The sequence below is a fragment of the Candidatus Tisiphia endosymbiont of Melanophora roralis genome, from assembly GCF_964026575.1.
Lineage (GTDB): Bacteria > Pseudomonadota > Alphaproteobacteria > Rickettsiales > Rickettsiaceae > Tisiphia.
Window position 1 is genome coordinate 692,056 of sequence record NZ_OZ032161.1, and the last position, 57,671, is coordinate 749,726.

Sequence of the window (57,671 nt, forward strand, 5' to 3'; positions counted from 1 at the left end):
TTTTAAATGAAGCTAAAAATTTAGCTCCAACAGCACCATCAACAACTCTGTGATCAGAAGAAAGAGTAATATCCATGATAGTAGCGACTTTTATCTGATTATTTTCAACTATTGCACGTTTTGAGCTTGCTCCTATTGCTAGAATACAGCTTTGTGGCGGATTTATTATAGCACTAAAGTTCTTAATACCGTACATACCTAAGTTAGAGACGGAAAAACTTCCTCCCTGAAATTCTTCAGGAGTTAGTTTATTATCTCGAGCCTTTTTTATAAGAGTTTGTAATTCTTGCGATAATGTAATTATATCTTTTTGATCGGCATTTCTGACTATAGGCGTTATAAGACCATTATCAATTGCCACAGCAACCGATACATCAACATTATTATAATACCGAATAGCAGACTCATCCCAGCTAACATTTGCTTCCGGTACAGCTTTTAAAGCTTTTGCCACTGCTAAAATAACAAAATCATTAACTGTAATTTTAATTTTACTCTCTTCTACAAGTGATTTATTTATATCTTCTCTAATATCCAATAACTTATCCATGTTACATTCTATTGAGAGATAGAAATGTGGTATGGTTTGTTTAGATTCAAGCAAACGTTTAGCAATAATTTTACGAATATTATTATTGGTGACACACCTGTACTCCTCTTTATTTCTGTTCACCGCCCTAATCTTACCACTATTTGTGGGTAGCACTAAGTATGATAACACATCTTTTTTTATTATTCTTCCATGAGGTCCACTACCTTGAATATTTGACAGATCGATATTATCAATAGCAGCTAGTCTTTTAGCCAAAGGCGAAGCATATATCCTGCCTAAAGCTTTCACATTCATTGTTTGCGGTTGCTGATCGTACTTAACCGGCTTAGTTTCTTCTATAGATATTACTGGTTCTGTAGATGGTTTAGCAGAATTATCACTACTTGCTATAAAACTATCCAATAAGTTTGCATCTTCACCATCTTCAAGTAATACAGCGATAAGCGAACCCACCGGCACATTGTCTGTACCTTGCGGCACAATTATTTTAGCAAAAATTCCTTCTTCTACAGCTTCTACTTCCATAGTAGCTTTATCTGTTTCTATTTCTGCTATAACATCTCCTGGAACAACTTTATCCCCTTCTTTTTTAAGCCATTTTGCAATATTTCCTTCAGTCATAGTTGGAGATAAAGCAGGCATTAGAATTTTAATTGGCATAAATAGTTCTAATTAGTTGGTATTTTGCTTGGATCAGGGCTGACTAACATAATTATCTGTTTACCTTCCATTTTAGGAGCGGAATCAATCTTAGCTAAGCCCTCTAGTTCTAACGATATTCGGTCAAACAACTTCATACCAATATCATTATGGATAATCTCTCTGCCTTTAAACCATAGAGAAATTTTTACTTTGTCACCTTCCTTCAAAAAATCTTTGATCTTGCGAAGTTTCACATTAAAATCACCTTGGCTGATATTAGGCTTAAATTTCATTTCTTTAAGTACTATGATCTTTTGTTTTTTCTTGGCATCATGGACACGCTTTTTACTCTCATACTTAAATTTACCAAAATCCAAGATTTTACAAACAGGCGGCTCAGCATTTGGTGAAATTTCTACCAAATCTAAGCCAGCTTTTTCAGCTTGTTCTAGAGCATTCTTGATGCTAACGATACCAAGCATATTACCATTTTCATCGACTAAACGAACTTGATTGACCTTAATTTCCCTATTAGCCTTCGGAAAATTACTATTCTTAATTCCAGAAATGATATTTTCTCCATAAAAATTGTTATTAGTTATTATTGTGTTTTTGTGTACTTTTTACACATACGACACAATTGCTTTCATTATGTTAAATAGCGAATATTCTGATCTTTTACAAGCTTTACTAGATTTTGTAGAGAAATAATTTCCTGCTGATCTGATCCTAGTTGTCTTATAGTCACAGTATTATTTAGCATTTCTTGTTTACCAACAACGGCTATTATAGGTACTTTATTATTAGAAAAATAGCGTATTTTATAATTAATCTTTTCAGGTGAAATATCGACATCTGACCGTATTCCTTCACTAATCAACAATTTGTGTACTTCCAGTGCATAGTTATTTAAGTCACTTGTGATGGTAGCAATAGCTACTTGTACAGGGGCTAACCATAAAGGAAAACGTCCTGCATATTCTTCAATTAATATGCCAATAAACCGTTCAAAAGAACCAATTACAACTCTATGCAACATTACTGGTCTTTTTTTCTCACCGCTTACAGTAATATAATGAGCGTCAAGACGTTCCGGTAAAACAAAATCAACTTGCAGAGTGCCGCACTGCCATTCTCTACCTATTGAGTCTTTAAGGCAAAAGTCTAGTTTTGGTCCATAAAACGCACCATCACCGGGATTTAATATGTAAGAATAACCGGCTTCTTTTACGGCTTCTTTTAGAGCATTTTCTGCTTTATCCCAAACTTCATCGCTGCCAGCCCGTATTTTAGGACGATCTGAGAATTTAATTTTAATATCAGAAAAACCAAAATCTTTATAAACCTCGGTTAAGAGGCTAAAAAATTTTACCGTCTCACTGTTAATTTGTTCCTCAGTACAAAAAATATGTGCATCATCTTGCCGAAAAGCCTTTACTCTCATCAGACCATGTAATGCACCAGACGCTTCATTTCTATGACACAAACCAAATTCAGACATACGTAACGGTAAGTCTCGGTAACTCTTGATACCTTGTTTAAAAATTTGCACATGACATGGGCAGTTCATTGGCTTCATAGCTAGTGTTTTATCATCAGCGAGATTTAGAGCAAACATATCCTCCCTAAATTTTTCCCAATGACCAGAAGCCTCCCACAGGCTTTTATCAACAAGCACAGGAGTTTTTACCTCGATATATCCAGTTTTTCTGATTTTATTTCTGATATATTGTTCGATAATGCGATATATACTCCAACCTTTATCATGCCAAAATACCATACCTTGAGCTTCTTCCTGAAAGTGAAACAGACCAAGCTCTTTCCCTAATTTTCTATGATCACGCTTTTCTGCCTCTTCAATCATATAAAGGTAGTTGTCTAACTGTTCTTTTGTTGCCCAAGCTGTACCATAGATTCTTTGTAGCATTGGGTTTCTACTATCACCTCGCCAATAGGCTCCCGCTACTTTCATTAATTTAAAATGTTTGACAAAGGCAGTTGACGGGGCATGTGGACCACGACAAAGATCAAGGAAGTTACCTTGTCGATATAACGTAATCTCCTCACTTGCTGGAATCTCTGAAATTATTTCGGCTTTATAATGCTCGCCTATTGACTTAAAGAATTCTATGGCTTGATTACGATTCCATACTTCTCTAGTAATTTTTTCATTTCTTTTAACAATTTCATGCATTTTTGCTTCTATATTGACTAAATCCTCAGGGGTAAAAGGTTTATCTTTAGCAAAATCGTAAAAGAAGCCATTTTCGATAGCAGGTCCTATGGTCACTTGGATATCTGGAAATAATTCTTTAGCTGCCTCTGCTATTATATGAGCGGCATCATGACGTATTATCTCTAAACATTCAGTATCTTTATGGGTTAGAATCCTTACATTACAATCAGATTCTATAGGTAAACTTAAATCCTTTAATTGATTATTTATCTCAATAACCATAGCTTCTTTTGCTAGAGAAGTAGAGATTTTACTAGCTATCTCCAATCCCGTAATATTTTTTTCAAATTGTTTTTGCGTTCTATCTGGAAAAGTAATAGTAATCATTTTATTTAATATTGTATCTAATTTTTAGTACCTTGCATATTAGCTTGTTAATAGTTTATATTCAACTTAATTTTTAGGTTGTGAAGGTCAGGGCAGTTTAAGAGCCGCAACTAATGATAGAAAATGCTAAATTATAGAAACAAATAGTTGTCATTGCGAGCCACAAAGTGGCACAACTGTTGAAAGTTAAAAACTATAATTAATTGTAACCAAAAATTGTGAATAAATTAGTTCAAAACTTTTTTGCCAACAATCCTGATCTCTTCGCTATTTTGTATTAAACTAAGCTATTACTTCTTACCTCAATTTCGGATTAATGAAATTAATCCGAAATTGGAATGAGAATGTAAACAATCAGGCTTAAAGCGGCTATCACGCCTGATTGTTAAATATTTCATTTGCTAATAATCTTATTTTTATACCAATAAAAATAAGATTATTAGCGATAATAGATTAAAATGCATTCGTACCAGCCGCTTCAAGAATGCATTTTTCTGATATTCTAGCCAGTTTTGGAAGACCTCTTAACAACAGTGGCATAAAAAATGTACTATGGGAGCAGAGTAGCGGGAGCATGAATAAATTACCAGCAGAAGTAGAGTTTGCCAAAGATATCTATTTTCTCCTTTGACCGTTAAGCCAAAGAGGTTATATATGATAACTTTTTATTTTATACTAAATCTAAAGACCAAGCCTTGATGGTTTCACTAGTCAAACTAGTGCTTTACCTATCATTGAGTTATATTTTATTCTAGGGTTTCAAGTATGAAGGTTCATTATGTTTAGACGTCATTAGGCTAAATTGTCGTAGCTAGTCACCTCACTGTGGATATTTAACTATTATCATTCTGCCAATAGATTAATTGACTCCTCTACACCTGCAAGAGCAACATCGCAGTTACTGTTTTGTTTGTCATTAGCATTTAGACTTTCAGGAACACTGACAAGATTTGAAGCATCATGACAAGCTAAACTATAGTTTAGCTCAAAACCATTCAAATTTCTTAAAGAATCATATAACCTTAAAAACGAATTTGCCTGTGCACAAGCACATAACCACTCTCCTGTGTCAACATCTGAATCACTGATGGCTTGCCCTAGGGTTTTAAGGAATTTATTGCAGTCATCAGATGTTTTATGTTGTAATAGACTTAATACCAAGTCAAATACTGCACATTCATGTAAATTTTCATTTACTTGCTTTAAATTATAGTCATCGAAAGACCGTAAGATAAGACTGTAACACCTAGAAAAATTACCTGCGTTTATTGCATCCAGCAAATCACCACTAACAGCTGAAAACAACTTCTTTGAATTATTTTTTTTACTGGTTTTAAAATCTTCTAAGTCTAGTATTGTTAACATGATATCTTTTAAAATAAAATTATAAAACTAATTGCACAATTAACATGATTAGTAAAAAGCAATTTTGCAAATATTATTTCCCTTGAATATAACACAACTACTAGATGTACTTTTGGCTCAAATGGATAATTATCTAGATAATGAGCATAAAAAAGTTAAATTCTTAATTTTTCACAATTATAAGCAATCTTCCGCTCCTGTGTCACCATCAACCTTGCCTATAATAGGAGCTTCACTTTGCAGTGGATCACAATTGTCACAAACTGTTTTATTGGCATCAGTACTTGAATTTTCATCTGAAGTAATGGATTTTGATTCAGTGTCCTTTGTTTCATTTTTTGAAAATAGCCAATTATGTCGATAAAGATTTTTAGTATGTGTTCCAATATTCTTAAATGCTTCGTTTAGAGCTTTGCTTAATGCCCCACTACTAAATTGGGACGTGCGTATAGAGTAATACAACCACGCCCCCGTATCAGTATGTGGATCGTCTATAGCTTTCCCTACAGTTTGAAGAAATATTGTACCATTAACATCTGAATTATCAATTACTTCAGCAAGCATATTTCCAAATATTTGTACATCAGTGTTATCCTGCTGAAAAGATTTACCATTAAAAAGCTCCTTACACTTATCAACATCGCCTTTCCTTATCGTCTCTAACAAATCTCTATCAAAACTTGAAAATAACGTACTTGTATAAGTAGATTGCTTAATTTTAAAACCCTTTAAGTCTATTATTTTGAACATAATAACCTCTTATTAATTAAAAATTGTACAATATAACAGGAACAGTAAAAGTACTCTTGCAATATATTCTCGATGTGAAGTATTTAATGCTAATTTTTCATCAACCATAATAATAAGTAACACGTTCAGATAGTTTTGTAAATTCTTCTTTATACTCTTTTAATTGTTTGTTAAAATAATTAAAATTACAATTAGTAGTTATTATATATGCCATAATCAAAAAGGTAAATATGACAGTTATTTCACTTCGCCTTTTCATCTCCAGGTAATACATAACTTGGTCCTTGCCAACTTGATGAAAAATCAAATTCTCTATATGGTTGGTCGAGTTTCACTGGCTCATATACTACTTTTGCAAGAGTCTCATCATATTTAACCTGCACGTAACCCGTTAATGGGAAGTCTTTTCTGAGAGGATGACCGATAAAATCATAATCTGTTAGAATACGACGATTATCATGACTACCACCAAAAATTACTCCAAACATATCATATGCTTCACGTTCATACCAGCAAGCAGCACTAAATATTTTGGTAACTGAGGGGATTATGTCATGTTCTCCAGCCTCAATTTTTACTAATATACGTTTATTTAATTTAAGACTCAGTAAATTATACACTATCTCAAACCGATTAGAGCGGTTTAGGAAATCAGCAGCAAATAGATCTGTTAGCACAGTAAAACGCAAATCCTCAGATTCCTTAATTGCCGATAAAAATGGTAACAAACTTTCTATACCAGCTTTATAGCTAGTAAAATGTATATTTAAATCATTTACAGGTAAAGCAGTTATCTCAAGCTCCTGATTTTTTATTAAGTCGTCAATGATATTTTCCATTGTCACCTTTTCTAAATCTAGTAGTTCTTCTAATTTTCTTTTGTAACTGCATTAAACCATAAATCAAAGCTTCAGCAGTTGGAGGGCAGCCTGGTACGTATACGTCTACTGGAACAATCTGATCACAGCCACGTACTACTGAGTATGAATAGTGATAATAACCACCACCATTGGCACAGCTTCCCATTGACAGAACCCACTTAGGTTCAGTCATTTGGTCATAAACTTTTCTAAGAGCCGGAGCCATCTTATTTGTTAATGTTCCTGCAACTATCATTAAATCAGATTGACGTGGGCTTGGTCTAAACAACATGCCAAAACGATCCATATCATAGCGGCTAGAAGCAGCTTGCATCATTTCTACTGCACAACATGCAAGACCAAAACTCATAGGCCAAAGTGAATTAGATCTAGCCCAGCCTATCAAATCATCGAGTTTAGTTATAAGGAATCCTCGGTTTGAAATTTCTTCTTCAAGGAGCTTATCTTGATCGTATTCATATAGATCTATCTTTGCTTGCATGTCATTACTCCCAGTCTAAAGCTCCTTTTTTCCATTCATATACAAAACCGATGGTAAGTACCAATAAGAAAAACATCATTGAGAAGAAACCAAATTTACCAATTTGTCCAAGCGTAATAGCCCATGGCACCAAAAAAGTTATTTCTAGATCAAAAATAATAAATAAAATAGCTACTAGATAAAAACGTACATCAAATTTGCTTCTAGCATCACCAAAAGCTTCAAATCCGCATTCATAACTATCCAACTTAGCCTTATTATATTTTCGAGGAGCTAAAAGCCTTGGCAATGTAACTATTACCAATGATAAAACTGATGCTATACCAAAAAACACAGCTATAGGCAAGTATTCTTGTAAAATATTATATGTTTCCAACATTAGTAATTATACTCCTGTGATTTTGAAAGAAGTAACTTAAACAAAATCATCGCTCCAAAAGAGCTGCAAACCCACCATATTTGCCAAATGTTAAATGAAATCATACCTATTATATAATAATTTATAAAGCAAGCATAGGCAACTGACTTGTAATTTAATACATCTATTTTGTTATTCTCAGTCGTTCGATTTATCTTACCACTTTTAGAAGACTGCACTAAGGATATATTACTAATTTTTTGAATATATTTGTAAATTAAAGATAAAAATAGTATCAAACCTATTAAGCCCGTTTCCAATAAAATTTGCATTATATTATTATGTGGGTGTAGAGGAAGGGGAGACCACGTCCACTGGTTATAGCTAATCATTTGTTTCTCATCAATTTTAAAATTTCTTGATGAAGCAAATCCATGACCCAAAATTGGTTTTTTGATAATTTGTTCAGCAACAAAGTGCCAAATAAATACACGGTGCTTAGCAGAGTCTGGTAGAAACTTGGCATAGTGATCTGAGGCATAATGTGGTTGTATTTTATATGCAATTATTGGCATCAATATTGAACCAGATATCATAGCAAGGGTAAATAATCTCAAAAAAACAGATTGCAGTGATTTGGTTACTAACAGCCTATTTGTTAAAAATACTAATCCAGCTACGGTAAATGCTAAAAAGCTTGCAAGGCTATCTGAGATATAGAGCAAATAAAAAATTATCAGGTAATATATTAGCGCTAATAAATATCTATGATATGATATAATTATAGCTATCGCTACCCATGAAAGAACTGATAATAAAGAACACCCACGGTCAAGAATGAATAAAAAGAATTGACATGAAGATTTTGGCTGAAAAATAGTACGGAAAGCCCTTGTTATAATACCGTGAGATGCGTATTCTATAAAAAACAAAGCAATTGCTGCTGTTATTCCTATAATAAAATATATTTTTATTTTAGTTACATTTATGGATAATTTGTCAATATTGCTATTTACGATAAACCCTATTAGAACAATTAAACAAACCTGTAGATAGTTAAATAAAGAAGAGGGGTAATTAGGTGAATAAAAATTTGTTATAAGACACCAAAGACAAAATAGTAATTCCAGTTTCCAATTGGATAACAAAGTTTCTTTAATAGTAGCGTATTTAAAATGAATAAAGATTTTATCTCGCAAAGCAACTAATATAGTTAATAACAACATAGGAACTGTTACTGCAGTAGAAAAACCAGAAATCAATCCAACTACTGGGAATAACATAACTAATAGGCAGATCATGGATTGTATACTCTTCTGCTTTAAAGAATTGGCTTTTGCAAATACTTGCGGGGCATTCGCGTGTTCACGTACTAAATGTATGCTCCGCTTACTCTCCCCTTGTTTATTGTCCCCATTTTTTAAATCATTTGAGTATATCATTAGTTAAAATATCCTATAAACAATTTTTAGCAAAGATTTCATAAATAGGATGTTCAAAGGTGGAGGCTGAAATACTTGACGAGATAATCCATCCTTGGAAAATTAACATAGCATCCTCATCAATTTTATGCTCTGTAATGGTTAATAGCATGTAATTATCCTCATTGTAAGGATCAAGATTTTTAATACATTTATGAAGTTTAATTTGAATATTACCAAAATATTGTGGTTCATTAGGCTTTAATACCAGCTCCTTTGATGTTGCTGTGATTTTATTTAAAGCAATAATCTTACCAAGACTGTAAGTTTTTAATTCTGAATGTTCAACATTATTTTGTATATTTGGCAAGTTATTAGAATCAGCAACATGCTCAGTAAAATTATTATCTTTTTCTAATTCATTACTTTCATCTGTAGTATCAAGGAATTCCATATTTTGAGTATTATCTTCAGCTTGTCCATAAGAAGAAAGAATGCATAAAAACCCCATTATACTAGCAAATATAAGGTGCTTCATCAATTTCTGCAACATGCGAAAATAACAATTCTTTAAGTTATAATTTGGACTATGCTGAATTATACTAGCATGCAGCAAAATTGTATATATAAAATTTTATGATAGTGTAACAGGGCAGTTTAGAAGTCCCAACTAATGATAGAAAAGTTTGTTTTTTAAAAAGATAATTGCTGTTTATTTGGATCGCCACGCCACTTTGTGGCTCGCGATGACAACTATTTATTTCTATAATTTAGTATTTTTTATCATTAGTTGGGGCTTTTAAACTGCCCTGATAGTGTAATTCATTGCTAGTAGTTTAAAATAAGTAAAACTTTAGTAATATTTTTATTGTAATTTATTTTTCTATACTCCATATTGGTAGGATCATTACATACAGATCAAATAAAAACTAAAAATATTTAAATAAATTTTTGGTTAGTTATTTGTTTTTTCATGAATCAATATCACTTAAATGAGCATTAATGCAAGCTATTATCCGCCTTATATTAACAAACCCGCAGATTAAGTATAAATTTAGGGTCATTTTCTCGTACTTTTCTATATTCCTTTTTATGGGGTTTGCTACTTTTGTATCTTTATCGATCAATAAGTTCGTTAGTGATACTATGTCAATTACTATAGCAGAGCCAGAGATACTTGAATCTTCAGAAGAACTATCAAATGAAATCTCCCAAATTATAACAGTCAAAAAAGGTGATACATTAAAGGCAATACTTTTACGGCAACAAGTTCCAAATAATGAAATAAACCAAATCGTAAAACTAGTAAAAGACAAGAATATTGAATCTTCCCTGAAGATAGGACAGCAACTTGTTTTTGATTATGAGATAAACATTACTGAACAAGATGATGAAGATCTTGCTTCTGAATCACGTATATTGAATAAAATAACCATAGCGTATGATAATGTTAAATCTTTAGAAATTATTAGAGAAGAGGAAAGTTTTTATGCGAAAGATGTGACCAAAGTTCTAAATAAATTAATAACCAAATCTTCTGTGGTTATTAATTCAAGCTTTATGTCGGCCTTAAAATCGTTGGGATTATCAAGTAACAGTATAATTGAGCTGATTAACTCGTATAGTTATCAGATTGATTTTCAACGTCAAATTAAAAATGGTGATACGGTAACTGTTATAACCGAAAAATTTGTTACCAAGGAGGGTAAATTCTCTCATCATGGTAAGGTTTTATATGTATCGCTTAATTTGTCCGGTAAAGAATATAATATTTTCCGGTATTCTCTAGATAATACACCCAATAATCATGATTTCTTTTCTGAAGATGGTAAAAGTGTAAAAAGAAGTTTGCTTAGAACCCCTGTTAAATTAGTTAGAGTTTCTTCTCATTATGGTAATAGACATCATCCTACTTTAGGCTATACCAAAATGCACAAAGGTGTTGATTTCGCCGCTCCAACTGGTACGCCGATTTATGCTGCAGGTAATGGGGTGATAACTGAAATAGGATGGAAATCTGGTTACGGAAAATTTGTACAGATTAAACATAGTCAAAATCTATCAACTGCTTATGCTCATGCTTCTAATTTTGCTAAAAATCTTAAGTTAGGAAGTATAGTTAAACAAGGCCAAGTTATTGCGTATGTTGGTAGTACTGGTAGAACTACGGGGCCACATTTACATTATGAGGTTAAAATAGGTGGTAAGAACATAAACCCTATGCACGTTAAATCTACTCCAGGCATAGAGCTTGTTGGCAAGCAATTAGCAAAATTTAAACAATTTAAAAGTAATGTAAGGTCTTTAAGTAGTGAGCTTGATAATAAGTCAGAGATTGCTGAAAATTCAGCAACAAAATTCTTTTGAAATCTTAAGGAGTTAATATAGTTCTCGTTTCTTATTTATAGACGTATATGTCTATTAGCGAGCGAACATACGTGAGCGTGGCAATCTACAACTGTTGAAAGTTAAAAAGTCGTCATCGCGAGGCGTCGATAGACGCCGTGGCGATCTCACGAAGTAAGTTCTTCTTCACAAGATTGCCACGTCGTCGCTTACAGCGACTCCTCGCTAATAGACGGTTTAGGGCTTACAAAGCTCATCGCAATAACAACTTTTTAACTTTCAACAGTTGTGCTTATGGTCTCCTCGCTAATAGACGTTTTATAGACGTATAGTAAACATAAGTAAAACAAGGTAAGCCTAAAAATTATGTCATCATTTCTTTCGCAAAAACATAAGAATATAGGTATAGTTGGTTTAGGTAAGACTGGTATAGCTGCTTGGAAAGTACTGAATAAAGTAGCTAAAGTAATTTGCTATGATCAAGCAAAGAGTAGTCGGGATGCTTTTACCAAAATCTATGGGAGTGATAGTCTTGTTAGCTTATCTGATCTGCAGTGGCAAAATCTTGATAAGATTCTACTGAGTCCAGGTATTCCTTTGTCTCATGACATTGTTACAATGGCTAATTCTTATAATATACCGATAACTTCAGATATAGATCTGTTATTTGAGGAAGTTAGGTTAAGAGAGCCTGAGGAAGCTAATTTCATTGGCATAACTGGTACTAATGGTAAGAGTACTACCACTGCTTTAACCAGCCATATTTTACAATCTTGTGGTTTTGATTATCAAGTTGGAGGAAATATTGGTTTTCCTGTTTTGGCTATGAGATTAGATAGTAAAGGATATGTATTGGAGCTATCCTCATTCCAATTAGATTTATTAAACAGTTTTAAAGCCAAAATTGTGGTGCTTCTTAATATCACGCAAGATCATTTAGACCGACATAATAATATGCAAGGCTATATTGCTGCCAAAAAAAAGATCTTTGATCGAATAGATAAAGATTCATTTGCTATAATTAGTGTTGATCATGAAATTACCAAGAATATTTTTCTAGAATTACAAAAGGAAAATAGAACGAATGTAGTACCAATCTCTACTTATGAAATTCTTAATAAAGGAATATCAATTTGTAATAATATTATTTATGACAATATTTTTGAACCGATTACTATTAATCTCCATAATAATAACTATCTACAAGGTATACATAATCAAGAAAATATTGCCGCTAGTTATGCAGTTTGTCGAATTATAGGGGCAATGCCAGAACAAATAATTGCCGCTATCGGGCTATTTAAGGGGTTACCACATAGAATGCAATATGTTGGTACAATACAAGGAATAAGTTTTTATAACGATAGCAAAGCTACCAATGGTATTGCTGCCTCTAAATCCATCTCATCGCTTGATAATATATATTGGTTAGCTGGGGGGATAGCAAAAGAAGGAGGAATAACAGAGCTAGAGCCATGGTTTTATAAAATTCGTAAGGCTTATCTTTTTGGTCAAGACAAAGATATTTTTGCATCATTTCTTAATGGCAAGGTAGACTACCAAATTTGTCAAGATTTAACGGAGGCTTTTAATTCTGCCTTTAAAGATGCAATGGAGGATATGGGGGGTATAAAGAATATTTTGCTAGCCCCAGCTTGTGCTTCCTACGATCAATTTAAAAATTTTGAGGAACGCGGAGAATTATTTATTAAATTATATAATGCTATTATTAATCATGGTTAAAGATAATCATAATAATGAATTGTCTAACAACTATATAAAATGGTGGTGGCGTAGTATTGACCAGCAAATGATTATTGCTTTAGTAATCCTATTTGTATTTAGTATAATGTTGGTTACTACATCAGGATCAGCAGTAGCCAATAGAATTGGACTTAATGAGTATTATTTTGCATCTAGACAATTATTCTACCTTGCTAGTGCTTTGTTACTAATCATTTTTTTTTCTTTTTTCTCAAGAAAATGGTTAAAGAGATTCTCAATTCTAGGATTTATTGGTAGTATATTATTATTAATTTTAGTTAGATTTTATGGTTATGAGGTTAAGGGGGCTACTCGTTGGATTAATATTCTAGGTCTCTCTATACAACCTTCAGAATTTGTAAAACCATTTTTTGCAGTGGTGGCAGGCTGGATATTATCGCTGAAATTTGAAGGTGAATTTCCAAGTTTTTCTATCTGCATAAGTCTTTATAGTATCGTTGCTTTATTATTAATTATCCAGCCAGATTTTGGTATGTTAGTGATGGTGACTGCTGTTTTTGGTATTCAACTTTTTATTGCTGGTATGCCGATATTTTGGATTATACTTGCTGCTTTTATGTTGGTATTTGGGGTTACAGCAGCTTACTTTTGGCTTCCTCATGTAACAAAAAGGATTAATAGTTTCTTGGATCCTGATAGTAGTAGTAATTACCAAGTTGGTAAGTCAATCAGGGCGTTTGAGCATGGAGGTTTATACGGTTGTGGTCCTGGTGAAGGGGCGGTAAAACAAGTATTGCCGGATTCGCATACTGATTTTATCTTTGCTGTTGCTGGTGAAGAATTTGGGGCAATTATTTGTTTAATCATTGTAGGGATATTTGCTTTTATAGTTATTCGTAGTTTACTTAAACTTATTAATGAAGAAGATAAATTTATTCAATTAGCAGCAAGTGGTATTATTTCCCAAATAGGGTTACAAACAATCATTAATATTGGTGTAACCTTGAATTTATTGCCAACCAAAGGTATGACGTTACCCTTTATTAGTTATGGTGGTTCTTCAACTCTTGCTATAGCCATTGCTATGGGGATGCTGCTTGGTTTTACCAAACATAAAACCTCTCTTAGTAAATATAAAATTCAAGATATTGACATATGAAGAATATAATTGTTGCTGGTGGTGGTACAGCGGGGCATTTGTTTCCCGCTATTGCTTTAGGTGAAGAATTAATGAAGCGTGGGTATGAGTCGCACCTTATCAACGATGTTAGGTGTCAAAAATATTTAACTGAAGATTTAAAGCTTATACCACATATAATAAATTTTAGATTGCCACCTAAAGGTTTATTTAATAAGTTTAAATTATTGATTTCCTTATTAATTATAACTTTTAAGATGTTATTGCTATTAGTGAAGATTAAACCATATGCTATAATTGGGTTTGGTGGCTATCCGACTTTTCCTCCATTGCTTGCTGCAGTATTTTTACGTATTCCTATCATAGTTTATGAACAAAATTGCTTTATTGGTAAAGCTAATAGATTTTTCTTAAAATATGCTAGGAAAGTTGCCCTTACATATGATGAAACTAAAAATTATGATATTCTTGATAAGAATAAGAAATTGGTTATAGGAAATATAGTACGGGAGAATGTTAAAAACCTGAAAGTTAGGGAAAATTTTAATAATGATACTTTCCGAATATTTATTTTTGGAGGAAGCCAAGGAGCAAAGATTTTTTCTACTTTAGTACCTGAAGCTATTCAAATATTAGTGCAATCAAATCCTGATATTAAACTGCATATTACCCAACAAGCTTCCATAGAAGATCATGATAATATTGCTAAAATTTATGCTCAGTTGAAAATTCCATATAAGTTGGCAGATTTTTTTTATGATATGGATCAGCAATATGAGAGTCAAGAATTAGTAATATCAAGAGCTGGGGCATCGACTATTTCTGAGCTTTGCTATGTAGGATTGCCGGCGATTTTTATTCCACTACCTTCAGCTAGCGAAAACCATCAATTCTATAATGCCAAGGCTCTAGAAGATAGTGGGGCAGGGTGGTGTTTTGAACAAAATGACGTCACAGCAGAAAAATTAGCCAGTAAACTCTTAGTGCTAGTAAAAAATCGTGATATATTAAAAAAAACATCTCATCAGTTATTAAAAAAGAAAAATGATGGTAGTAGGGTTTTAGCTGATGCGGTAGAAAAAATAATAAGCTGACTTTTTAATTCAGTTGAGGGAATTGCTTCTTGCAACTTTAATAATTCTGTGTCATTAATTATGGTTTAGTAAAAAATTATCGGATTGCTTTATGTTAGGGAAAGTTATTATTACAGTTTTGGGATTGTTCCTACTTTCAGGTTGTACTGATGGTTTTAAAGGATATTTTAAAAAATCTGCTAATAATAAAATTATAGATACCAAAGGTTTTGAAGGTGGTAAGCGTCCGCCTCTTTATAATAAGAAGTATATATCAATGGCAAAAAGGAACGTCACGGAAGAAAATTTTGATGACGATGAGGAAGATTTACTTAGTGAATCTGATACGGAAACAATTAATCCAACTTTAAGAAATCGTCAGATGTATCTTAAGATGGTAAAACAGGATGCAGATCGCAAAAGAAGGCAGAAGTTAAATCAAGATAAAGATTATCCTTCATTGAACTTAGCAAGTGATAGGGTAAAAAAGCGAAATAGTGATGAGGAAAACAGTAAGTTGCACAAAGAGTTAGAGCAAATTAAAGCTATGCTGCATGAAACTAAAAAAGATTTAGAAAAGTATAGTTGTCCTGCGGGGAAAAATGTTAAAACACAAAGTGCTGATATGTTACCAATAGAAACAGATAGTCATAAAAACATTAAAAAATTAGAAACTAATAAAACTAAGAGTGTACTCAATAAATCAGAAATGAAAAGAAAATTTCTTAGTGAAGATTATGATGATATGAAGGTAAATGACCCTAATGAGAAAGTTGGTAAAAACGACACTAATAATAGAGTGAATAGTACTATTGTTAATGAACAAGAGAAATTCCAGTTATCGCCTCGTGCGATATAAACACAGAATACCACAGCGTCTATTAGCGAGCGTAAGCGAAGCAATCTAGGAAACAATCTATAGATAAATGATGTTACAATTGCTTCGTCGACCTACGGTCTCCTTGCAATGACATATTTTTTAATAATTCTAAAAAACTTGATTATCGAGTTTTATATTTTTTTGCCAAAGGTCCATAGGTGTTATAGTCAATTTATGAGAATTTGATGCTAGGAACGATGGAGCAACGCCTATAGATAATAGGCGAGCGATCGAAAACGATGTTACCAAATTCTCATCAATTGACTATACGCTGTCCATAAATTAAAAACTCCTGATTGCCTTTTGCCCCTAAAATAGGGCTGGGTATTATCCCGTGTATATTAAAGTTATGGTTTGATTCTAGCCATTGTTGAATATGGTCACATACTCTTTGGTGTAAGAGTTGGCTTCTGACAATTCCACCGCTCCCGACTTCATCCCTTGCTACTTCGAATTGCGGTTTAATTAGGGCAACTAGACTACAATTATCTTTTGCTAGGTCAAATGAAGTGGGTAATATAGTGGTAAGACTAATGAAGCTGGCATCACAAACGATAAGGTCTAGTGGTAAGCTAATTTGCTCAACTGTTAGATAGCGGGCATTAGTTCTTTCAATTACTGCAATTTTAGGATTATTACGCAATTTATAATGTAGTTCACCATATCCTACATCTACTGCAAAAATCTTTTTGGCATTTCTACGGAGTAAAACCTCAGTAAAACCACCAGTGCTAGAACCTATATCTAAACAAACTAAATCTTGTGGATCAATATTGAAATAGTCTAGAGCAGCAATTAATTTCAAAGCCCCTCGTGATACATAATCATGTACTGGGTGTTTTATAGTAATATCAGGAGTATTAGTCAATATTCTTGTACCTGGTTTGGTATTTTGGTACTGGTTGATATATACTTTGCCTTGTACTATTAAGCTTCGTGCAATGTTAATATCATCAACTAATTTGGATTCTACTAGATATTGGTCAAGTCTTATTTTTTTCATAAATCTTCATAGCAACTTAAACCTGAGTTCAATGTAATAGGTTTGATGTCATCCCCGTACAGGCTTTACCCGTGTGGATCACTAGTATACTCGGTGAACTGCAAGAATTGGCGTTCTCGCGACCAAATATCTGTGCTGCTCACGTACTAGTTGTACGCGAAGGTAGCCGACACTCGTACTCCGAGTAGCAATTTAGTTTTGGGAAACTGTTTAGATTATACCCCTACCATCTGTACAATTTCCGTTTAAAAAAATACCAAGAATAATAAAGTACAAAAGTTCCAACAACACTATATGTAGAAAATAGAAAACCCTGCCCATCATAGAGTCCATGGGATATATAAGAAGATAAAGCTCCAGAATAAATGCCAATAGCACACATAGTGAAATATATTGCCAGTGCGGTTCTCAAATCTTGTGCTTCAAATTTACCGGATAATATTAATATATTACAAATAAAAATAGCACATAAACATACACCAATTATAGAAAGGAGATAGATGTTACCTATTAAAGTGACTCCATAATATGGTAAAAGAATAAAACTGGCTAGGAGGATAATTATCAATATTAAGTTCGCAAGATATTTATTGATTATTTTTAATGATAAAATAACAGGTGATATCAAGAAAAATATACTTATAAGAGTATAATGAGTAATAGTGTCTATCTTTGATACAGGAAAGTGTTTCTCTAAGGCAAATTCTTCATAATACCACAATATATCAAAAGTAATATAAGATACCATAAAGCCTGTTAGTATCTGTAATTCTATATTCTCAATTAAGAATGAAAATCTAGAAACTAAAGTTGTATTTTTATTAATATTCTCTCTTTGTAAGCAAGTTATAATAATGAAGCTATAAAGTAACGTGCATAATAATAACCCATTTATAGCTGATTCTAGAAATACAGTTAGTAAATCAACGGTAAACTGTCCAGCTATCCATAACAAAGAAAAGATAATAAGAGCAAAATATTTATAGTTATTGGTTAACTCTACTATTTTGATGATAGTTGTGGTTATGTAAGTGTAGTAGGCAGATGCCATTACAATAAAATTGATTTTAAGAATGGTATAATCCTTAATCATAATTAGGTTTAATATGCCTATTATAAGTAAGATTAAGCTAATAATAGTAGTTTTGTTATCGCTGATTTTGTTAATTAATGGGGTTAAGAATAAACCAGCTATTATATAACCTAACATTTCGATTGATTCGATATGGTCTAGTTGTTCCCCAGATAAGCCTTTACTTAGCAGAAAACTTGGCATTATAAGTGCATTGATGTAAGTGATACATGCAAAAAGAAATACGCTAAGAAACAATAGCAAAACTGTTTTTAAATGATTATTTTGGGTCATAAATAATTGTTTGCTAAACTAGATTACATCGTATATAAATTTTATTAGTTGAGAGGCGTTTAAGAGATTTTGATATAACTAAAAGTACATTATATCACTCATTATGATTTGTCTAATTAATTTGTTATTTTGACCATTAATAAAATATTAGACTTCTTGCAGAATTCGCTGCTGCTCCGGAATTTATAGGAGACACGGAACGGAAAACCGTAGCGTACTCTAGTGTACGTGAGGATTTGAGTGCCGGATTGACGTATAAATTACCAACAGAAGTAGAATTATGCAAGAAGTCTATTATATAACCAAGTAGGTATAATAGTTCTCGATGTCATCCCCGCTTCATTGCAGAATCCAAATAATAGCCTGAATGACTGTTAGGTATCATGGATTCCCGCTTTTAGCTAGGAATGATCAATGGCATAGTAATGTTATATCGAATTTAGGTTAAGTAGAGTTTTTTAGTTATTTGTTAGGTTAATGTACTTGTTAAATGTTTTCTCATAAAAACTTAATATTAAGTTTTAAATTTGTTATAATATTCTCTAATATTGCTAAATGTTACAGAGTTTAGAGATATACCTAGAAATTTACGAGTAAAAAATTAATGAGTAAAAAAATTATAGTTGATGCTAACTTCCCTAATGAAACAAGGGTGGTTTTACTGAATCATAGTAACAATATCGAGGATATTGAATATGAAACAGCCATAAAACAACAAATCAAAGGTAATATATATCTTGCAAAAGTTATAAGAGTTGAACCAGCGTTGCAGGCTGCCTTTATAGATTATGGTCCGGACAAAAGCGGATTCTTGCCTTTCAATGAAATTCATCCATATTATTATAATGTACCAGTATCTGATCTTAAATCTTTGACTTCTATAAATAAATTACAAGAAATTTCTCTTTTAGATATTACCCAAGATGATTTTGTAGAATCTGAAGCAAAGAGGGATTATAATCCGATAATAGATAGTGAAGAAATTGATTTAAATGCCATAGAAAGATTAGTGGACGAAAAAATTCAGGTAGAATTTAATTTGGATGTCTTAGATAATGATATTGAAACAATAAGTGTAGACAAAAGTGATAGAGAGGAAGACAATAAACAAAAGCAATACAAAATTCAAGAAGTAATAAAAAAAGGACAAGTTATGCTTGTTCAAGTTACAAAAGAGGAAAGAGCTAATAAAGGTGCATCATTTACAACCTTTATATCTCTTGCGGGAAAGTATTGCGTTCTGATGGCTAATACTCCATTGCAGAATGGTGTATCGCGTAAGATATCCAATGCTGATGAGCGAAAAAGGCTTAAGAATATAGTCAGTAAAATAACTGCAAATAATAACAGTAGTGGGTCAAGTATCATAATTCGTACAGCTGGTGCTGGTTGTACTACTTTAGACATAAAAAGAGATTATGATTATTTAGCAAGATTATGGAATAAAATTAGGGAGAATACTCTTAAATCTGTAGCTCCCTGTTTTATACATGAAGAAGATGGTCTAATTCAAAAAGTCATAAGAGATATGTGTGATCCTACTGTTAAAGAGTTGATAATACAAGGTAGTGGGGCTTATCAAAATGCTGTGAAATTCATGAAGGATATATTACCTATTGATTTGGCTAAGCTCAAAGAATACAAAAATAAGATGCCAATTTTTACAAAATTTGCTGTTGAGGAACAACTAGCAAAACTATACCAACCAGTTGTTGCTTTAGCTTCTGGTGGTTATATAGTGATAAATCCAACAGAAGCACTTATTTCAATTGATGTTAATTCAGGAAAAGCAACTTCTGAAAAAAATATTGAAGAAACGGCATTAAAAACCAACTTAGAAGCTGCTAGAGAAATTGCTAGGCAAATTAAATTAAGAGATTTATCAGGCTTAGTGGTTATTGATTTTATCGATATGTATGAGGCTAGAAATCGTAGGATTGTCGAGAGGTCTTTTAAGGAATTTCTAAGTAGAGATCGTGCAAGAATTCAAACTGCTCATATTAGTCAATTTGGTTTGCTTGAGATGTCTCGTCAAAGATTAAGCCCCTCATTTTTGGAATCAAATTCATCGATTTGTTCATATTGTAATGGTAAGGGTCTTGTTAGGGCAGATGAGTCAAATGCTATGTTGATTCTACGTACGGTAGAAAATGAAATTTTTAATGAAAATATTGATTTAGTAAATATTTTTGCTAATATTCATTCAGTTATCTATTTACTGAATAATAAACGTTCAGAAATATCTCTAATTGAAGAAAAATATAATTTAAAGTTAAAATTCCACGTTGATCCTTCTGCCACTTCTGATAATTATTCAATTGAAAAAATAAAATTATCAAAGAAATCTAGCCATACAGAAGCTGGTAATAAGCCATTAATTCAGAATCAGTCCTCTAATTATCAAGAAGAAAAGAGTATTAAAGAGACTCCTGCTCATAACAAGAAGAAGCAAAAATGGAAAATGCCTGATAAATTAGAATCTAGTAGTGAATCAAATAAGGGTATGGAAAAAATTGATAAAGAGGTAATTGATTCTATTCAAGAAACTAATAAACCAGTAGTGGTAAATGAATCGGTTAACGGAGTCAATGACCTTGACACCAATAAGTCAAACCGTAAATATATTGAGAAAAAATCAAATTATTCTCGCCCCTCTAGAGTACGTAACTATAATAAACGTAAGGTAGATGACAATGATAGTGGACAATCTCAGGAGGTAGCTAATAGTTGAAAATGGTAAATGCAATATGGTGCGTTCAAATTTATTAGTAGCTCTTGCTTACTTATTTTTATTTACCTCTTGTAGTTTAAAACCTGTATATAGTAATAAATATAGCACGCAGGAATTAAGCCAATTAAGTAGCATTGAAATTGAACCAATAGCATCTATTGAAGGTGCAGAATTTTGTTACTATTTATCGAGTATTTTACCAAGCTCTACAACAGTCACAACAAAGTATTTATTAAAGGTAAAATTTACCAACAAACGTTTACCACTTATTCTTCAAAAGAATTCTGATGTGTTAAGAGAAGCAATCAGTCAAACTATTCAATATAGGTTAGTTGATATTGTTACTAATCTAGAAGTGACAACAGGAACATTTAGTCATATAACCTCTTATAGTACAGCTGCTTTACCATATCATAGCTATATAGATGAAGAGGTAGCATTGAAAGACCTTACAAAACGAGGAGCAGATGAAATCCTAGCAAGATTAATTTTATATTTTAAGAGAGTGCCTACGAACTGAATAATTTTTGAGGAATTTTTAGGAAAAATGTAGCTTAGTACCGCAAGCCATAGTACCTTACATTTTTATTTCACTACTGTTAAGGGGTCTTCCGAGCGTCTATTAGCGAGAAGCCGCGAAAAAGCGGCGACGCGGCAATCCAAGATACGCGAAGCGTTACTCTAAAAAAACAGCTTTGCTGTTTACTTGGATCGCCACGGCATCTAAAGAGCCTTGCTATGACGATTATAGAAAAATGTAGGGTACTATGACCGCAAGCAGTACGGCACAGAAGTAGAATTATGCAAGAAGTCTAAAATAGAATTAAAGATGAAGCTTTATCTATCACAAATCATTCAGCTACTTGATAAGGTAGAAAATGGGCAAATTAAGGCTCTGTTGCTTTATGGTCCAGATAAAGGGTACATTGATAAAGTTTGTAAGACTTTAGTGAAGAAATTTGACTTACTAAAAACCTCTATAGAATATTCTGAAATTAAAAATCGATCGCTCGAGACGTTAGTTAATACCCAAAATTTCTTTATGCAAAAACAATTGATTATAGTAAGGTCAGTTGGCGAGTCTATAGATAAATCTTTAAAACTGGCTCTTAGTAAAGAGTCATTGCATTTCTTAGTTTTTATTGCTGATGAATTATCAGCTGCTTCTAGTATACGTAAGTTTTTTGAAACTGAAACTTATCTAGCTTCTCTAGCTTGCTATCACGATGATGAACACAAAATTACTAAGATAATTTTACAAAAATGTAACAGTGTTGGTAAGGTTATAAGTGAAGATACTGTTAACTATTTAACAGATCGTTTAAAAGGTGACCATCAAACACTAGTTAATGAAATCAATAAGTTAATATATTTTACATTTGATAAAGATCAAATCACCCTGGATGATGCACTAGCTGTAGTTAGTGATGATTTTACAGGGAATGGGGATGAGTTATGCGTTTATTTCTCCTCAGGAAATCTTGATAATTTTTTACAAGAATTCACCAAACTAAAACAACAAAATATTAATGAAGTGCTAATTATCAGAGCATTAATCAGGTATTATCTAAATCTATACACCGTATTGAATAAATTAGCAATGGGTGTTAATATAGATATGGCTATAAAATCACTATCTCCACCAATTTTCTATAAATATGTGCCAAGTTTTAAGCAAGCTCTAAATAAGGTTAACTTAGAAGATTGCATTAAAACATTGAAACATTTAGAGCAAGCAGAAATTGATTATAAGCTAAATCCAGCCGGCTTTGATATATATCAACAAGTTTATGTTAAAACATACTAATTAGAGATAATTATGCATAAAGCAAATTTTTAAGTAATCTTTTAGTTACATTGCCAAGAAAATAAGTAAAATTATATAATATATTCTCAAAATATGACGATAAATCTATATGAAAACTACCTTACCTAGCCGTTCTATGATAATTCAAGAAAAGCTTGATAAGATTGTAAAAGAAATCTTAGCAGTTGGAAAAGATGAGATTGCGATGATTATTTTATTTGGCTCTTACGCTAGAGGAGATTGGGTACAAGATGAGTATAAAAAAGGACACATTACTTATAGTTATCAAAGTGATCTCGATCTTATGTTGGTGATGAAGAAAGGCAAACAGGCCGGTCTTGCCGGCTTATCCATAGAAGATAAAATAGAAAAAAGGTTGGAAAGAAAATCATTAAGAAATCCTTTTGAGTTATGGGTAACTTTGGTGCTAGAATCAATCAAGACGGTAAATAGTCAGTTAGAGAAGGGGCATTATTTCTTTTCTGATATAAAAAAAGAAGGAATTCTTTTATATAATAGTGGTGAGTTTCAGCTAGCGGAAGCTAAAAACTTACCATGGGAAGAAAGAAGACAAATAGCTAAAGAGGATTATGAATACTGGTTTGTAAGAGGCACAGGTTTTTTCATTGATTGTAAATATCCATTAAAAAGGGAAGATTATGCTTTATCAGCTTTTTACCTTCATCAAACTACCGAAAGTTTTTATAATGCTATCCTGTTAGTTTTTTCCGGTTATAAACCGAAACTACACGATATAAGAAAATTAGGTAGTATAGCCGGAAATTACAATGAAGAATTATGGCAGATATTTCCTAATTCTAGCGTTGAGCAAAGGCAATGTTTTAGATTACTTGAACAGGCTTATATTGAAGCTCGCTATAACAAAGATTATAAAATAACTAAAGAACAGCTACTTTACCTTATTGATCGAGTAAAGAAGTTAAAAACAGTGACGGAAAAAATTTGCTTGGAAAGGATTAATGGAAAAGAAGTAACGTGATTTGGCTTAATCATGAAGATTGCCACAGTGCCAACGGTGCTTCGTAATGACGATTTTTTAACTTTCAACAGTTGTGGACATCACCCTTAGAACCTAGGTGATGCACACAAAATTCTTCAACGTCATTGCGAGGAGGCATGAGCCGCACAACTGTCGAAAGTTAAAAACTATAATTCATTGCAACCAAAAATTATACATAAATAATAATCTAACATTTATAATTTTAAATCTACAAGATTAGGCTCTCCGCTGCAAAATAACACTATATCTTTGATAATTTCTGTCTCAAGCAATGACCTATCTATTTTGTATAATTTATTTACTTCATTTAGTTTATCTTCACCTAATAAATTTATAATATTTGTATATTATTCAACTTTTTGTATTTATATGAACTTAATTTATACACAATCTTTAGTTATATTTTAATACCTTTTTTAACTTTCGACAGTTATGGCATGAGCCGACGAAGCAATCCACAAAAAATATAATAAGTAATTTGGATTGCCGCGTCGCCACTAAAGTGGCTCCTCGCAATGACGGTTTTTTAATTTTCAACAGTTGTGAGATTGCCACGTCGGCGATTTCATCGTCTCCTCGCAATGACGTTTTTTTTTGCTAAAACCTTTCCGGTTTAACTATAATAAAATTTTATGCTAATAATACTTAGTGGAGATTAATAATTGTGATATATAATAGTATTATATGAGGTACTAAATGACAAAACAAGAGAAAATTCGGGAGAAAAAAGAAGAAATTCTGCAAAAAAAAGATGAAATTCAACAAAAAGCAGATGATATTATAACAAAAATTGATCATATTTTTGATGATCCTAACAAGTTTAGTAATAGTAAAGAAAGAAAGGAAGTAAAACAACATATAATTTCAGCATTAACGAGTGCTTTTTATTTTTATAAAGAAAGCTCAGCTAGAAAGATATATGAAGTAAGTTTACAAGAAATATTAAATACTAGTTCTGAGCTAAAGCCAGTAATTGCAGATATAGCTGAATTTGTGCTGCAAGAATGTCCTGATAATATGCTAGAAGAAAGAAAATTTTGGCTAGAAGATGTCAATAAAGAAATATTACAGGGAATTTTTAAGGATGAATTGGTTGCAATTAAAGAGATAGTTGATCCATTGATTAAGGTCGCTAATAGTAATAATATAGCTAAAACTATTGGACAAGATAATGCAAAAGAGTTACAAAAACATGTGAAATTAATGGCAGAACAATTTAATAAGGATAATATTAAAGGTGTTGAAGGAACATTAATGAATATAAGCAAGTGGAGCAATCAGAAACAACAAGAATTAGAAAATCAATTAAAATTAGAGCAAAAACAAGAGAAAGAAATAGAACAAACAATAATTGGGCAAAAAAAAGAAAGTCAAAGATTGAAACAGTTGGCTTTTGCAAAATTTGGGGCAACAATTAAATCCGCTGTGGCTTTTATATCAGATGTGATAACTAACAAGGATGCTAATGAAAGCAAAAAAACATTTAAGGATAACATGAACGAACTATTGGGCGTTAGAAATAATTCTAAACTAATTGATAAGGATATAGATAAGCAATTAAAATTACAGCAAAAAATTAAACGAAATATAAATTTGGATCAAGAAAGCTCTAAATTATTTAGTAAATTTAGCAAAATGGTAAAGGTGAGTTCTAGTACTATAGATGATTTAAAACCAGGTATAATAGCACACCCACAAACAAAAGGTAAAAACAACTCTGCACAAAGGTAAGAACATAGATATGTACCCAACAATAAGATTAAGAAGAAATAGAAAAACGCGGTGGCTAAGAGAATTAGTAGCAGAGAATAGGCTTAGCGTAAATGATTTGGTGCTAGCATTATTTGTGGTTGAGGGCGAGAACCAGCGTCAAGAGATCAAAACTATGCCTGGCGTATATAGATTATCTATTGATCAAGTAGTATTGACGGCTAGGCAGGCTTATGAAAATGGCATAAATGCTATAATACTCTTCCCTTGTATAGATGCAAAATTAAAAAGCGATAATGCTGATGAAGCATATAATCTAGACAATTTAATGTGTAGAACTATACGAAGTATAAAAAATGCCAATATCGATATTGGTATAATATGCGATGTTGCCCTAGATCCTTACACTACCCATGCACATGATGGTATTCTACATAATGGGGATGTAGATAATGATAGAACTGTTGAAGCTTTGTGCAACCAAGCTTTAGTTTTAGCAAAAGCTGGGGTAGATATTGTCGCACCATCTGATATGATGGATGGTAGGATTATGGGCATACGTCAAATACTAGATTCAGAAGGGTTTATTAACGTTAATATATTATCTTATGCGGCAAAATATGCTTCAAGTTTTTATGCCCCATTCAGAGATGCATTGAACAATAATAAGACAGCTTATCTAAATAAAGCGACCTACCAAATGGATGTACGTAATAGCAGAGAAGCTATGTTAGAGATAGAACATGATCTTGCCGAAGGTGCAGATATGATTATGATTAAACCTGGTATGATGTTTTTGGACGTCATAGCACAAGCGGCCAATAACTTTAATACTACTATATTTGCCTATCAGGTAAGTGGTGAATATTCTATGTTAAGATTTGCGGCAGATGCCAATGCCTTAAATTGGCAAGCAAGCATAATAGAATCATTGGTATGTTTTAAGCGTGCTGGTGCTAGTAGCATTGTTACATACGCTGCATTAGAAGTAGCACAAATATTGAATGATCAATAAATGGGAAGCAGGGTACAATTGTTGAAAGTTAAAAAACCGTCATTGCGAGAAGCCGCGAAAAAGCGGCGACGCGGCAATCTAGGATACGCGAAGCGTTACTCTAAAAAAATAGCTTCGCTGTTTACTTGGACCGCCACGGCATCTAAAGAGCCTTGCTATGACGATTATAGAAAAATATAGGGTACTATGAGGTGAAGAATACAATGCAAGAAAAATGTCAGGATAATATTATTATAAAAATTATTTTAGCAGTAGGTTTATTGATAACTATTACGTCATTGTATCTTTGGTTATCTTTTGACATACCGCAAAAACCCCTTGCTGGAAAGGGAGGAGGGGATAATATTGACGTGCAAATTGGTGGAAACTTTGAGCTAACTGATCAAGACGGTAAGACTTTCAATAGTGATAGTTTGAAAGGAAAATTAAGTTTAATTTATTTTGGTTTTACTTATTGCCCTGATATTTGTCCTACTTCTTTGCAAAAATTAACAGAGGTCATTAATACTCTTGATAAATATAAAATTGATGTTGAATTTGTTTTTATTACTGTAGATCCTCAGCGTGATACTCCAGCAGTGCTTAAAGAATATTTAAAGCATTTTAATCCTAAATTTATTGGTTTAACGGGTAATGAACAACAAATTAAAGAGGTTGCTGATAAGTTTAAAGTGTATTATGCTAGAGCAAATGATGGTGAAAATTATATGATTGATCATTCTTCTTTTAGTTATTTAATGGATCAACAAGGGGAATATATAAAGCATTTTTACTTAAATAGTTCTGCTCAAGAAATTATAGATTTTATTAGAGTGAAGCAGCAAAATCAAAAAAGATAATAAGATGTTTAATTATCTACTAGCTTCATACCTGTTTGCTTTTGCTGCTCTTGCCTTATTGTTAATAACAAGTTGGCTAGATTATAATAAAATTAAAGTTAGATCAAGTAATGCAAAAAAAGGTAAAAAATAGATTAAAGTTTATATTATTTTACCTTTTATGCAGTGCTGGGGGAATATATATGGTATTATACAATCTTGAAGATAGTATAGTATTTTTTTACCCTCCGTCAAAAATTAACGAGTCAAAACTTGGCAAAGAATTGAGAGTAGGGGGCTTAGTTAAAGTAGGTTCAATCAGAAAAATTACTGCTGATAAAGTGCATTTTGTCATTACAGATGACATTAAAGACCTAGAAATATCTTACCAAGGGGTTTTACCCGCTTTATTTCGTGAGAATCAAGGGATAGTAGCTGTAGGTAAATTATCAGGTAATATATTCATAGCTCGTGAATTATTAACTAAGCATGATGAGAATTATTCTCCAGCCTCACCTACATAGTACCCTACATTTTTTGTATAACCACTATTAATATGGCTTCCAACCGTCATTGCTAGGAGGCAATAGACTTCTTTCGAAACTCTACTTCTGCTGGTGATTTGTACGCGACGTCTGTACTCGAATCCTCACGTACATTAGAGTACGCTGCGGGTCGAGGTTCCGCGTCTCCTTCACACCCTTGCGCATAAGCGAGTTTCGAAAGAAGTCTAATGGAATCGCCAACGCGGCAATCTTGTTGTGAAGTAGGGACAAGTATTACTTCAAAAGATTGCCGCGTCGCCGCTTTTTCGCGACTCCTCGCTAATAGACGTATCTTTTAATAATTCTAAAAAACTTGATTATCGAGTCTTACATCGATACTTAAGATTAAATTAGTTTCTGTTGAATCAAATTTATACTGTCTCTAATACCAAAAAGCTTAATAAAAGACCCAAGCCTTGGTCCTTCAGTTTGCCCAAGTAATATTTGATATAATTCTTTAAAATAATCTCTTAAATTATTATAACCATGCTTATTGCCAATATCATAAATTTTTTCTTGGATTTGCTCGGAAGTAATATCTCCCGGCAAAACATTTAACATAGCGATAATTTCTTGTAAGATAATTTTTTGCTGATCATTAGGAACTAAATAGCACTTATTAGCTTTAATAAAGTCATTATAATAACGAGTGGCAAAATCTGTCAAATGATCAAGGTATGGGGCATTTTGTTTCGTTGCACTCGGGGCGTACTTACTGATAAATCCCCAAAGTACCGATTTATCTTCAGGATTGCAAACCGATGCAAGGTTTAGCAATAAGCTAAAACTAATGCCAAAAGTTTCGATATTAGGCACATTCCCGTGATGAATATGATGTACTGGATTCGCAAAACGCTTTACTTGATCTAGTTCTAAATGATATTTTTTATTGAAGGTAATATATTCATCAACATTTTTAGGTATCACATCAAAATGTAAACGTTTGGCTCTTGTTGGATTTTGGTACATAAATAACGACATACTTTCCACCGGTGCATATTGCAGCCATTGATCAACAGTAATGCCATTGCCTGTAGATTTAGAGATTTTCTCTCCGCTTTCATTAAGAAATAATTCATAAAAAAATTGTACTGGTGGGATTCCCTCTAAGATTCGACAAATCCCAGAATATAACCCAGCATTAGGCATATGCTCCTTGCCATACATTTCATAGTTAACTTGCAAACCGGCCCAGCGCATACCAAAATCAGGTTTCCATTGTAGCTTACAATGTCCCTTTGTCACAGGAACTTCCACAAACTTTCCTTCATCGTCTTTATAGGTAATAGTAGCGGCTAAGCGATCGATCTTTGCAATAGGTACTTGTAGTACAATACCGGTTTTTGGACAAATTGGCATAAAAGGTGAATAAGTTGCCTGTCGTTCTTCTCGAAAAGTTGGTAACATTAGAGCCATTATTTCATCATATTTGTCTATGACTTTAAGCATCATCTGATCAAATAAACCGGATTTATAACATTCTGTACTACTAAAAAATTCATATTTAAAGCCAAACCTATCTAAAAATGAGCGAAGCTTAGCGTTCATATAATGTCCATAACTTTCACATTCACCAAAAGGATCGGGAATAGATGTTAAAGGCTTGCCAATATGTGATGCTACCATATCAGGATTTGGGATATTATTTGGTACTTTACGCAAACCATCCATATCATCAGAAAAACAGATAATCTTAGTTGGGATATTGGATAGTTGTTTAAATGCTTCTTGCACCATTATAGATCTAGCAACTTCTGCAAATGTACCTATATGTGGTATCCCTGACGGTCCATAACCAGTTTCAAATAATACATAACCTTTAGCTGGAGTTTTGCTACCCAGTTGATCTAATATTTTTTTTGCTTCTAAAAAAGGCCAAGCGTTTGATTTAACGGCATTTTCTAAAACATTTTCTAAAATTTCTAATTCTGACATCTACATATCCTTATAAATTATCTCTTGAGTTTTTGGTAATATTCCTAGACAATAGCGACTTAAAAAAATAATATTTACTTATGCTAGTTTCTTCTATTGTACATTTTCTTCGCAAAGATAGTTTTAGAGTTTTACATATAACCCTAGTTTGTACGTGCATCTTTGCCTTATCTTTGGCTTATTTTGTCGAATATATATTACATTTTTCACCTTGCCCTTTGTGTATTTATCAAAGATTTCCATATTTATTTATAATCAAGATTTCAGTTGTAGCGATTCTTATCAAGAAAATAAGCAAATATACTTTATTTTTTATCGTTCTAAACTTATTAGGTGCTTGCATATTAGCAGGCTATCATAGTGGAGTGGAAAGAGGGATATTTGAACCAAGTAGTCTTTGTTCAACTTTAATCCATATTCCAAAGCACTTATCCATCCAAGATATTAAAGAAATATTTTATAGCCAACCTATTGCAACTTGCACAAAACCGGCAGTTAAATTATTTGATATATCTATGACAGAATGGAATTTACTACTAAACCTATCTTTATTATTTACCGTACTCTTTATTTGGTTTTATCCTAATCCCAAATCCGAAAATTAATAACCTCAGTTTTGGATTAAAATTAAAAATTTTAATCCAAAACTGGCTAGAATATCAGAAAAATGCATTCTTGAAGCGGTTCTACGAATGCATTTTAATCTATTATCGCTAATAATCTTATTTTTATTGGTATAAAAATAAGATTATTAGCAAATGAAATATTTAACAATCAGGCGTCAAACCGCTTTAAGCCTAATTGTTTACATTCTCATTCCAATTTCGGATTAATGAAATTAATCCGAAATTGAGGTTAATACTAATATAGAGGAAATTTGACTAGCACTAAGTATAAATCTTGAAAAATATAATAATTATGCAAATATTTCACATACTTGGATCAAAAAGAAAATTAAATTCTTTCCAGCTATTGTAACGTTTAGGGTCTAGATTATTAATAGGACTTGCTTGCCATACTGCCCTCATTGCACTGTCAGATAGAGCGTCACAAGCTATTTTTGTTATGTTTGGGCATATTGTTTCTTTAACTTTTACTTCTTTGACACTACCATCTTGATTTAAAGCTATATACAAAGTTACCCGTAGCTGCTCAAGGTTTTGTATCCCAATAGGTTTGCTCCATACTCTCTCTATTTGTTGTTTAATTAAAGATATTTCACTGATGGAAAGAGGCAATGTTTCATCGTAAGGACCTTTTGATTCTTGGGTTTCTTTATTTTCTTTGGACCTAGCTTGTTTATTTGATTTTGCACTCGACCCTTCAGATGATTGTTCTAAATTTTTAAGCAAAGAATCTAAGTCACTTTTATTAGGAATTTTCTTTTTTTTCTCGAGTGGCTTCTTTGTTTTTACAGGCTTTTTTTCTTCTGCAAGCTTCTTCTCTTCTATAGGTTTTTTATCTATAACCTTCTTTTCCTCGATAGGAAGCTTGTTTTCAAGAGGTTTCTTTTCTTCTAGAAGTTTTTCTAGAGGCTTCTCTAAAGGTTTCTCTAAAGGTTTCTGCTCTTCTGTATCATTAGGTTTGCTTTGTTCTACTTTTTTTGTATCTTGATTTTCTATAGCTTTTTCAGATTGTTTTATTTTATTGGGTACATTAGATTTACTATTAATTGGTAACATTTCAAAAACTATTACTTGTTCTTCAGGAGATTTTTTAAACAATGAGGGAAGACCAAATAAGAAGAAATATATTATTAGTAAATGAAGTACTACGGAGCAAATAAAAGAAATAGAAAAAATATTATTATTTATATTATTATTTTTCATTATATTTAATATTTGAAACTAGTGCTACCTTAGAAAAGCCTGCTGCATGGATTTCAGATACAACGCTAACTACCTCGCCATATGGCACATTTTTGTCGCCTCTTACAAAAATTCTAATATCTTTTTTTTCTTTTGTAATATTAGTTAGCTTAGTAGCTAAATTTTGTCTCTCTATTTTAGATTCCAATAAATATAATTCTCCTTTGTTGTTAATACTAATCACTAAAGGTTCATCTTGCCCTGACAGTGGGCTAGAAGTTGTTTCTGGTAAATCAACATTAATACCGGACACTAGCATTGGAGAGGTTATCATAAAGATGATCAATAGCACTAACATGACGTCAACGAGTGGTGTAACGTTGATCTCACTGACTAAATTACGTCTAGATCTTTGATTGTTTGAATTTGGTAATTGTATAGCCATTACATTTTCCCTTCATCTATGGCTCTTGATAGTATAGAACTAAGCTCATTAATGAAATCATCAATTTTGTTATTAATCTTAATTATTTGTGAAGAAAGGTAGTTATAAAAAATTACCGCCGGAATTGCTGCAAATAGACCTATTGCCGTTGCAAGTAAAGCTTCTGCAATGCCAGGAGCTACGATAGCAAGTGAGGTATTTTTTGATGCTGCAATAGATTGAAAACTATGCATAATCCCCCAAACAGTACCAAATAACCCTATAAATGGTGTACTAGAAGCAACAGTTGCCAAAAAACCTAAATTTTGCTCTAATCTTTCAAGTTCACGATTCCTTATCAAGTACATAGATTGTATTATTCGCTCTTTATGGCTAATTTTAAGTGCATCAGTGAGGTTGTTAGGATTTTGGCGTTTACATTCGTTCATAGCTGCTACAAAAACTGCGGCAAGAGGATTATTCATTGTTCTTTTAATAGTTTCATATAACTGATCTAAAACTGCTCCAGACCAAAAAGTAGCTTCAAAAGCTGCAATTCTCTTTCTTATTTGAACTAAATGAACTATTTTATCTATAATTATTGTCCATGCCCAAATTGAAGCAATTACCAAAATTATCATAACAGATTTTCCTATAATATCAGTGGATGATATCATAGAGAAAATTGATGAACCACTTTGTGCTGTAATTTCTACAACGTCATTAATATTGTTATGTGTACTCATTGGATGTAACTAACCTTCATTGCCTAAATATTGTTTCTGTATATATACTCAGCTAGACCTTCAAGAATTAAGGTTTCCGCGACCTAAAAATTTCAGCTGCTTCGTTACTCATGTACGCACAGCTAGCTCTTCTTGAAGTTATACCATTTCTGAAAACTAATCATCACGTCGTCGTACTTCATGATCTCCGCTCCGGTACTCGACACTCGTACTCCGAGTAGCAATTTAGTTTTGGGAAATGGTATTATACGATGGTACCTCTGGCCGGACTTGAACCAGCACGCCTTTTGAGCTGTAGATTTTGAGTCTACCGTGTCTACCATTCCACCACAGAGGCATTAAATCCCTAAAAATTAGATCATATTTTTTTAAGTTTTGTAGACAAAATAGCAATATCTTTGTATCATGTAAATAACTAAATTGCCTTGGATTAAATTCCGTTATGAATTCGAGAACGGAAATAACGATCTATAAGACCATTAGATAGAAATGTTCACACAACCTAAATTATCCTTGTCGTATTTGTTACCTTAATCTTGACAAAGTGATAAGAAGCATAGTGAATTATAGTTAATTTTAATTAATTAAAGTTTCTTATGAAAAATATATTCAAACCAAAACCAGTTTCTGTTAGTTACAAGAACATAGACCTTACAAATCCTAAAGAAAAAGCAAAATTAATGACACAGCTAAGAAAAAAGAATGTCGATGCTCTTGATTTATCTAATAGTAAGGTTCAATTGGACAAAGAGATATTAGAGGCTATTATAGAAAATCCAATTTCCGAGCTTGATTTATCTAGTAACAATTTGGGAGATAACGGAGCCAAGGTAGTTGCAGGCATTATTCAGAATAGTACTGAGCTTAGGCATCTAGATTTAAGTAATAACAAGATTGGAAGTGAGGGCATGGGAGCTTTGTCATCCGCTTTTGATCATAATAAAACTGTTACTGATCTTGATCTATCGAATAATGATCTAGGAAATGAAGGAGCTAAAAAAGTTGCAACACTTCTTGCTAATAATTCTACTATTATTGATATAAATTTAGATAGTAACAAAATTGGAACAGACGGTCTGTTACATTTACCATCATCTCTTCTTAATCGAAACACTACTAATATTTCTTTAGCTTCTGCTTATATTCCAGAAGAAGCTGTTGCACGTTTTGCAAGAGCGTTACAATACAGCGACAACGTACACTCAATTAACTGTGTGGATAAGGATACAAAGGAGAAAGATTCAAATGAGATAGAAGTGTATGCTCAAAAATTATTTGATACTATAATTAAAATTAGAGATTCCAATGGTTTTGATAAAGAAAGTCAGAAAGAATTTAATAAACTAGTTTGGGAATGTATTGTACCACATCCCAAGTGGAAAGATCTTTTTAAGGACTTAGTGACAAACTCTAATAAACCTTACTTATTTGACCTGAATACTCTTGATGCAACCGGAAAGTCAATGCAAGACCAGGTTTATAATCCTGATCTAAAAACTTTTCTTTCCAATCATAAATCAGCAAAAGAATCAAAAGCAGTGCAACAAGGCGAGCTACCTCCACTAGATGAGAAATGGTTCAACACAACAGTAGGAGTAGACGCTCTGTCATTAGAGAATGCTACTGCTCAGAATGTAACAGAATCATTTTTGACATCAGTAGCAGGTAATGAAGGCGTGAAAGGAGCGTATGCACAGCTTAATGATATTCCAAATTCGCCTAATCTAGCACAGAGAATGCAGGAAAGAAATCTACGAGAGTATAATCTCGTAGACACACTTACTCCTAGTCTAGAAGAAGGGGCAGAAATGCGTACAATAACTGGAGATCATTTTGACCCACTAACGATGACAATTTTAGGTAATGATGACCCCCTACTAACTAGGACAATTGTTCATGATCAAGATGTACCAACAACAGCTAGATTATCGTCCGTTACTCCTAAAAAAGCTACACTAGAACATAAAGATAACCCAAAAATGCAAGCAGAGGCAAAAAAGCTGGGAAAAACTATGTTTCCACATATGGCTTCCCCATCTCAAAGTAATGCTACACCCAATACACCCAATACAGGCAAAAAACATGGGCAATCTAGTGGTTTTAAAAGATAACTTAATAAAAACTCATAGGATCGATATCTACTTTTAATTTTATAAATCTTACATTTGACATAAGAGTATTGTATGCCAAAAAAAACTGAAAAGATAAAAGATGATATAGACAAGGGTTATCTAGCTGACTTGGAAGATAATGAAGATAAATTACCTAAAAATAGAAGTACTAATAATAATGCTGAAAGTACTAAAATTTATAATATTTCTATTTGGGACGAAATGAATGCAGCGGATGGCAAGATACATGAGCTGAAACTTGCTGGTAATGCTAATAATTCTGATAGTGTTAGTGAATAATAAATATTAATCTAGGAAACTAAATTATAAAATTTAAATAAATATTTCACAATTTTCTTCTTGAAAAGAAAAGGTATGAAGCTTATACTATTATTATATAAATAATAACATGATTCATGGGGTTTCTTATGATTGATTACACAAAGACTTTTACTGCTACTCAGAAAACATATGATGTCGGACTGAGAGAATACATGCTGAAAGTCTATAATTATATGGCTTTAGCTCTTGTGCTAACTGGAGTAATGGCTTTTGCTACTATATCATTTGAGCCATTAACTAGGCTTTTATTTCAAGTTGAAGCAAATGGACAGTTCATGGGCTATACCGGTTTGGGAACGTTGGTAATGATTTCTCCCGTGGGAATTGCTTTGTACTTTTTTATGGGATTTGGCAGGATGAGTCTAGATACTACTAAAGTATTGTTTTGGGTTTATGCTGCTTTAACTGGTATGTCTTTGGCATCTCTTGGGTTTATCTATACAGGAGAGTCAATTGCTCGAACTTTCTTTATTTGTTCATCTGTTTTTGGTGCAATGAGCCTTTATGGGTATACTACCAATAGGGATTTGACATCAATGGGTTCATTTCTTATCATGGGATTATTTGGTCTTATCATTGTGTCGCTAGTCAACATGTTTTTACAAAGCTCAGCTATATATTTTGCAACGTCTCTCATTGGGGTTGGTATATTTATGGGTATTATTGCATGGGATACTCAAAAAATTAAGTCTATGTATTTTATGTCTGGAGGTGGAGAGTTAGGACAAAAAATGTCCATAATGGCCGCTTTTAATTTGTATTTAGACTTTATTAATTTGTTCTTACATCTTCTAAGATTCTTTGGTAATAGAAGAAACTAGTATTACAGTTGTAACTATACAGGGCTATCATCTCCGTGAAAGCACAACAATTGTGAGTTAAAAAACCGTCATTGCGAAGTGCCGTTAGGTGCTGTGGCAATCTTCATGATAGTCAAGCCTTCCTTCACAAAATTGCCACGTCACCGCTCATAGGTGTCAACTTAAGAGCGTAATGATTGAGCATGTATAAGTAAATCAAACCTAAACGTCTATTAGCGAGAAGCCGCTGCAAGCGGCGACGCGGCAATCTAAGATACGCGAAGCGTTACTCTAAAAAACAGCTTCGCTGTTTATCTGGATCGCCACGGCATCTAACGAGCCTTGCCATGACTGCTGTGTTTAATTTGTTTATACATGTTCAATCATTACGCTCTTAAGTTGACGCCTATACGTCGCCGCTTGCAGCGGCTTCTCGCAATGACGATTTAAGCCTTACAACAGTGCTGCTTCGCAATGACGATTTTTTAACTTTCAACAGTTGTGGGGTGGGGGCATCGAAGGTACGGCAATGTTATATCGAATTCAGGATATTCTAGTAAAACTAGTTTTTATCGTATAGTTTTTGTTAGGACCTAAAACTTTATAACTCAGTTCAAAAGAATTCTTATTCAAGAATGTGTAATTAGCTTGATAAAAATCCAAATTGCATTGATGTGTACCTTTAGCCTGAACTTTATCCTGAAAAGGAGTATTAGAGATAAAATGTAATTGGTAAAATAAAGCATTGTTATTTTCATTAACAAAATATTTAACAATTTTGTTTTGCTCTAGAGAGTATAGATACTCCTTAAAAGCTTTCACCCTATTGGTATTACCATAATATTCAACATCAAGCTCCTCTCTATATAATATACGTGAATGAGGTAAATATATATGTTCTTTATCTTCTATAAAGTAAGCGATTCCTTTAGCTGTACCATAATTGCCTAAAATTCTCGTAATAGCATATCTTCCAACTAGGTTGTGAAATATATTTAAATGATTCTCTAAATTAGTTCTCGCAAATACTTGCTGGGAATTCGCGTACTCACGCACTTCATGTACGCCTAGTCTGCTCATCGCTTGTTTATTGTTCTCATTCATAGGATCATTTAAATCTATTAAATCATTTGAGTACATTTCAACCTAGCAATAGCATTTTCTTTACCAATTATGGCGATAATTTCAAAAATACTTGGGGAAGCAGTCATGCCTGTTATTAGAGATCTAATGGATTGCATGAGATCTGCAAGTTTAATATTATTATTCTTGGCTATTTCTTTAAATTTTATTTGAATTGACTCTTTATCAAAATTTTGTAAATTCTTTAATTCCTCAATAACTTGCTCTAGCAAATTTTTATCACAATTCTTGATTATCTCTTTGGCTTCCTCAGAGTAGATAATAGGAACGTTAATCAAGTAAATCTTGGCTAGTTCAGCTAATTCGACTAAATTTGTGCTTCTTATCTTCAAGTTTGGCATTGCTTGCTTAATATATTCTGTTTCTTCCGTGGTAATTTTATAAGTTTTTTGCAAACTCTCACAAATCATTTTTGTTAATAGCGTAGCATCAAGCTGACGTAGATAATGAGCGTTTAAATTATCCATTTTGGCAAAATCAAGACGAGCAGGTGATTTGCCAAGTCCTTCAAGGTCAAACCATTCTATAGCTTGTTGTCTTGAAATAATCTCATCATCTTTGTGACTCCATCCTAACCTTAGTAAATAATTACACAAGCTCTCGGGTAAATATCCCATATCTTGGTATGCTTTTATTCCAAGAGCTCCATGTCTTTTAGATAATTTTGCCCCGTCATCACCATGTATTAACGGTATATGTACCATATGTGGTACATGCCAACCAAAGGCTTGATAAAGTAGGATTTGGCGAGCAGCGTTAGTTAAATGGTCATCCCCCCTGATAATATGGGTAATCTGCATATCGTGGTCGTCCACTACTACCGCCAACATATAGGTGCTACTTCCATCACTACGTAACAGCACCATATCATCTAGGTGGGAGTTTTCAATAGTAACATCCCCTTGTAAAGCATCATGGATAGTTGTATAGCCAGTTCTTGGAGCTTTCAGCCTAATCACTGCTTTTGTGGATTGGTAACCTTTTGGAAAGCTAGAAGGATCAGCATCTCGCCAAGGGCTTTGAAATAAAAAATGTTGTTTATTGGCTATAGCATTATCTCGCTGTCGATCTATTTCTTCTTGAGGTGTAAAACAATAATAAGCTTTTCCTTCATCTAGTAATTTCAGAGCTGCTTTTTTGTATAAATCATTTCTTTTAGACTGAAAAACCACTTCATCATCCCAGTCTAAACCAAGCCATTTCAAACCGGAAAATATAGCATCTACTGCATCTTCGGTTGATCTTGTTTTATCAGTATCCTCAATTCGCAGTAAAAATTTGCCGTTATGGTGTTTGGCAAATAAATAATTAAACAATGCTGTCCTTGCCCCACCAATATGCAAGAAGCCAGTAGGGGAGGGGGCGAATCTAGTAATTATAGTCATAGTATTTCCTTTATAACCTCAGTTTTGGATTAAAATTAAAAATTTTAATCCAAAACTGGCTAGAATAATTTAAGTTCTTCAGAAAAATGCATTCTTGAAGCGGCTGGTACGAATGCATTTTAATCTATTATCGATCAGGCGTGATAGCCGCTTTAAGCCTGATTGTTTACATTCTCATTCCAATTTCGGATTAATGAAATTAATCCGAAATTGAGGTTTAAAGTTAATTCAGAGCGAGTTCTGCAAGAGGTCTAGTTAAATAAGCAAAATAATTTACCTCTATATCATCACTCAACTGCCAACTGCTATTGACGATATTATAGGTTAAGCCCTTAAGCTCTTTAAGCTCTATGTTATTTTTACTAAACATAGAATAAATTTCAGATGGTTTAAGAAATTTACTATGGTCATGGGTTTTTTTTGGTATCCAACTAAGCACGTATTCTGCCATCAAAATAGCTAACATATAAGCTTTGACAGTACGGTTAATTGTTGAAATTATAATCATGCCATTTGGTTTTACTAAACTAGCTAGGTTTTTTACAAAATCACTAGGATTGTCTATATGTTCCATGACTTCTAAACATAGTACCACATCATACTGTTTGCTATTTGAGTATACTAATTCCTCAGCAGTTGATTTAAGATATTGTATATTCAAATTTCCTTCTTCAGCATGCTTCATCGCAATATCTATATTACTTTGTAGTGCATCTATGCCAGTGACTGTGCCATTTAGTTTACAGAGAGCAGAGGTAATTAATCCCCCGCCACATCCTACGTCTAAAATATCTAATTTTGAAGGTAGTACTATATCATCATCTATATTAAAATGACCTTTTATCTTATCTATTATGTAACCAAGGCGAATAGGATTTATTTGATGAAGAATTTTAAATTCTCCATCTTCCTGCCACCATCTGCTAGAAATTTTACTAAACTTTTCTAGTTCTATTTGATTAATAGAAGATTTTGTAGACATATTTCTTCACTGGTTATAGAATCCATTCCTAATATACCACAAAAATCATGAAGCACTAAGTGCTATTCTCAAATTATCTACCAAAAATCGTATAAAATGACTATAATAATATTAACTATAATTCTAATCAGTCTAATTTTTGCTCCTCTTGGTTGTATAAGCTTATGGAAAAAATATATTTATTTTGGTGATGGTCTTTCGCACGCAAGTTTACTTGCTGGAAGTATTAGTATCCTTGTCCATTTGCCTGTTGTTTATTCAGGACTAGTTGTTGCCATTATATTTGCTATCTTGGTGTTTACGTTAAAACATAGGTCAGGTGGTAGTAGCGTGGTAATGTTAATATCAAGTTTTATGTTATCTTTAGCCTTAGTAGTAGGTTATATGTACCCACTACAGATTAAGATCACTAACCTATTATTTGGCGATATTTTATCTGCCTCTTTAAATGATATATTAACCTTATCAATTATACTTATATTCGTTATTTCTTTCGTTTGGTATTTCTATAACCAGATTATTCTAATTGTCATTAATAGAGATATTGCTCAAATTAAGGGGGTGAAAGTAAGAACGATTGAATTGGCATTTTTGTTACTGTTATCTTTATCAGTATTCTCGACTATTAAGATTGTTGGGGCACTACTCGTTACTAGTATTTTGCTGATTCCAGCTATGACCGCTAGGATGATTTCTAGTAATCCAGCACAAATGATTATCAATTCAGTTATCGTAGCTTTAATTGTAGACTTCCTTGGCTTAGTAGTGTCATTATATCTTGACATACCAATTACCCCAATAATTACGGTAATAAACACCATAGTTTATTGTGTATTCTATATAATTTCACGGGCAAATAAAACAGGATTTTTTAGATTATAGTCCAGGGTAATTTATAAAGTCCTAACTAATGATAGAAAAGTTTGTTTTTTAAAATGCATAAATGTCTATTAGCGAGGAGCCGCAAAGCGGCGACGTGGCAATCCAAAAGTTGCAGTGGCAAAAAATAAAACAGCTGTTTATTTGGATCGCCACGCCACTTTGTGGCTCGCGATGACAACTATTTATTTCTATAATTTAGTATTTTCTATCATTAGTTAGGACTTTTAAACTGCTCTAGATTAAGAGGTTATCATAATTATATACTTAGGTAGAACTTCAAGAATTAAGATTCCCGTGACCAAAGATCGAATCTGCTCTGTTACTCATGTACGCTACGCCGCGCGACTTTGCTACTGCCTAGCTCTTCTTGAAGTTATACTATCGTCTATCAACCCTTCATTTACGAGCAGTATAACAAAATCATCTTGAGACAATAAAATTATATAACCTATCTCCTACAGTTTGATGTGGAAGCTTAGTTGGATGAAAAAAATCAAAAAATAAATATTGTAGAATTTTTTCTTCATTACAGCCACAGTTATATGCAGCATCTAATCGACCTTTCAATAATAATTCTAGCAAATCTATAAAATTTTGATGATCAGCAATATCTGTAACACAAGCCTGCTCAGTATTGTATCCTTTCTTTACATAATCACTAATTAAGCTCTTAAATATACTTTCAATATCAAATAATTTTATTTTAATCTTAGGAAATTTCCTATTGAAGTCTTTAATTGCCTCTACTAACTTTTGATTAAAATCTTGTGATAAATTAGTAGCTAGCTTTTGTAAATCTGTGTTAACAAACCTTGGGATTAAGCCAATATCTGGAACACTATGTATTGTAGACTACTGTTTGTAGCTAAAAATTCAATAGCATTGCATATTTCTGTTATACTTTCATCAACTAATGCAGTCGGATTCTTATTAAAAAGAGCAGCCATAATATCATTGCCACCAATCATAACAAATAGTAAATCTTCTGTGCTAATATCGGGATGGTGTCTAACTAAAGTACGGACTTGGTTTTTTAACTGAAAGTAATTAAATAATAAAAAATCAGGCACAGCATCACCTTTAGAGGCTCTAGCATTGGAAACAGCATAATTAGTACCAATTTGTTCACTAAAATCATAATTTGTAGCTTTTATTCCCCCTTGCTTTATTAAATCGTCAAATGGTCTACCCAATTCTATAGATTTTTTCTCTAAGATCCAATGTTTTAATGCTGGAGTAATATTAAAACTCCACCCTGGTTTCATTGTTGTTCCTAACTTATCAGCTACATATTCTACTGCCATTGGACCATTGCTAAAAGATCGGGATTGATAAAATGGAGGGGCAAAATAAATCTTGTCAACCCACTTGAGAAAATGAAATTCTTCCTTTATTACATTTAATATACTATTCAAAGATCCAACAAATGCTCCATTATCAGATAAACTATCTCCTACAACATAAAAATTTTTATACATAAATGCCTCTTTATTCATGTTAATATTACATTATAACCACTTATAAATTGATTCACTGGTTAACTAATTATATTAGTGTAACATGTTTTCCGACCATGCACAAAAAAAATTATTGTTCTATGATTTTCAGGACAGTTTAAAAGTCCCAACTAATGATATAAAATACTAAATTATAGAAATAAATAGTTGTCATCGTGAGCCACAAAGTGGCGTGGTGATCCAAATAAACAGCAATTATCTTTTTAAAAAACAAACTTTTCTATCATTAGTTGGGACTTTTAAACTGCCCTGTATCAACTCTTCATTTACGAGCGGTATAGCTCTCATTCTTGGCAAATAGAACAATAGAAACTAGTTCTACCGGATTGTTTTATTTTCCTTATTATTCCCTCGCAGTTTAGGCATTTTTGATTTTCTCGTGCATAAACCTGTAATTCTTGTTGGAAGTAACCAGGTTTACTATCACCGCTAACAAAATCTTTGAGAGTAGTACCTCCTGCTGATATTGCCTTTGTTAAAACATTTTTAATGGCTAATACCAAATTAGTTATTTCCTTGTTTGACAAACTACTACCCAATCTGCTTGGGTGTATTTTAGCAATAAAAAGGCTTTCAGAAGCATATATATTACCAACACCGACAATAATCCGATTATCCATTAATAAATTTTTTATTGGAACAGAGCGATTCAATAATTTTGTTTTTAGATACTCATCAGACATATCATTTGACAAAGGTTCTACACCTAAATTTAGTAAAAATTTTTCTTGGGCGAGGTTTGTTGGCGTACTATAAATCATCCCGAAACGTCGTGGATCATTAAAAACTAATTTCTCGCAACTTGTCAAAGATATAACCACGTGATCATGCGTTTGTAGCCTATAATCACTAGGTTGTAAGGTCAGCCTACCAGTCATGCCAAGATGTACAATAATGGAATAATAATTATCCAAATCTATTAGCAAATATTTTGCCCTACGCCTTAAAGCTACAATTCTTGCTGACTCTACATTTGACTCTAACTGATCGCTTAGTTTATAGCGTATATCATCTCGTCTCTTATCGAGTTTATTGATGGTAGCCCCTACTATTCGCTGTTCTAGGCAACGTTTTAATGTTTCAACCTCAGGAAGTTCTGGCATTTTTACATTTTAATACTATTAATAATTCATAATATAACATAATATAACACATAAGCAACTTAGCACTAAGTAATAATATGCAAAATAATGATAACCAATCTGATCAAGTAAATTTTGGCTTCTCAAAAGTGAGCTTTGATCAAAAAAGAGATTTAGTTAAAGATATCTTTTCTAGTGTTGCTAATAAATATGATGTAATGAATGACTTAATGAGTTTGGGAGTACATCGTTTGTGGAAAGATGAATTTGTTAGGCAAATCCCCAATTTAAAATCAAATATATTGGATGTGGCAAGTGGTACAGGTGACATAGCTTTTAAAATAATAAAGCGAGCATCGGTAAAAAATGTATTAGTGCAGCTGACGATGTGTGATATAAATCATGATATGCTGGAGGTAGCACGTCACAAAGCTATTGATAGTAATATATTACAGGGATTAGAGTATGTCGTTGCTGATGCAGAAAGCTTACCTTTTCCTGATAATAGTTTTGATTATTATACTATAGCATTTGGTATTAGGAATGTGGCAAAAATTGACAATGCCCTAAAAGAAGCATATAGAGTACTAAAGCCTAGGGGTAAATTTTTATGTTTAGAATTTTCTAAAGTAGAATACGATTGTCTGAAGCAATTATACCAGTTTTATTCGTTTAATATTATTCCTAAGATTGGTAAAATTATAGCAAACAATGAATCAGCTTATCAATATTTGGTGGAAAGTATTAATGTATTCCCAGATCAGGAGAGCTTTGCAATTATGCTAAAGGATGTCGGCTTTACTGATGTTAGTTATAAGAATCTTACTTTAGGTGTTGCTGCTATTCATAGTGCTTATAAATAAAAACAATAGTAGAAAATTAATAATATAGTAGAAAATTAATAATAGTTACAATTTAAGAATGCTTGACTAATAATTTAGTATTAGTTTTAATAATAAAATAGTTAACCAAACCCTAATATGGTGAAATATAAAATGACCAATGATTTAGATAATGATGCTTCTAAGAGGAATTTCATTAAAAAAGAGTATGAAAAACTTGAGGGGAGGGTACGTAATGCTACTTCAAGGACGCAATTAGCTTTGATTATAGCTGATGCTGGTAGTTTAGCTTTAATGGCTAGTCAGTTAGGGATAGATATTGGAATACTGGAATTAATAGCAACTGCAGTAAGTAAAACTCTTGATTATGAAACAACTGAGCAAATCCAAGTTGTGGATTTCAATGAGGGCATAAGATTAGCAAAAGAACAAGAAAGAATTGATAGAGAGCATAAAGTTCAAGGCATTTATAAAGCTTTTGATTCTTTTTATGATGATTCTCTTAATAGACAAAGGAAAGATAATGAAAGTTTACACGAAATCTTTGAAGCTACAAAAGCAGGTCGGAAACTTACTGAGGAAGAAAAGCAGAAATTCAGCAAAACACCTGAACAAATAAAAGAAGAAAACGCTCGTATTAAACACATGCGGCTAACTAAAAAGCTAGCTAAAATAGAACGAGAACATCACTCTAATGAAATAAAGAAAATTGAGGAATGTGAGGAGCAAGTTAAGCATTTATCAGAAGATCACCCGGAAAGAGTCTTGTTGGCTAATCAGAAAAAACATCATGAAGGTTACCGTAATTTAGTTAATAAGAAAATAGATCAGTACAAAGCATACAAGCAAGGAATAAAACAACATGCTTACAATATTTGTCTTAATAAAGAGTTAGCTGAGAACAATAGATGTAACGAAGATGCGGCACAATTTTGGGAAGAAGTATTTCATAAGATATACGATGTTACTCCAGAGGAAATGGCTAAAAAGTTAACTCCAACGGAAAAACAGCCCCAAACTTTTATTACTTTGCTACCTTCGAAAGCTAGAAGTGCATTATCGTCAGAAAACCTAGCCGTTCTAGCATCTCAACAAGAGTTAGATACAAAACAAATAATTTCTGATTATAAGTTAGAGAAACATATGGGAATATTAAGTGCTAAAGAAAATAAGGACACTCAATTACAAAGAACGAATTCTATAAATCTTAATACCCCAAAGACTAAAGATCCTAGCAAAGGTATGGGTGGAAGAGATTGGTAATATTATAGCAGAATTAAAATATTTAAAGATAAATAATAGGTAGTATTATGGCAAAATCATCATCACAAAATAAACTCACGTCTGAACATCATCACCGTTGGGGAGAGTTTTATTATGGATTAGCTTCTGACATGGAAGATCAGGATGCACCACAAAGCAAAATAGATGCAAGTTGGAAAATGGCTGCTATGGAATTTTGGTTTGCATTAACTTTAGGTAGTGAAAAAGCTCCTCTCTCCTTGTTTAAATGTTTTAGACAAGGTGTTGGTGTAGAGAAAGATCCTTATATGAGAGATCTCATGTATGGTGCAGCATTACAACTTACACCTCAGGACTGTGCTGATAAGGTCAAACCTGAAAATAAACCAATAATTGCTAAATCTATGCAACCTAAAATCGATGCACTAGTAAAATTAGTAAAACAAACTCGTGATCAGTTGCCAGTTGAGGGAGTGGATGTAAAAGTATTTAATGAGCAACTAACTAAGTTCAACCACGCCATCAAACTACCATCCGGCAAGTCACTACAGAGTTGTTTTATTGAGAAAAGTGCTAAAGCTACTTCTAAAGAAAAAGATTTAAAATCCAAAGCATTAGAATTAACAAAGAATCTGTCAAATCAGAATAAACCAATCACAACTACTATGAACCATGTACCTAGAAAGGCTACTAAATCTTCATCTAGAATTGGTTGCATTATATCATAAATATGTAATTTATACAACAGGATTAAAAAATACGCACCTTTTTAAAAATAAAAAATATTAAATGCTTTAAGTAATCAGAATTTTAGTTTATTCTAACTTTAGAACTAAAATATTATGGTTTATTATGGAATATGTTAATAATTATTGGTATAATTCAAGATACCAGTCTTGTGCATATGCTGAGAGGTTGCTTAATGAATTAATTTCGCTCAATGAAAAAGTAAAGCAACCAATAAACATGTATGAAGTCAAAAAAGGCATCTACTATGCTAAAAAATATCATGGCAGTCAAATGAGGCAGTCCGGTGAACCGTATTACTCGCATCCGATTGAAGTGGCTTATATGGTTGCCCAGTACACAGCCCTAGAGCTTCCACAATATTTCAGAACAGACATGATTGTTACCGCATTACTACACGACACCATTGAAGATACAACACTTACCGAAAAGATGATTGCCTATATTTTTGGTAGGCAAGTGGCTAGTCAAGTGCAAGACTTGACAAGAATTAAAATAGATAGAAAAATTAGTGCAGTAGAGACTGTAAACTTACTATTCTCTCAATATAAAAAGGATGTATTACATATCAAATTATTTGATAGATTACATAATTTGAGAACTATTAGTGCTAAGTCTCTCGAGAAAATTAAAAAGATAGTAGAAGAGACTTTGGCTCACTTCATACCTCTTTCTATATACCTTGGAGTCAATAAAATAACAGAGGAGTTAGAGAGATTATGTTTAACGGCTTTAATCAGTAATAACTTACTTAATTTAGATCTTTTTGAGGATAATTCCCTACTTCTTTCTCTAGGTTTCCAAAATGATTTAACCCAAATGCAAAACCTAAAATTGTAGGAACTATTACAATTAATATACCATAATTTCCAAAATAATTTGTTAAATAAACAAGTCCGAATGATGTTATCACATATATAAAAGCTCGAGACAAGGCATATAAGAAACTTGCATAAGTAAAACGCTTAAATACTGGGAAATGTTTATAGAAAATAGGCATAGCAGAAGAGTATGAAAGTGAAAACATAATAGTTACTAGTTGAAGTATAAGTAAATCAGATGGAGAATTTAAATTATTTAATAAATAAGGAAATATTAAGACGATAATAGAAAATATTATTAATTTAACTTTCAGAAGAATTAATGGATATATGTAACAACTTAAATAAGTCCATATTATAAAGCTCAAAACTTGTACTATAGAGATAATGAAATTATGATCTACTATTTGTTCACCACTATAACCAAAAGAACTTTTAAGAATATTGCTACAATGAAAGTAAATAAAATAAAAACATACTGGTCATGCACATTGAATTAAAAACAAAGAAATGGAAGATTTTATTTTAACCTTTTCTTGTACAATTGGATTAGACTCTATTGAGTCATGGTTAAACCCAGCTTTTTTAATAATATTTTTTACTCTACTTTTTGCATTTGCAAAATCAGGTGTTTCTCTAAGTTTAGTTCTAGCAATAGAACCTACTAATGCAATTCCTGCTCCAGCCCAAAAAGCATAACGCCAATTAAAATTTTGTTTAATAGCAAGAGATGCAACTCCTAAGGCAGCAAAACCTCCTAAACTAGAAAATATAGTGATCATAGATACAGCAGGATATTGTACTGGTGGTTTTGTTATTTCAGTAACGTATATTTCAGCTCCTATTACTTCACCCATTGAAGACATACCTTGAATCATACGGCATATAGTAACCAGTATAGAAGCGGTAATACCAATTTCTGCATACGTTGGAAGAGTAGCCATTACAACACAAGAAATAGACATCATAGTAGTTGTTACGACTACGGTAACCTTACGACCAATATTATCCCCTATCCAACCAAATATTAAAGCTCCTAATGGTCTTAAAACGTAAGTAGAACAAAAAGCTAAGGCAGTATTCAAAGAAGCCGTCAAGGAGTTAGAAGATTGAAAAAACAATTCATTTAACAATACCGCCATATGCACATATAACATCAGGTCAAAATACTCCAAGAACGTCCCGATTGAAAGCAATCCAACGGCTTCTTTTTGTTCTTTCGTTAGGCTTCTTTGTTCTTGCTGGTATCCTATCATTTATTCACCTTAAATATATTTATTAGTATTTATAAATACTGAAGATTTGGTTAATTAATAGCAAGAAAAAATAATGCAGAAAATTGAAATAATAAGTCTTGGTTGTAACAATATCACGGTTCTATAAACAAATTAGAAGGGGAAAAAGAGATATTGCTAACCATCTGAGGTTAAAGAGATATTGGCTGTCAAAAGTGCATGACATGTTAGTAAATTATTAAAATAAAATACTAACATTGTTGTTATGTGGATCGAATGATTTAAAGAATTGGCTTCGCAAATACTTGCGAGGAATTTGCGTATTCACGTAAGTTGATCTACACTTGGTCGCTCACCCACTGTTTTTATTGTCCCTATTCTTCAAATCTTCGAGTATATTTGCCCTTGAATTCGATATAAGAATTGAGATTATACTTATTATAGATATATCTACCGCTATAAATCTCGTTTATGTCTATCAATCTCTAGGATATCATCATTTTCTAGCCCTTGTTCTATTGCATGTTTTTCAAACATTGATTGCATCATACTAATATCTTGAAAATTTTCTAGATACTCTTCTAGTTTATCAAGTTCAGTCATACAGCTATTCTTATCGCCCTGTTTAAGATGTAATTTGGCTGATTCTACTAGTTGCTGTAATGTACCTAAAACATCCAATTTCATTAGCTCCTTCAGAATCACATTGCGTAGCATAAATACACCTCTTTAATTATATATCATATTTCTTATGCTATGCTAAGTAGTTTAGATGTCAACAATTTAATTTCTATTGTAATAAATAATTATCTTTAAAGAGTGAAAGTTTAAACCAGTAGTGATATTGTTCAAGAATTCATTATTTCAATTTTCGATATTATTTTTTTTGATATACTCAAATGATTTGAAGAATTGGATTTGAAAATGAATGGTGAGCATGCTAGGTATACATATAGTATAATTACGCATGCGAATCCATGATATTTTCAAAAAACAAGTCTTCAAATCATTTGAGTATATCAATTAACCAAATCATTAATATCTACAACACTAGATATCTTTGGCAAACTTGCTTATGCACAAGGATTTAAAGAAGCCACGGAATCTTGACCCACAGCGTACTCAAATGTATGTGAGGAGCAGAGGTAGCACGAATAAATTACCAGCAGAAGTCAGGTGAGGCTATCAATTAAATCAGCCATTTTTTTTTCATCTAAGTCCTCAAAGAAATCATCATTAATTTGTACAACTGGTGCATTGACACAAGCTCCCAAACATTCAACTTCTGTAAGGCTAAATTTTTTATCACTTGTTAGTTCACCAAAGTTAATACCAAGTTTTTTTTTACAAATAGTTACAATTTTATCGCTACCCCTTAGCCAACAAGGAGTAGTCCCACAAATTTGTATATGATATTGTCCTACTGGCTTTAGATTAAACATGGTATAAAATGTTGCAACTTCATATGCTCGGATGAAAGGTAAATTTAGAAAATTTGCTACATACTCTATGCAGCCTCTTGGTAACCAACCATTCATTTGGCGTTGTGCAAGGTCAAGTAATGGCAGAATAGCACTCTTTTGTTTGTTTTCAGGATATTTCTTAATGATATTTTGGGCTTTTTTTAAGTTCTCATCATTAAAACTGAAATTTAGTGGTTCATCATTCATCGATCAATTTCTCCAAAAACAATATCAAGACTGGCAATAATAGTTACCACATCTGCCATCAAATGTCCTTTTGACATGAAATCTAGACCTTGGAGATGGGCAAACCCAGGGGCTTTAATCCGACATCTATAAGGTCTGTTTGTTCCATCAGAGTATAAATACACACCAAACTCGCCTTTTGGTGCTTCAACAAATTTATATATTTCGCCTTTTGGCACATCATATCCTTCAGTGTAAAGTTTAAAATGATTAATCATGGCTTCCATTGATTCTTTCATTTTTTCTCTTGAGGGTGGTGCAATTCTAGGATCATCAGTTTTAATAGCACCCTTTGGCATTTTTTCAAGACATTGCTGTATAATTTTAAGTGATTGGTACATTTCTTCAATACGAACCAAATACCTATCATAACAATCACCAGATTTACCAATTGGTATATCAAAATCTAGCTCATCATATACATCATACGGGGTAGCTTTTCTAAGATCCCATGCGATGCCTGAGCCTCTAAGCATTGGGCCAGAAAACCCCCAATCCATAGCTTCTTTTTGACTTACTACTCCGATATCTACTAAGCGTTGTTTCCAAATTCTATTGTCATTTAACAGAGTCTCGACGTCTTCTAATTTTTTTGAGAATTGCTGAACAAAAATATTTATATCTTCTAGTATACCATTTGGTAAGTCTTGTGCAACACCACCAGGTCTAAAATAATTTGCATGCATTCTAGAGCCGGAGACACGCTCATAAAATTCCATAATTTTTTCGCGTTCCTCAAATAACCATAATAGAGGGGTAGTAGCACCAACATCTAGGGCTTGTGTTGTTATATTCAGTATGTGGTTAAGGATACGAGTAAGCTCAGAAAACATCACTCGAATAAACCCCGCTCGTCTTGGCACATTGCAGCCAAGCAATCCTTCAACTGCTAAAGCAAAAGCGTGTTCTTGGCACATTGGCGATACGTAATCTAACCGATCAAAATATGGTATAGCTTGTAGGTATGTTTTATGCTCAATTAATTTTTCAGTACCACGATGCAGCAATCCAATATGCGGGTCTGCTTTATTGATAACCTCCCCATCCATTTCTAAAATTAATCTTAATACCCCATGGGTAGCTGGATGTTGTGGACCAAAATTTAATACAACACTTTTATTATTATCACCCACCTTGTTTTAGACCCCGGCAATTGTTAATTTTAATCGAGTATATACCAAAATTTTTGTCCACTAAGTAAAAAAATTATATAATATTAAAATAATAGTATTATTTTTCCATGTCCTCTATTAAAGCTTGCTCTCCATCATTGAGATTTTTTGAAGAATAAACTTTGTGGCTCTTTGTATCTTTTTTTTCGATAGAAGGCAATTCATAGTGAGGGGGAACTTCTAAGGTTTTATTGCGTTGTACCCTATACTCATCAGGACCAGGTGTCACTATACCTATTGTTTCTTTTACTTTTTTATTGCAGGCAGACAGTGTTACTAAGGTAGTAAATAACAAAAAAATTATACGCATATACCCTTCGCCTTTCAAGTGTTGGCGTTGTGGCACGATGGGACTTCGCGTACTCACGTAGGTTTGACTACGCTCCGTTCGCTTGCCACTCGTACGCCTAGCCAACTCTTGAAATTCATCTTGTATACTCTTTTGCTTTAAAGAATTGGTTTCTGTAAATATTATCGGGGAATTCGCGTACTCACATACCTTATTGTACTGCTTGTGCTCGCTCACCCCTTGTTTGTTTCCCCCATGCTGCAAATCATTTAAGTACATATATATCAATCCTCTTTATAAATTTATATTTTTCTTAAAATCAAGTTCACGAATCCTATCCGCTTCAGTTTGCAATCGAGCGTGATTATATTCAACATCTTGTTGTTGTTCAACAATTTTCTTGGTCTTATAATAATCATGTAATAAGAATATTGCACCTAATGAAATGAAACTATCTGCTAGATTAAATACCGGAAAACCAAAATCTTTATAGTGAAAATAAATAAAATCAAATACCGCCCCATGAACAAAACGGTCGATCAAATTACCAATAGCACCACCAATGAAAAAACTACAACCAACAAAGCTTGGCATCGTCTTACATTTTAATAAGATATACCACAAATATGCTATAAGGGCAGAGTTAACAACTATAAAAAGCATATTACTATACTGATAATAATTTCGAAGTATCCCAAAACTAATTCCATAATTCCAAACATAAACCATATCTAAAAAGCTGGTTACTTCTAGTGTTAGACCAACTTTACCTCTTAGATAATTTATAAAATACCATTTTACTAGTTGATCTATAATTACTAATTTAACAATTATACGACTACTTTGGCGAATAATTAGTAATATTTTCTTAAATATTGATGGTATACGCATATTAGAATTTAATTTTTGATTATACTCTTCTGCTTTGAAGAATTGTTTTTTAAAAATATCATGGATTCGCATGCGTAACTACTACATGTATGCCTAGCATGCACAACTGTCGAAAGTTCAATAAACACCATTGCGATGAGCGTTGTTAGCCCTAAACCGTCATTGCGAGCGAACGTACGTGAGCGCGGCAATCCATGAAGCTTGTCATATGGATGCTTCGTCGACCTACGGTCTCCTCGCAATGACGTTTGTTGAACTTTCGACAGTTGTGACCTAGCATGCTCACCATTCATTTTCAAATCCAATTCTTCAAAACAGAAGAGTATATATTCCTATTTGATAAAGTTTTTATTGAAAAAATACCTCAGGAAAAATAATCACATTAAGTCTTCTTTATTAATCTTTTCTAGGCAGATTTTCTCAGTCACTATCTTTAATTCCTCTACCCGGTTAATAAGGTAAAGTAATTGTTCTTTACTAATTGTATAATCTTGATCATACCTTGCGTCAACATAAGCATTTCGCAGTAACATAAAGCAATCTTTTTGCTCCTGAGTCTCATGTGGAAATATCTTATAGAGATCGTAATGATGACTTCTAGCCCTATCGCCAAGTCCCAGTATATCATGTGACTTGGCCTTGTAACCAGTAAAAACTAACAGGATAGCATTATAAAAGCTCTCGGTAGCTTGGTGAAGCATAAAGGCTGCATTATTCAATTGTTCTATATCCAAACACAAATGAGCGAGCGACAGAAAGTCCTTAGCTTTTTTAAACCAATATTTAAAATCTTTCTCAGCTATTGGTCTGCGTTCCTGCCATGATAGTTCCTTAGCTTCAGACAGTATAAATTCACCACTATCATATAAAAGAATTCCCTCTTTCTTGATATCACTAAAGAAATACTGACCTTTTTCCAGTTGCTTATTTACCAACCTAATAGGTTCAAGTATCAGAGTAATTGGTGGTTTTTCATCTAATGAGAATTTTTTACCTAGCCTGTTCTCTATCTTATAGAGTAGGTTGATAGCTGGATAGCCAGCATATTCTCCATTCTTTAAAATCAACAAAAGATCAAAATCACTTTGATACTTATAATAACTAATATCTCCTAACTTCTCTATATCCTCTACCCAATCTCCTCTAGCATAAGAGCCAAATAAGATAATCATTGCTATTTTTGATTTGCCTACATATAAGATTTCTTTAACAATATTATCTAGCTTTTCTTTAATCACTAGTGAGCGGTCAGGTAAGGTAGTTTTCATAAAGCTATTTTTTTATCATAGATCAACTATATACCAAATATTTAAATAATCAACAACAATTTAATCATAAATTATAAAATAATTTAAAATTATAATCAATAGTTGTTATATGTGTCATAATCAGTAACAATAACATAAGAATTCAGGATAAGAATTAACTAATTCTTATCCCGAATTGGCTTTAATATAAGGAAATATGCATTCTTAAAGCGGTTTTGCGAATGCATTTTAAACCTTTCTAAAGCTAAAAACATGATTTTAAAAGATTAAAATCATGTTTTTAGCAAAATGGATTGCCACGCTCACGTACGTTCGCTCGCTAATAGACATATACGTCTATAAAACGTCATTGCGAGGAGACCGTAGGTCGACGAAGCAATCTATAATTTCACCGAATTTGGGATAAGAATTAGTTAATTCTTATCCCAAATTCGCATAAATCGCTACACTTCCCTAGAACTAGGGTCTTTTTTGATACCAACTAGTTTGGGGGATGGAGTAGGAGGAAGGGTTTTGTACCCATCTTTTGGGGTCATGGCAAGATTCTCTCCAATAGCTTTTGCTGCTGACTGTAACTTTGGAGGAAATTGTCCTTTTGTTGCATCAACGTTAGCAACAGGGTTAGACTTAATCTCCTCTAGCTGCTGGATGACTTTGTCTCGTTTCTCCTCCCTATCGTCATCATCCCAAATGTCGTTATCATTAATAAGTTTAATTAGCTCCTTATCATTTTTAACACCAGCCTCCTTCATAAGCATGTTAAGAGTATTTTCATCAACAATCTTGTCTTCAATAAGTTTTACAAGATCAGCATGTTCAGGTTCATCATCATCATCAGGGTAAATTTTCTGACGCCTATTTGCCATAGCCTTCTCAAAGATACTCTCCACTGGGCTAGGAGAGCGAGTAGGGGGTGTTTTTTGTTCTTTCTCTAGTTCTTCTAGTGCTTTATTTTCCCCTGATTCAGATAGCTTTTTTTCCCTCATCTGTGCCTTCAGTACCAGTTCAGCAAATAAGTCTCCCCTCTCATTACCTTGTCCTTTCGCTGTTGCTACTGTTGCTTTGTCATGATCAGAACCTGACGGCGAAGGTGGTGGAGGTACTGGATGAGTTGTTGTGGATGCTACCTTTTTAAGTTGTATCCCCGTCCTAATTTCATCCAATAATGCTCCCCTATCTTCTCCTTGTCCTTTCGGTGTTACTACTGCTGCTGCCTTCTGAGCTTGACCTGCCGTAGGTTCTATAGGCGGTGGCGGAGCTGGTGGAGGAGGCGGCGGCGGTGGTGGCACACTTCCAGTTGTGTGCTGAGTACCTTGTGGCAATGGAGGAGGTGGTGCTGCCATAGCATTTCCTGCTGCTCGCTGAGCAGCATGTAAACCTTCTATCGGAGGAGGTGGAGGTATATTACTTACAGGTGGTAACGGTGGAGGTGTTGGTATATCTCTTCCCACTGCTTGCTGCCCCTCTTGATGCTGCACCGATGGAGGCGGTGGTGCTGGACGCAGTAGTGTATTTTGACCCGGCAACGGAGGAGCTGGAGGTATAGCAAATTCTGTTGCTTGCTGAACCTCTTGATTTTGCAACGGGGGAGGAGATGGTGCTTTACCTTTACCAGGTATGTGTGCTTTCGGTTTAGTTTCCTCTCTATGCTGAATATTTTGTGAATCCTGCAATGATGTATGGGGAAGAGGTGAAGATGAAAGAGATCTTGTTATAGTGTTTTCCGCTGCTTGATGAATAGCTAGATCTGGCATCGACGTAGCACGCATAAGTGGTGGAATCGGTGGTGCTTGGCGTGTAGGTATTATCCGTTCAGGCATTGATGATGACAGGGCTTGAGATTGAGCCAAATCTTGGCTTGTAGACAATGGCTGTGAAGCAGTAACTGCAGCTGTAAAAGTGGACTCAAGCTCACTTCTTAAAGCTTCTACTTTCTCTGACCTAAGGTTTATTGGATCTCTTCCTTTAAGCTTTTCTAATTCTTTCTGCAACCTATTTTTTCTAGCTATTGTTGAATCTTCTATGTTTTTACCAGCGATCTCTAATCCCTGATCAACCTTTTTTAATATTTCATTATTGTGGGTTATGTTATCTTTTAAAATTTGTTCTGGAGTATTTACAAAAATATGCTTGATTTTTGCAGTAATTTTTTTAAGACCGTCTAGCCATGTTGATGGTAATTCTTCCCGCAATTCTGCTAATTCTTGCTTTATTGAAAGAAGTTCTTTAATATTATCATTAGCCTTTACCAACTTAACTAGATCTTGTTGTACGTGTACCAGTCTTATTCTTTCTTGATGTAGTGCCTTCGCTTCATCAGTATTATAAACTTGTGATACAATTTGGCTAAAATTTTCATGAGATATATCCAACTTTACTAAGGATTCTCTTAATCGTTTTACCCGTTGTAGTTGTTCCTCTGATAGTTCTTTGGTTATGATCTTATCAAATCCTGCTTGTAACTCTGTATCTATAATTCTCTGTAAAGATAAGTTTTTTTTACCTACATCTCTTAATGTATTGTCAACATATTTGAGTACATCTCTGTTGGCTCTTCTCTTTTCTTCAGCAATTTCCTCATCATTTTTTATAAACAGATATTTTACTTGTGCAACAGTATGCACAAACCTTTCAAACCAAGGTAAAGAAGGGTATTCTTTTTTTAAATCTTCCACTTTCTGTTTTAGCTGTCTACTCTCGTCCAGTTTTTCATTAGCCTTTAAAAGATTCCCTACAGAATTTATTGTATCCAGTAATTTACCTTTTTCCTGTGATAACACGCTTTCTATTTGTTGATCTTTATCTTTCGACATGTAAATACCTCCTTATTAACTCTACTAAATGTAGGGTAAGCAAAAAAGATGTCATTCCCGCGTAGCTAGCGGAATCTACAAAATAGCCTGAAAGGCTATTAAATGATTATGGATTTCCGCCTACGCGGGCAGGAATGACATCTTTTTTGCATTGATTACAACTTTGAAATTACCCTGTGGCATTATGTAAGCAGCTTTAAAGCAGCTTGTCAAATTAATACTTGAATTTTTTAGCATTTAATACTATCATCTATGTTTTAAAAGCTCTTAGGAGAGAAAGATGAGTGAACTATTAGAACTTGCAGCAGAAATGCGAGAGAAATTTGGTACGGGAGTCGCAAGAGAACTACGTAGGAAAGGTATGGTTCCAGCCATGGTTTATGGAGCAGGTAAAGAAGTGCTAGCCGTTTCTATCGAAGAAAAAGAGATAACTAAGCATTATAGAAAACCTAGTTTTATCTCTACAGTTATTCAAATTAAAGTGGGTAGTAAAACGCATAAAGTGTTACCAAAGGCTGTAGAATTGCATCCTATTACTGACATAGTAAGGCATGTTGACTTTGTACATTTAGAGGAAAAGACCCAAAGAATGGAAGTACCGGTAGTCTATGAGGGTAAAGAAAGAGCTTTGGGAGTTAAAAGAGGAGGATTCTTTAATATAATAAAAAGAACTATAACTCTTTTATGTGATGTCAATAATATACCTAAAAATATTAATATTGATGTTACCAACATGCATATCGGTCAGTCTTTAAAAGCAAAAAGCATTAAACTCCCTGAAGGAGTCCAGCTAGCTAGTAAAAATGATTTTATTATGGCTACTATAATTGGTCGTAAGGGTAGTAAGTCAGAAGATGAAGAAGCTGTAACTGAGGAAGTGAAGCCGACAAAGTAGTTGTTTTTGAAGCTATAAGGGTACTATGTCTTGTCACCCACAACTGTTGAAAGTTAAAAAATCGTCATTGCGATGAGCTTTGTAAGCCCTAAACCGTCATAGCAAGGCTCTGTAGATGCCGTGGCGATCTAGGTAAACAGCGAAGCTGTTTTTTTAGAGTAACGCTTCACGTATCCTAGATTGCCGCGTCGCTGTGCTTTGCACAGCTCCTCGCAATGACATTGAGTTTAATTTATTTATACATTTTCAATCACTACGCTCTTAAGTTGATGACATGGACTTCGTCCATATATGACACCTATGTGCCTTCGCATGGATGACATCGGTGCAGGGATACTCTAGGCTATTAAACCGATGTCTTACATGAGATTAAATATAAGTGCAAATCGCTCTCTAAT

The 57,671-nt window shown here is 33.1% G+C and carries 55 protein-coding genes and 1 tRNA gene (1 of these 56 running past the window's edge); 25 read left to right on the forward strand and 31 right to left on the reverse strand.

Features of this window, described 5'->3' with window-relative positions; translation table 11 throughout:
* From AAGD53_RS03405 to thrS, 3 genes are all read right to left on the reverse strand, one after another.
* Window positions 1–1,213, reverse strand: the 5' portion of a protein-coding gene (locus AAGD53_RS03405) for a pyruvate dehydrogenase complex dihydrolipoamide acetyltransferase (protein WP_341763287.1). Its footprint begins 35 nt before the window's first position; only the first 1,213 of its 1,248 coding nucleotides appear in the window; the start codon lies at window positions 1,211–1,213; the stop codon falls past the left edge of the window.
* A gap of 8 nt (window positions 1,214–1,221) precedes the next feature.
* Window positions 1,222–1,677 (reverse strand): translation initiation factor IF-3, encoded by a 456-nt coding sequence (gene infC / locus AAGD53_RS03410; RefSeq protein ID WP_341763288.1) that lies wholly within the window; start codon window positions 1,675–1,677, stop codon window positions 1,222–1,224.
* Window positions 1,678–1,844: 167 nt separating this feature from the next.
* Window positions 1,845–3,758, reverse strand: a complete 1,914-nt coding sequence (thrS, locus tag AAGD53_RS03415; RefSeq protein ID WP_341763289.1) for a threonine--tRNA ligase — start codon at window positions 3,756–3,758, stop codon at window positions 1,845–1,847.
* Window positions 3,759–4,242: 484 nt separating this feature from the next.
* On the opposite strand from thrS, the gene AAGD53_RS03420 reads away from it, so the two are divergent.
* Complete coding sequence (locus tag AAGD53_RS03420) at window positions 4,243–4,389, forward strand: hypothetical protein (protein ID WP_341763290.1); 147 nt, start codon at window positions 4,243–4,245, stop codon at window positions 4,387–4,389.
* 212 nt (window positions 4,390–4,601) lie between these two features.
* Here AAGD53_RS03420 and AAGD53_RS03425 read toward each other — a convergent pair whose 3' ends face one another.
* The 7 genes from AAGD53_RS03425 to AAGD53_RS03455 form a co-directional block, all read right to left on the reverse strand.
* A complete protein-coding gene (locus tag AAGD53_RS03425) occupies window positions 4,602–5,123 on the reverse strand; it encodes a hypothetical protein (protein WP_341763291.1) in 522 nt (173 codons plus the stop codon).
* A 177-nt stretch (window positions 5,124–5,300) separates the two neighbouring features.
* On the reverse strand, window positions 5,301–5,873 hold the full coding sequence (locus tag AAGD53_RS03430; protein ID WP_341763292.1) for a hypothetical protein: 573 nt from the start codon (window positions 5,871–5,873) through the stop codon (window positions 5,301–5,303).
* Between the two features lie 242 nt (window positions 5,874–6,115).
* Window positions 6,116–6,718 (reverse strand): NADH-quinone oxidoreductase subunit C, encoded by a 603-nt coding sequence (locus AAGD53_RS03435; protein ID WP_410521116.1) that lies wholly within the window; start codon window positions 6,716–6,718, stop codon window positions 6,116–6,118.
* Window positions 6,696–7,235 (reverse strand): NuoB/complex I 20 kDa subunit family protein, encoded by a 540-nt coding sequence (locus tag AAGD53_RS03440; RefSeq protein ID WP_341763293.1) that lies wholly within the window; start codon window positions 7,233–7,235, stop codon window positions 6,696–6,698. The genes AAGD53_RS03435 and AAGD53_RS03440 overlap by 23 nt, the downstream gene beginning before the upstream one ends.
* Window positions 7,236–7,239: 4 nt before the next feature.
* Window positions 7,240–7,614, reverse strand: a complete 375-nt coding sequence (locus AAGD53_RS03445; protein ID WP_341763294.1) for an NADH-quinone oxidoreductase subunit A — start codon at window positions 7,612–7,614, stop codon at window positions 7,240–7,242.
* Window positions 7,614–9,035: an O-antigen ligase family protein gene (locus AAGD53_RS03450; protein ID WP_341763295.1), complete on the reverse strand. Its 1,422-nt coding sequence runs from the start codon at window positions 9,033–9,035 to the stop codon at window positions 7,614–7,616. Before AAGD53_RS03450 ends, AAGD53_RS03445 begins: the two co-directional genes overlap by 1 nt.
* Before the next feature lie 13 nt (window positions 9,036–9,048).
* Window positions 9,049–9,567 (reverse strand): DUF2155 domain-containing protein, encoded by a 519-nt coding sequence (locus tag AAGD53_RS03455; protein WP_410521117.1) that lies wholly within the window; start codon window positions 9,565–9,567, stop codon window positions 9,049–9,051.
* A gap of 449 nt (window positions 9,568–10,016) precedes the next feature.
* Here AAGD53_RS03455 and AAGD53_RS03460 point away from each other — a divergent pair, with 449 nt between their 5' ends.
* From AAGD53_RS03460 to AAGD53_RS03480, 5 genes are all read left to right on the forward strand, one after another.
* Window positions 10,017–11,381: a M23 family metallopeptidase gene (locus tag AAGD53_RS03460; protein ID WP_341763297.1), complete on the forward strand. Its 1,365-nt coding sequence runs from the start codon at window positions 10,017–10,019 to the stop codon at window positions 11,379–11,381.
* 345 nt (window positions 11,382–11,726) lie between these two features.
* Window positions 11,727–13,103: a UDP-N-acetylmuramoyl-L-alanine--D-glutamate ligase gene (gene murD, locus AAGD53_RS03465; protein ID WP_341763298.1), complete on the forward strand. Its 1,377-nt coding sequence runs from the start codon at window positions 11,727–11,729 to the stop codon at window positions 13,101–13,103.
* On the forward strand, window positions 13,096–14,244 hold the full coding sequence (gene ftsW, locus AAGD53_RS03470; RefSeq protein ID WP_341763299.1) for a putative lipid II flippase FtsW: 1,149 nt from the start codon (window positions 13,096–13,098) through the stop codon (window positions 14,242–14,244). Before murD ends, ftsW begins: the two co-directional genes overlap by 8 nt.
* Window positions 14,241–15,317, forward strand: a complete 1,077-nt coding sequence (murG, locus tag AAGD53_RS03475) for an undecaprenyldiphospho-muramoylpentapeptide beta-N-acetylglucosaminyltransferase (protein WP_341763300.1) — start codon at window positions 14,241–14,243, stop codon at window positions 15,315–15,317. The genes ftsW and murG overlap by 4 nt, the downstream gene beginning before the upstream one ends.
* A gap of 91 nt (window positions 15,318–15,408) precedes the next feature.
* Window positions 15,409–16,155, forward strand: coding sequence for a hypothetical protein (locus tag AAGD53_RS03480; protein WP_341763301.1), 747 nt, complete (start codon window positions 15,409–15,411; stop codon window positions 16,153–16,155).
* Window positions 16,156–16,432: 277 nt separating this feature from the next.
* Here AAGD53_RS03480 and AAGD53_RS03485 read toward each other — a convergent pair whose 3' ends face one another.
* Complete coding sequence (locus AAGD53_RS03485) at window positions 16,433–17,179, reverse strand: TlyA family RNA methyltransferase (RefSeq protein ID WP_341763302.1); 747 nt, start codon at window positions 17,177–17,179, stop codon at window positions 16,433–16,435.
* A gap of 223 nt (window positions 17,180–17,402) precedes the next feature.
* Window positions 17,403–18,545, reverse strand: a complete 1,143-nt coding sequence (locus AAGD53_RS03490; RefSeq protein ID WP_341763303.1) for an MFS transporter — start codon at window positions 18,543–18,545, stop codon at window positions 17,403–17,405.
* Between the two features lie 604 nt (window positions 18,546–19,149).
* Between AAGD53_RS03490 and AAGD53_RS03500 the strand changes: the two genes are divergently transcribed.
* From AAGD53_RS03500 to ccmE, 9 genes are all read left to right on the forward strand, one after another.
* Window positions 19,150–21,276: a ribonuclease E/G gene (locus AAGD53_RS03500; protein WP_341763304.1), complete on the forward strand. Its 2,127-nt coding sequence runs from the start codon at window positions 19,150–19,152 to the stop codon at window positions 21,274–21,276.
* 16 nt (window positions 21,277–21,292) lie between these two features.
* Window positions 21,293–21,796 carry a hypothetical protein gene (locus AAGD53_RS03505; protein WP_341763305.1) on the forward strand — a complete coding sequence of 168 codons (504 nt, stop codon included), beginning with the start codon at window positions 21,293–21,295 and terminating at the stop codon, window positions 21,794–21,796.
* Between the two features lie 309 nt (window positions 21,797–22,105).
* Window positions 22,106–23,083, forward strand: coding sequence for a DNA polymerase III subunit delta (gene holA / locus AAGD53_RS03510; RefSeq protein WP_341763306.1), 978 nt, complete (start codon window positions 22,106–22,108; stop codon window positions 23,081–23,083).
* Window positions 23,084–23,192: 109 nt separating this feature from the next.
* Window positions 23,193–24,083: a HEPN domain-containing protein gene (locus AAGD53_RS03515; RefSeq protein ID WP_341763307.1), complete on the forward strand. Its 891-nt coding sequence runs from the start codon at window positions 23,193–23,195 to the stop codon at window positions 24,081–24,083.
* A gap of 717 nt (window positions 24,084–24,800) precedes the next feature.
* Window positions 24,801–25,835: a hypothetical protein gene (locus tag AAGD53_RS03520; protein ID WP_341763308.1), complete on the forward strand. Its 1,035-nt coding sequence runs from the start codon at window positions 24,801–24,803 to the stop codon at window positions 25,833–25,835.
* Between the two features lie 10 nt (window positions 25,836–25,845).
* Window positions 25,846–26,829, forward strand: coding sequence for a porphobilinogen synthase (hemB, locus tag AAGD53_RS03525; protein WP_341763309.1), 984 nt, complete (start codon window positions 25,846–25,848; stop codon window positions 26,827–26,829).
* A 203-nt stretch (window positions 26,830–27,032) separates the two neighbouring features.
* On the forward strand, window positions 27,033–27,668 hold the full coding sequence (locus AAGD53_RS03530) for an SCO family protein (protein WP_341763310.1): 636 nt from the start codon (window positions 27,033–27,035) through the stop codon (window positions 27,666–27,668).
* 4 nt (window positions 27,669–27,672) lie between these two features.
* Complete coding sequence (locus AAGD53_RS03535) at window positions 27,673–27,801, forward strand: hypothetical protein (RefSeq protein WP_341763311.1); 129 nt, start codon at window positions 27,673–27,675, stop codon at window positions 27,799–27,801.
* Complete coding sequence (gene ccmE / locus AAGD53_RS03540; RefSeq protein WP_341763312.1) at window positions 27,779–28,171, forward strand: cytochrome c maturation protein CcmE; 393 nt, start codon at window positions 27,779–27,781, stop codon at window positions 28,169–28,171. Before AAGD53_RS03535 ends, ccmE begins: the two co-directional genes overlap by 23 nt.
* Window positions 28,172–28,537: 366 nt before the next feature.
* On the opposite strand, the gene AAGD53_RS03550 is transcribed toward ccmE, so the two are convergent.
* Window positions 28,538–30,127 carry a lysine--tRNA ligase gene (locus AAGD53_RS03550; RefSeq protein WP_341763313.1) on the reverse strand — a complete coding sequence of 530 codons (1,590 nt, stop codon included), beginning with the start codon at window positions 30,125–30,127 and terminating at the stop codon, window positions 28,538–28,540.
* A gap of 80 nt (window positions 30,128–30,207) precedes the next feature.
* On the opposite strand from AAGD53_RS03550, the gene AAGD53_RS03555 reads away from it, so the two are divergent.
* Window positions 30,208–30,732 carry a disulfide bond formation protein B gene (locus AAGD53_RS03555; protein ID WP_341763314.1) on the forward strand — a complete coding sequence of 175 codons (525 nt, stop codon included), beginning with the start codon at window positions 30,208–30,210 and terminating at the stop codon, window positions 30,730–30,732.
* Window positions 30,733–31,056: 324 nt separating this feature from the next.
* On the opposite strand, the gene AAGD53_RS03560 is transcribed toward AAGD53_RS03555, so the two are convergent.
* The 4 genes from AAGD53_RS03560 to AAGD53_RS03575 all read right to left on the reverse strand — a co-directional run bounded on the left by AAGD53_RS03560 (window position 31,057) and on the right by AAGD53_RS03575 (window position 33,442).
* Window positions 31,057–31,956: an energy transducer TonB gene (locus AAGD53_RS03560; protein WP_341763315.1), complete on the reverse strand. Its 900-nt coding sequence runs from the start codon at window positions 31,954–31,956 to the stop codon at window positions 31,057–31,059.
* A complete protein-coding gene (gene tolR / locus AAGD53_RS03565) occupies window positions 31,946–32,380 on the reverse strand; it encodes a protein TolR (RefSeq protein WP_341755720.1) in 435 nt (144 codons plus the stop codon). The genes AAGD53_RS03560 and tolR overlap by 11 nt, the downstream gene beginning before the upstream one ends.
* Window positions 32,380–33,105: a protein TolQ gene (tolQ, locus tag AAGD53_RS03570; protein WP_341760935.1), complete on the reverse strand. Its 726-nt coding sequence runs from the start codon at window positions 33,103–33,105 to the stop codon at window positions 32,380–32,382. The genes tolR and tolQ overlap by 1 nt, the downstream gene beginning before the upstream one ends.
* 252 nt (window positions 33,106–33,357) lie before the next feature.
* A tRNA-Leu gene (locus tag AAGD53_RS03575) sits at window positions 33,358–33,442 on the reverse strand.
* Between the two features lie 259 nt (window positions 33,443–33,701).
* Between AAGD53_RS03575 and AAGD53_RS03580 the strand changes: the two genes are divergently transcribed.
* The 3 genes from AAGD53_RS03580 (at window position 33,702) to AAGD53_RS03590 (ending at window position 36,379) form a co-directional block, all read left to right on the forward strand.
* On the forward strand, window positions 33,702–35,216 hold the full coding sequence (locus AAGD53_RS03580) for a hypothetical protein (RefSeq protein ID WP_341763316.1): 1,515 nt from the start codon (window positions 33,702–33,704) through the stop codon (window positions 35,214–35,216).
* Between the two features lie 72 nt (window positions 35,217–35,288).
* On the forward strand, window positions 35,289–35,516 hold the full coding sequence (locus AAGD53_RS03585) for a hypothetical protein (RefSeq protein WP_341760937.1): 228 nt from the start codon (window positions 35,289–35,291) through the stop codon (window positions 35,514–35,516).
* Window positions 35,517–35,644: 128 nt separating this feature from the next.
* Complete coding sequence (locus tag AAGD53_RS03590; protein WP_341760938.1) at window positions 35,645–36,379, forward strand: Bax inhibitor-1/YccA family protein; 735 nt, start codon at window positions 35,645–35,647, stop codon at window positions 36,377–36,379.
* 522 nt (window positions 36,380–36,901) lie between these two features.
* Here the strand turns inward: AAGD53_RS03590 and AAGD53_RS03595 are convergent.
* From AAGD53_RS03595 to ubiG, 3 genes are all read right to left on the reverse strand, one after another.
* Complete coding sequence (locus AAGD53_RS03595; RefSeq protein WP_341763317.1) at window positions 36,902–37,498, reverse strand: DUF6314 family protein; 597 nt, start codon at window positions 37,496–37,498, stop codon at window positions 36,902–36,904.
* Window positions 37,480–38,886 (reverse strand): glutamate--tRNA ligase, encoded by a 1,407-nt coding sequence (gene gltX / locus AAGD53_RS03600; RefSeq protein WP_341763318.1) that lies wholly within the window; start codon window positions 38,884–38,886, stop codon window positions 37,480–37,482. Before gltX ends, AAGD53_RS03595 begins: the two co-directional genes overlap by 19 nt.
* Before the next feature lie 223 nt (window positions 38,887–39,109).
* On the reverse strand, window positions 39,110–39,868 hold the full coding sequence (ubiG, locus tag AAGD53_RS03605; RefSeq protein WP_341763319.1) for a bifunctional 2-polyprenyl-6-hydroxyphenol methylase/3-demethylubiquinol 3-O-methyltransferase UbiG: 759 nt from the start codon (window positions 39,866–39,868) through the stop codon (window positions 39,110–39,112).
* 96 nt (window positions 39,869–39,964) lie between these two features.
* Here ubiG and AAGD53_RS03610 point away from each other — a divergent pair, with 96 nt between their 5' ends.
* Entirely contained in the window at window positions 39,965–40,750 is a 786-nt protein-coding gene (locus AAGD53_RS03610) for a metal ABC transporter permease (protein ID WP_341763320.1), read from the forward strand.
* Between the two features lie 420 nt (window positions 40,751–41,170).
* Here AAGD53_RS03610 and AAGD53_RS03615 read toward each other — a convergent pair whose 3' ends face one another.
* The 3 genes from AAGD53_RS03615 to mutM form a co-directional block, all read right to left on the reverse strand.
* Complete coding sequence (locus AAGD53_RS03615) at window positions 41,171–41,596, reverse strand: SGNH/GDSL hydrolase family protein (protein ID WP_341763405.1); 426 nt, start codon at window positions 41,594–41,596, stop codon at window positions 41,171–41,173.
* Complete coding sequence (locus tag AAGD53_RS03620; RefSeq protein ID WP_341763321.1) at window positions 41,569–42,246, reverse strand: SGNH/GDSL hydrolase family protein; 678 nt, start codon at window positions 42,244–42,246, stop codon at window positions 41,569–41,571. The genes AAGD53_RS03615 and AAGD53_RS03620 overlap by 28 nt, the downstream gene beginning before the upstream one ends.
* A 305-nt stretch (window positions 42,247–42,551) precedes the next feature.
* Entirely contained in the window at window positions 42,552–43,370 is an 819-nt protein-coding gene (gene mutM / locus AAGD53_RS03625) for a bifunctional DNA-formamidopyrimidine glycosylase/DNA-(apurinic or apyrimidinic site) lyase (RefSeq protein WP_341763322.1), read from the reverse strand.
* A 77-nt stretch (window positions 43,371–43,447) separates the two neighbouring features.
* Here mutM and ubiE point away from each other — a divergent pair, with 77 nt between their 5' ends.
* The 4 genes from ubiE (at window position 43,448) to AAGD53_RS03645 (ending at window position 47,020) form a co-directional block, all read left to right on the forward strand.
* Complete coding sequence (ubiE, locus tag AAGD53_RS03630) at window positions 43,448–44,212, forward strand: bifunctional demethylmenaquinone methyltransferase/2-methoxy-6-polyprenyl-1,4-benzoquinol methylase UbiE (RefSeq protein ID WP_341763323.1); 765 nt, start codon at window positions 43,448–43,450, stop codon at window positions 44,210–44,212.
* A 117-nt stretch (window positions 44,213–44,329) separates the two neighbouring features.
* The gene (locus AAGD53_RS03635) at window positions 44,330–45,454 is read left to right on the forward strand and encodes a hypothetical protein (RefSeq protein ID WP_341763324.1); all 1,125 of its coding nucleotides are present in this window, start codon (window positions 44,330–44,332) and stop codon (window positions 45,452–45,454) included.
* A gap of 47 nt (window positions 45,455–45,501) precedes the next feature.
* On the forward strand, window positions 45,502–46,161 hold the full coding sequence (locus AAGD53_RS03640) for a hypothetical protein (RefSeq protein ID WP_341763325.1): 660 nt from the start codon (window positions 45,502–45,504) through the stop codon (window positions 46,159–46,161).
* A gap of 124 nt (window positions 46,162–46,285) precedes the next feature.
* Window positions 46,286–47,020 (forward strand): HD domain-containing protein, encoded by a 735-nt coding sequence (locus tag AAGD53_RS03645; RefSeq protein WP_341763326.1) that lies wholly within the window; start codon window positions 46,286–46,288, stop codon window positions 47,018–47,020.
* Window positions 47,021–47,483: 463 nt separating this feature from the next.
* On the opposite strand, the gene AAGD53_RS03650 is transcribed toward AAGD53_RS03645, so the two are convergent.
* From AAGD53_RS03650 to AAGD53_RS03685, 8 genes are all read right to left on the reverse strand, one after another.
* Window positions 47,484–48,257: an MFS transporter gene (locus tag AAGD53_RS03650; protein WP_341763327.1), complete on the reverse strand. Its 774-nt coding sequence runs from the start codon at window positions 48,255–48,257 to the stop codon at window positions 47,484–47,486.
* 435 nt (window positions 48,258–48,692) lie between these two features.
* Window positions 48,693–48,953 carry a hypothetical protein gene (locus tag AAGD53_RS03655; RefSeq protein WP_341760950.1) on the reverse strand — a complete coding sequence of 87 codons (261 nt, stop codon included), beginning with the start codon at window positions 48,951–48,953 and terminating at the stop codon, window positions 48,693–48,695.
* Window positions 48,954–49,408: 455 nt separating this feature from the next.
* Entirely contained in the window at window positions 49,409–49,906 is a 498-nt protein-coding gene (nuoE, locus tag AAGD53_RS03660) for an NADH-quinone oxidoreductase subunit NuoE (RefSeq protein ID WP_341763328.1), read from the reverse strand.
* The gene (gene nuoD / locus AAGD53_RS03665; protein WP_341747507.1) at window positions 49,903–51,078 is read right to left on the reverse strand and encodes an NADH dehydrogenase (quinone) subunit D; all 1,176 of its coding nucleotides are present in this window, start codon (window positions 51,076–51,078) and stop codon (window positions 49,903–49,905) included. Before nuoD ends, nuoE begins: the two co-directional genes overlap by 4 nt.
* A gap of 97 nt (window positions 51,079–51,175) precedes the next feature.
* Window positions 51,176–51,685 carry a hypothetical protein gene (locus AAGD53_RS07740; RefSeq protein WP_410521118.1) on the reverse strand — a complete coding sequence of 170 codons (510 nt, stop codon included), beginning with the start codon at window positions 51,683–51,685 and terminating at the stop codon, window positions 51,176–51,178.
* Between the two features lie 15 nt (window positions 51,686–51,700).
* Entirely contained in the window at window positions 51,701–52,291 is a 591-nt protein-coding gene (lspA, locus tag AAGD53_RS03675) for a signal peptidase II (protein WP_341763407.1), read from the reverse strand.
* Between the two features lie 383 nt (window positions 52,292–52,674).
* Complete coding sequence (locus AAGD53_RS03680) at window positions 52,675–53,565, reverse strand: HEPN domain-containing protein (RefSeq protein WP_341763329.1); 891 nt, start codon at window positions 53,563–53,565, stop codon at window positions 52,675–52,677.
* Window positions 53,566–54,008: 443 nt separating this feature from the next.
* Window positions 54,009–56,378 (reverse strand): WH2 domain-containing protein, encoded by a 2,370-nt coding sequence (locus AAGD53_RS03685; protein WP_341763330.1) that lies wholly within the window; start codon window positions 56,376–56,378, stop codon window positions 54,009–54,011.
* A 280-nt stretch (window positions 56,379–56,658) separates the two neighbouring features.
* Here AAGD53_RS03685 and AAGD53_RS03690 point away from each other — a divergent pair, with 280 nt between their 5' ends.
* On the forward strand, window positions 56,659–57,273 hold the full coding sequence (locus tag AAGD53_RS03690; RefSeq protein WP_341763331.1) for a 50S ribosomal protein L25/general stress protein Ctc: 615 nt from the start codon (window positions 56,659–56,661) through the stop codon (window positions 57,271–57,273).
* Window positions 57,274–57,671: the final 398 nt, after the last annotated feature.

Excerpts from the sequence above, each read along its gene's own strand:
- AAGD53_RS03690 (WP_341763331.1), top strand. The coding sequence starts at position 56,659 with ATGAGTGAACTATTAGAACTTGCAGCAGAAATGCGAGAGAAATTTGGT.
- mutM (WP_341763322.1), bottom strand. The coding sequence starts at position 43,370 with ATGCCAGAACTTCCTGAGGTTGAAACATTAAAACGTTGCCTAGAACAG.
- AAGD53_RS03560 (WP_341763315.1), bottom strand. The coding sequence starts at position 31,956 with ATGAAAAATAATAATATAAATAATAATATTTTTTCTATTTCTTTTATT.
- AAGD53_RS03445 (WP_341763294.1), bottom strand. The coding sequence starts at position 7,614 with ATGTTGGAAACATATAATATTTTACAAGAATACTTGCCTATAGCTGTG.
- tolQ (WP_341760935.1), bottom strand. The coding sequence starts at position 33,105 with ATGAGTACACATAACAATATTAATGACGTTGTAGAAATTACAGCACAA.
- AAGD53_RS03460 (WP_341763297.1), top strand. The coding sequence starts at position 10,017 with ATGCAAGCTATTATCCGCCTTATATTAACAAACCCGCAGATTAAGTAT.
- AAGD53_RS03530 (WP_341763310.1), top strand. The coding sequence starts at position 27,033 with ATGCAAGAAAAATGTCAGGATAATATTATTATAAAAATTATTTTAGCA.
- AAGD53_RS03655 (WP_341760950.1), bottom strand. The coding sequence starts at position 48,953 with ATGCTACGCAATGTGATTCTGAAGGAGCTAATGAAATTGGATGTTTTA.
- ubiE (WP_341763323.1), top strand. The coding sequence starts at position 43,448 with ATGCAAAATAATGATAACCAATCTGATCAAGTAAATTTTGGCTTCTCA.
- AAGD53_RS03450 (WP_341763295.1), bottom strand. The coding sequence starts at position 9,035 with ATGATATACTCAAATGATTTAAAAAATGGGGACAATAAACAAGGGGAG.
- AAGD53_RS07740 (WP_410521118.1), bottom strand. The coding sequence starts at position 51,685 with ATGTACTTAAATGATTTGCAGCATGGGGGAAACAAACAAGGGGTGAGC.
- AAGD53_RS03650 (WP_341763327.1), bottom strand. The coding sequence starts at position 48,257 with ATGATAGGATACCAGCAAGAACAAAGAAGCCTAACGAAAGAACAAAAA.
- murD (WP_341763298.1), top strand. The coding sequence starts at position 11,727 with ATGTCATCATTTCTTTCGCAAAAACATAAGAATATAGGTATAGTTGGT.
- AAGD53_RS03455 (WP_410521117.1), bottom strand. The coding sequence starts at position 9,567 with ATGTTGCAGAAATTGATGAAGCACCTTATATTTGCTAGTATAATGGGG.
- AAGD53_RS03485 (WP_341763302.1), bottom strand. The coding sequence starts at position 17,179 with ATGAAAAAAATAAGACTTGACCAATATCTAGTAGAATCCAAATTAGTT.
- AAGD53_RS03430 (WP_341763292.1), bottom strand. The coding sequence starts at position 5,873 with ATGTTCAAAATAATAGACTTAAAGGGTTTTAAAATTAAGCAATCTACT.
- AAGD53_RS03635 (WP_341763324.1), top strand. The coding sequence starts at position 44,330 with ATGGTGAAATATAAAATGACCAATGATTTAGATAATGATGCTTCTAAG.
- AAGD53_RS03505 (WP_341763305.1), top strand. The coding sequence starts at position 21,293 with ATGGTGCGTTCAAATTTATTAGTAGCTCTTGCTTACTTATTTTTATTT.
- AAGD53_RS03500 (WP_341763304.1), top strand. The coding sequence starts at position 19,150 with ATGAGTAAAAAAATTATAGTTGATGCTAACTTCCCTAATGAAACAAGG.
- AAGD53_RS03425 (WP_341763291.1), bottom strand. The coding sequence starts at position 5,123 with ATGTTAACAATACTAGACTTAGAAGATTTTAAAACCAGTAAAAAAAAT.
- gltX (WP_341763318.1), bottom strand. The coding sequence starts at position 38,886 with ATGACTATAATTACTAGATTCGCCCCCTCCCCTACTGGCTTCTTGCAT.
- nuoE (WP_341763328.1), bottom strand. The coding sequence starts at position 49,906 with ATGAATGATGAACCACTAAATTTCAGTTTTAATGATGAGAACTTAAAA.
- AAGD53_RS03550 (WP_341763313.1), bottom strand. The coding sequence starts at position 30,127 with ATGTCAGAATTAGAAATTTTAGAAAATGTTTTAGAAAATGCCGTTAAA.
- infC (WP_341763288.1), bottom strand. The coding sequence starts at position 1,677 with ATGCTTGGTATCGTTAGCATCAAGAATGCTCTAGAACAAGCTGAAAAA.
- AAGD53_RS03645 (WP_341763326.1), top strand. The coding sequence starts at position 46,286 with ATGGAATATGTTAATAATTATTGGTATAATTCAAGATACCAGTCTTGT.
- AAGD53_RS03585 (WP_341760937.1), top strand. The coding sequence starts at position 35,289 with ATGCCAAAAAAAACTGAAAAGATAAAAGATGATATAGACAAGGGTTAT.
- thrS (WP_341763289.1), bottom strand. The coding sequence starts at position 3,758 with ATGATTACTATTACTTTTCCAGATAGAACGCAAAAACAATTTGAAAAA.
- ubiG (WP_341763319.1), bottom strand. The coding sequence starts at position 39,868 with ATGTCTACAAAATCTTCTATTAATCAAATAGAACTAGAAAAGTTTAGT.
- AAGD53_RS03555 (WP_341763314.1), top strand. The coding sequence starts at position 30,208 with ATGCTAGTTTCTTCTATTGTACATTTTCTTCGCAAAGATAGTTTTAGA.
- AAGD53_RS03685 (WP_341763330.1), bottom strand. The coding sequence starts at position 56,378 with ATGTCGAAAGATAAAGATCAACAAATAGAAAGCGTGTTATCACAGGAA.
- murG (WP_341763300.1), top strand. The coding sequence starts at position 14,241 with ATGAAGAATATAATTGTTGCTGGTGGTGGTACAGCGGGGCATTTGTTT.
- AAGD53_RS03535 (WP_341763311.1), top strand. The coding sequence starts at position 27,673 with ATGTTTAATTATCTACTAGCTTCATACCTGTTTGCTTTTGCTGCTCTT.
- ccmE (WP_341763312.1), top strand. The coding sequence starts at position 27,779 with ATGCAAAAAAAGGTAAAAAATAGATTAAAGTTTATATTATTTTACCTT.
- AAGD53_RS03610 (WP_341763320.1), top strand. The coding sequence starts at position 39,965 with ATGACTATAATAATATTAACTATAATTCTAATCAGTCTAATTTTTGCT.
- AAGD53_RS03490 (WP_341763303.1), bottom strand. The coding sequence starts at position 18,545 with ATGACCCAAAATAATCATTTAAAAACAGTTTTGCTATTGTTTCTTAGC.
- AAGD53_RS03590 (WP_341760938.1), top strand. The coding sequence starts at position 35,645 with ATGATTGATTACACAAAGACTTTTACTGCTACTCAGAAAACATATGAT.
- AAGD53_RS03515 (WP_341763307.1), top strand. The coding sequence starts at position 23,193 with ATGAAAACTACCTTACCTAGCCGTTCTATGATAATTCAAGAAAAGCTT.
- AAGD53_RS03580 (WP_341763316.1), top strand. The coding sequence starts at position 33,702 with ATGAAAAATATATTCAAACCAAAACCAGTTTCTGTTAGTTACAAGAAC.
- holA (WP_341763306.1), top strand. The coding sequence starts at position 22,106 with ATGAAGCTTTATCTATCACAAATCATTCAGCTACTTGATAAGGTAGAA.
- AAGD53_RS03440 (WP_341763293.1), bottom strand. The coding sequence starts at position 7,235 with ATGCAAGCAAAGATAGATCTATATGAATACGATCAAGATAAGCTCCTT.
- AAGD53_RS03520 (WP_341763308.1), top strand. The coding sequence starts at position 24,801 with ATGACAAAACAAGAGAAAATTCGGGAGAAAAAAGAAGAAATTCTGCAA.
- AAGD53_RS03620 (WP_341763321.1), bottom strand. The coding sequence starts at position 42,246 with ATGAATAAAGAGGCATTTATGTATAAAAATTTTTATGTTGTAGGAGAT.
- AAGD53_RS03640 (WP_341763325.1), top strand. The coding sequence starts at position 45,502 with ATGGCAAAATCATCATCACAAAATAAACTCACGTCTGAACATCATCAC.
- ftsW (WP_341763299.1), top strand. The coding sequence starts at position 13,096 with ATGGTTAAAGATAATCATAATAATGAATTGTCTAACAACTATATAAAA.
- AAGD53_RS03420 (WP_341763290.1), top strand. The coding sequence starts at position 4,243 with ATGCATTTTTCTGATATTCTAGCCAGTTTTGGAAGACCTCTTAACAAC.
- AAGD53_RS03480 (WP_341763301.1), top strand. The coding sequence starts at position 15,409 with ATGTTAGGGAAAGTTATTATTACAGTTTTGGGATTGTTCCTACTTTCA.
- hemB (WP_341763309.1), top strand. The coding sequence starts at position 25,846 with ATGTACCCAACAATAAGATTAAGAAGAAATAGAAAAACGCGGTGGCTA.
- AAGD53_RS03595 (WP_341763317.1), bottom strand. The coding sequence starts at position 37,498 with ATGTACTCAAATGATTTAATAGATTTAAATGATCCTATGAATGAGAAC.
- tolR (WP_341755720.1), bottom strand. The coding sequence starts at position 32,380 with ATGGCTATACAATTACCAAATTCAAACAATCAAAGATCTAGACGTAAT.
- AAGD53_RS03680 (WP_341763329.1), bottom strand. The coding sequence starts at position 53,565 with ATGAAAACTACCTTACCTGACCGCTCACTAGTGATTAAAGAAAAGCTA.